At 72.7% G+C, this 57,671-nt stretch carries 45 protein-coding genes and 1 tRNA gene (2 of these 46 only partly in view); 21 read left to right on the top strand and 25 right to left on the bottom strand.

Going from position 1 to position 57,671, the window contains the following annotated elements:
- Positions 1-541: the final stretch of a glycerate kinase type-2 family protein gene (locus DB32_RS16640; protein ID WP_053233444.1), read on the top strand. It extends 725 nt beyond the left edge of the window; the window shows 541 of its 1,266 coding nt (coding positions 726-1,266); its start codon lies off the left edge, out of view; it ends in the stop codon at positions 539-541.
- Between the two features lie 76 nt (positions 542-617).
- Complete coding sequence (locus DB32_RS16635) at positions 618-2,129, top strand: carboxypeptidase-like regulatory domain-containing protein (protein ID WP_053233443.1); 1,512 nt, start codon at positions 618-620, stop codon at positions 2,127-2,129.
- On the opposite strand, the gene DB32_RS16630 is transcribed toward DB32_RS16635, so the two are convergent.
- From DB32_RS16630 to DB32_RS16615, 4 genes are all read right to left on the bottom strand, one after another.
- Positions 2,101-3,228 (bottom strand): ArsA family ATPase, encoded by a 1,128-nt coding sequence (locus tag DB32_RS16630; protein ID WP_053233442.1) that lies wholly within the window; start codon positions 3,226-3,228, stop codon positions 2,101-2,103. The two genes, DB32_RS16635 and DB32_RS16630, sit on opposite strands and share 29 nt — an antisense overlap.
- Positions 3,225-4,130, bottom strand: coding sequence for an ArsA family ATPase (locus DB32_RS16625; RefSeq protein ID WP_053233441.1), 906 nt, complete (start codon positions 4,128-4,130; stop codon positions 3,225-3,227). The genes DB32_RS16630 and DB32_RS16625 overlap by 4 nt, the downstream gene beginning before the upstream one ends.
- Positions 4,131-4,223: 93 nt before the next feature.
- Entirely contained in the window at positions 4,224-7,013 is a 2,790-nt protein-coding gene (acnA, locus tag DB32_RS16620) for an aconitate hydratase AcnA (protein WP_053233440.1), read from the bottom strand.
- Between the two features lie 457 nt (positions 7,014-7,470).
- Entirely contained in the window at positions 7,471-8,136 is a 666-nt protein-coding gene (locus DB32_RS16615) for a hypothetical protein (RefSeq protein WP_053233439.1), read from the bottom strand.
- Between the two features lie 347 nt (positions 8,137-8,483).
- Between DB32_RS16615 and DB32_RS16610 the strand changes: the two genes are divergently transcribed.
- Positions 8,484-10,559: an ATP-binding domain-containing protein gene (locus DB32_RS16610; protein ID WP_053233438.1), complete on the top strand. Its 2,076-nt coding sequence runs from the start codon at positions 8,484-8,486 to the stop codon at positions 10,557-10,559.
- On the opposite strand, the gene DB32_RS16605 is transcribed toward DB32_RS16610, so the two are convergent.
- Entirely contained in the window at positions 10,516-11,526 is a 1,011-nt protein-coding gene (locus tag DB32_RS16605; protein ID WP_053233437.1) for a hypothetical protein, read from the bottom strand. The genes DB32_RS16610 and DB32_RS16605 overlap by 44 nt on opposite strands.
- A complete protein-coding gene (locus tag DB32_RS16600; protein ID WP_053233436.1) occupies positions 11,514-12,374 on the bottom strand; it encodes a class I SAM-dependent methyltransferase in 861 nt (286 codons plus the stop codon). The genes DB32_RS16605 and DB32_RS16600 overlap by 13 nt, the downstream gene beginning before the upstream one ends.
- Before the next feature lie 126 nt (positions 12,375-12,500).
- Here DB32_RS16600 and DB32_RS16595 point away from each other — a divergent pair.
- Positions 12,501-12,572: transfer RNA gene (locus tag DB32_RS16595), tRNA-Cys, on the top strand.
- 329 nt (positions 12,573-12,901) lie between these two features.
- Here the strand turns inward: DB32_RS16595 and DB32_RS16590 are convergent.
- From DB32_RS16590 to DB32_RS48260, 9 genes are all read right to left on the bottom strand, one after another.
- The gene (locus DB32_RS16590) at positions 12,902-13,549 is read right to left on the bottom strand and encodes a hypothetical protein (protein ID WP_053233435.1); all 648 of its coding nucleotides are present in this window, start codon (positions 13,547-13,549) and stop codon (positions 12,902-12,904) included.
- Complete coding sequence (truB, locus tag DB32_RS16585; RefSeq protein ID WP_053233434.1) at positions 13,546-14,463, bottom strand: tRNA pseudouridine(55) synthase TruB; 918 nt, start codon at positions 14,461-14,463, stop codon at positions 13,546-13,548. The genes DB32_RS16590 and truB overlap by 4 nt, the downstream gene beginning before the upstream one ends.
- A 7-nt stretch (positions 14,464-14,470) precedes the next feature.
- Entirely contained in the window at positions 14,471-15,439 is a 969-nt protein-coding gene (locus tag DB32_RS16580; protein ID WP_075097537.1) for a DHH family phosphoesterase, read from the bottom strand.
- Positions 15,436-15,831, bottom strand: a complete 396-nt coding sequence (gene rbfA, locus DB32_RS16575) for a 30S ribosome-binding factor RbfA (RefSeq protein WP_053233432.1) — start codon at positions 15,829-15,831, stop codon at positions 15,436-15,438. The genes DB32_RS16580 and rbfA overlap by 4 nt, the downstream gene beginning before the upstream one ends.
- The gene (locus tag DB32_RS16570; RefSeq protein ID WP_075097536.1) at positions 15,821-16,189 is read right to left on the bottom strand and encodes a DUF503 domain-containing protein; all 369 of its coding nucleotides are present in this window, start codon (positions 16,187-16,189) and stop codon (positions 15,821-15,823) included. The genes rbfA and DB32_RS16570 overlap by 11 nt, the downstream gene beginning before the upstream one ends.
- 127 nt (positions 16,190-16,316) lie before the next feature.
- Positions 16,317-19,127: a translation initiation factor IF-2 gene (gene infB / locus DB32_RS49965; RefSeq protein WP_053233431.1), complete on the bottom strand. Its 2,811-nt coding sequence runs from the start codon at positions 19,125-19,127 to the stop codon at positions 16,317-16,319.
- A complete protein-coding gene (locus DB32_RS16560) occupies positions 19,124-19,876 on the bottom strand; it encodes a YlxR family protein (RefSeq protein ID WP_053233430.1) in 753 nt (250 codons plus the stop codon). Before DB32_RS16560 ends, infB begins: the two co-directional genes overlap by 4 nt.
- A gap of 6 nt (positions 19,877-19,882) precedes the next feature.
- Entirely contained in the window at positions 19,883-21,550 is a 1,668-nt protein-coding gene (gene nusA / locus DB32_RS16555) for a transcription termination factor NusA (protein WP_053233429.1), read from the bottom strand.
- Between the two features lie 34 nt (positions 21,551-21,584).
- Positions 21,585-22,118 (bottom strand): ribosome maturation factor RimP, encoded by a 534-nt coding sequence (locus tag DB32_RS48260; RefSeq protein ID WP_053233428.1) that lies wholly within the window; start codon positions 22,116-22,118, stop codon positions 21,585-21,587.
- A gap of 297 nt (positions 22,119-22,415) precedes the next feature.
- Here DB32_RS48260 and DB32_RS16545 point away from each other — a divergent pair, with 297 nt between their 5' ends.
- Positions 22,416-24,680, top strand: coding sequence for an ATP-binding protein (locus tag DB32_RS16545; protein ID WP_053233427.1), 2,265 nt, complete (start codon positions 22,416-22,418; stop codon positions 24,678-24,680).
- 54 nt (positions 24,681-24,734) lie between these two features.
- Complete coding sequence (gene rpoZ, locus DB32_RS16540) at positions 24,735-24,983, top strand: DNA-directed RNA polymerase subunit omega (RefSeq protein ID WP_053233426.1); 249 nt, start codon at positions 24,735-24,737, stop codon at positions 24,981-24,983.
- A gap of 136 nt (positions 24,984-25,119) precedes the next feature.
- Here rpoZ and DB32_RS16535 read toward each other — a convergent pair whose 3' ends face one another.
- Both DB32_RS16535 and DB32_RS16530 read right to left on the bottom strand, forming a co-directional pair.
- Positions 25,120-25,785, bottom strand: a complete 666-nt coding sequence (locus DB32_RS16535; RefSeq protein WP_053233425.1) for a hypothetical protein — start codon at positions 25,783-25,785, stop codon at positions 25,120-25,122.
- Positions 25,785-26,393, bottom strand: coding sequence for a hypothetical protein (locus DB32_RS16530; protein ID WP_053233424.1), 609 nt, complete (start codon positions 26,391-26,393; stop codon positions 25,785-25,787). Before DB32_RS16530 ends, DB32_RS16535 begins: the two co-directional genes overlap by 1 nt.
- A gap of 305 nt (positions 26,394-26,698) precedes the next feature.
- Here DB32_RS16530 and groES point away from each other — a divergent pair, with 305 nt between their 5' ends.
- Positions 26,699-26,986, top strand: a complete 288-nt coding sequence (groES, locus tag DB32_RS16525; RefSeq protein ID WP_053233423.1) for a co-chaperone GroES — start codon at positions 26,699-26,701, stop codon at positions 26,984-26,986.
- Between the two features lie 41 nt (positions 26,987-27,027).
- On the top strand, positions 27,028-28,662 hold the full coding sequence (gene groL / locus DB32_RS16520) for a chaperonin GroEL (RefSeq protein WP_053233422.1): 1,635 nt from the start codon (positions 27,028-27,030) through the stop codon (positions 28,660-28,662).
- 112 nt (positions 28,663-28,774) lie between these two features.
- Here the strand turns inward: groL and DB32_RS16515 are convergent, their stop codons facing one another.
- Positions 28,775-31,723 (bottom strand): coiled-coil domain-containing protein, encoded by a 2,949-nt coding sequence (locus DB32_RS16515; RefSeq protein WP_053233421.1) that lies wholly within the window; start codon positions 31,721-31,723, stop codon positions 28,775-28,777.
- A 95-nt stretch (positions 31,724-31,818) separates the two neighbouring features.
- On the opposite strand from DB32_RS16515, the gene DB32_RS16510 reads away from it, so the two are divergent.
- The 5 genes from DB32_RS16510 to DB32_RS16490 are packed head-to-tail and all read left to right on the top strand — an operon-like array spanning position 31,819 to position 40,414.
- Positions 31,819-34,788 (top strand): DUF4175 family protein, encoded by a 2,970-nt coding sequence (locus tag DB32_RS16510; RefSeq protein WP_053233420.1) that lies wholly within the window; start codon positions 31,819-31,821, stop codon positions 34,786-34,788.
- Positions 34,785-36,365, top strand: coding sequence for a peptidase MA family metallohydrolase (locus DB32_RS49545; RefSeq protein WP_053233419.1), 1,581 nt, complete (start codon positions 34,785-34,787; stop codon positions 36,363-36,365). The genes DB32_RS16510 and DB32_RS49545 overlap by 4 nt, the downstream gene beginning before the upstream one ends.
- A 25-nt stretch (positions 36,366-36,390) precedes the next feature.
- A complete protein-coding gene (locus DB32_RS49540; RefSeq protein WP_240481355.1) occupies positions 36,391-37,428 on the top strand; it encodes an AAA family ATPase in 1,038 nt (345 codons plus the stop codon).
- Positions 37,428-38,333 carry a DUF58 domain-containing protein gene (locus tag DB32_RS16495; protein ID WP_053233418.1) on the top strand — a complete coding sequence of 302 codons (906 nt, stop codon included), beginning with the start codon at positions 37,428-37,430 and terminating at the stop codon, positions 38,331-38,333. Before DB32_RS49540 ends, DB32_RS16495 begins: the two co-directional genes overlap by 1 nt.
- A complete protein-coding gene (locus tag DB32_RS16490) occupies positions 38,333-40,414 on the top strand; it encodes a vWA domain-containing protein (protein WP_053233417.1) in 2,082 nt (693 codons plus the stop codon). The genes DB32_RS16495 and DB32_RS16490 overlap by 1 nt, the downstream gene beginning before the upstream one ends.
- Positions 40,415-40,429: 15 nt before the next feature.
- Here the strand turns inward: DB32_RS16490 and DB32_RS16485 are convergent, their stop codons facing one another.
- Positions 40,430-41,257: a hypothetical protein gene (locus DB32_RS16485; RefSeq protein WP_053233416.1), complete on the bottom strand. Its 828-nt coding sequence runs from the start codon at positions 41,255-41,257 to the stop codon at positions 40,430-40,432.
- 352 nt (positions 41,258-41,609) lie between these two features.
- On the opposite strand from DB32_RS16485, the gene DB32_RS16475 reads away from it, so the two are divergent.
- Together DB32_RS16475 and DB32_RS16470 are read left to right on the top strand one after the other, a co-directional pair.
- Positions 41,610-42,611 carry a cytochrome c oxidase subunit II gene (locus DB32_RS16475; protein ID WP_053233414.1) on the top strand — a complete coding sequence of 334 codons (1,002 nt, stop codon included), beginning with the start codon at positions 41,610-41,612 and terminating at the stop codon, positions 42,609-42,611.
- A 22-nt stretch (positions 42,612-42,633) separates the two neighbouring features.
- On the top strand, positions 42,634-43,350 hold the full coding sequence (locus DB32_RS16470; protein WP_053233413.1) for a hypothetical protein: 717 nt from the start codon (positions 42,634-42,636) through the stop codon (positions 43,348-43,350).
- 152 nt (positions 43,351-43,502) lie between these two features.
- On the opposite strand, the gene DB32_RS16465 is transcribed toward DB32_RS16470, so the two are convergent.
- Positions 43,503-44,219, bottom strand: coding sequence for a DUF547 domain-containing protein (locus DB32_RS16465; RefSeq protein ID WP_053233412.1), 717 nt, complete (start codon positions 44,217-44,219; stop codon positions 43,503-43,505).
- 8 nt (positions 44,220-44,227) lie between these two features.
- Positions 44,228-45,121 (bottom strand): peptide chain release factor N(5)-glutamine methyltransferase, encoded by an 894-nt coding sequence (prmC, locus tag DB32_RS16460; protein WP_053233411.1) that lies wholly within the window; start codon positions 45,119-45,121, stop codon positions 44,228-44,230.
- A 516-nt stretch (positions 45,122-45,637) separates the two neighbouring features.
- Here prmC and DB32_RS16455 point away from each other — a divergent pair.
- The 3 genes from DB32_RS16455 (at position 45,638) to DB32_RS16445 (ending at position 52,285) form a co-directional block, all read left to right on the top strand.
- Positions 45,638-49,051 carry a hypothetical protein gene (locus DB32_RS16455; RefSeq protein WP_157069096.1) on the top strand — a complete coding sequence of 1,138 codons (3,414 nt, stop codon included), beginning with the start codon at positions 45,638-45,640 and terminating at the stop codon, positions 49,049-49,051.
- 21 nt (positions 49,052-49,072) lie between these two features.
- On the top strand, positions 49,073-50,842 hold the full coding sequence (locus DB32_RS16450; protein WP_053233409.1) for an OmpP1/FadL family transporter: 1,770 nt from the start codon (positions 49,073-49,075) through the stop codon (positions 50,840-50,842).
- Between the two features lie 90 nt (positions 50,843-50,932).
- Complete coding sequence (locus DB32_RS16445) at positions 50,933-52,285, top strand: alpha/beta hydrolase (RefSeq protein ID WP_053233408.1); 1,353 nt, start codon at positions 50,933-50,935, stop codon at positions 52,283-52,285.
- Between the two features lie 228 nt (positions 52,286-52,513).
- Here DB32_RS16445 and DB32_RS16440 read toward each other — a convergent pair whose 3' ends face one another.
- Together DB32_RS16440 and DB32_RS16435 are read right to left on the bottom strand one after the other, a co-directional pair.
- Positions 52,514-53,842 carry an MATE family efflux transporter gene (locus DB32_RS16440; protein WP_053233407.1) on the bottom strand — a complete coding sequence of 443 codons (1,329 nt, stop codon included), beginning with the start codon at positions 53,840-53,842 and terminating at the stop codon, positions 52,514-52,516.
- An 11-nt stretch (positions 53,843-53,853) separates the two neighbouring features.
- Positions 53,854-54,741, bottom strand: a complete 888-nt coding sequence (locus DB32_RS16435; RefSeq protein ID WP_053233406.1) for a tetratricopeptide repeat protein — start codon at positions 54,739-54,741, stop codon at positions 53,854-53,856.
- 283 nt (positions 54,742-55,024) lie between these two features.
- On the opposite strand from DB32_RS16435, the gene DB32_RS16430 reads away from it, so the two are divergent.
- Together DB32_RS16430 and DB32_RS16425 are read left to right on the top strand one after the other, a co-directional pair.
- A complete protein-coding gene (locus DB32_RS16430; RefSeq protein ID WP_157069095.1) occupies positions 55,025-55,726 on the top strand; it encodes a hypothetical protein in 702 nt (233 codons plus the stop codon).
- Between the two features lie 50 nt (positions 55,727-55,776).
- Positions 55,777-56,052, top strand: a complete 276-nt coding sequence (locus DB32_RS16425; RefSeq protein ID WP_157069094.1) for a hypothetical protein — start codon at positions 55,777-55,779, stop codon at positions 56,050-56,052.
- 21 nt (positions 56,053-56,073) lie between these two features.
- Here the strand turns inward: DB32_RS16425 and DB32_RS16420 are convergent, their stop codons facing one another.
- The gene (locus tag DB32_RS16420; protein ID WP_053233403.1) at positions 56,074-56,475 is read right to left on the bottom strand and encodes a hypothetical protein; all 402 of its coding nucleotides are present in this window, start codon (positions 56,473-56,475) and stop codon (positions 56,074-56,076) included.
- A gap of 117 nt (positions 56,476-56,592) precedes the next feature.
- On the opposite strand from DB32_RS16420, the gene DB32_RS16415 reads away from it, so the two are divergent.
- The gene (locus DB32_RS16415) at positions 56,593-56,952 is read left to right on the top strand and encodes a hypothetical protein (RefSeq protein WP_053233402.1); all 360 of its coding nucleotides are present in this window, start codon (positions 56,593-56,595) and stop codon (positions 56,950-56,952) included.
- Between the two features lie 63 nt (positions 56,953-57,015).
- Here DB32_RS16415 and DB32_RS16410 read toward each other — a convergent pair whose 3' ends face one another.
- Positions 57,016-57,671, bottom strand: the 3' portion of a protein-coding gene (locus DB32_RS16410) for an alpha/beta fold hydrolase (protein ID WP_053233401.1). Its footprint extends 151 nt past the window's final position; only the last 656 of its 807 coding nucleotides appear in the window; its start codon lies off the right edge, out of view — the gene reads right to left on this strand; the stop codon is at positions 57,016-57,018.

Here is a 57,671-nt window from a genome sequence, read left to right as displayed (position 1 = left end):
GAGCGTGCGCGAGGTCGTCGCGGCCGACGTGGGCACCGCGCTCGAGGGTGCGCGCGCCGAAGCCGCTCGACGCGGGCTCCGTGCGGGCGTCGCCGCGGAGCGCATCGCAGGTGAGGCGCGCGATGCCGGGCCGCGCTTCGTGCGTGATGCACGCGCGCGCTGTGCGCGCGAAGGCTTCGACGTCTGGATTGCGGGCGGCGAGAGCACCGTGACCGTGCGGGGCCGAGGGCGCGGCGGGCGCAACCAGGCCGCCGCCCTCGCCCTCGCGAACGAAGGCGCACCGCACGGGACGTTCGTCGCGATCGCCACCGACGGAGTCGACGGATCGAGCGACGCGGCAGCGGTGTGGGTGGACGACGACGTCGTCGCGCGCGCAGAGGCGCTCGGCCTCGACGGCCACGCGCTCCTCCAGGGCGACGACTCTCACGCGTTCTTCGCGGCGACGGGCGCGCGCCTCGTCACCGGGCCCACGGGGACGAACGTCGCCGACGCGTGGATCTGGATCGATCACCGATTGCGGCGGAATGCCACGAACCGTTAGCCTCCGACCACGGATGCGCTCTTCCGCCGACGTCTCGCTCCTGCGAATCGCTCGTGCAGGGTGTGGTCGTGCCGGGATGGCGGCCTCGGCGCTGCTCGCCGTGGTGCTCGCGTTCGTGGGCCATGCGGCGGCGCAGCCACGAACGACGGTCGTCGGCGATGCGCCCGACGCGCTCGCGGGCGTCTATCAGGTGCCGGTCGCGGTGTTGCGCCCCGAGCTCTCGGGCAGCCTGGTCGGCGTCGGCGGCGTCGGGCTCTCGATCGACGAGCCGTGGGCCGACACCACGCGTTATCGGCTCGTCGGCGCGCTCGCCGGCTCGTTCTCGCCCGCGCCGTGGATCGCGATCGGGCTGCAGATCCAGGGGCGCTGGGACGACGTGACCCGCGGGACACAGTCCGACGGCGGTCTGCTCGGCTTCCCGATGCTCACGCTGCGGCTCGCCGCCGAGCCCATCGAGGGCCTCGGCATCGGGCTCGACGGCGCGGTCTGGATCTACGGCAGCGACGCGCCCTCGCTGATGGCCGAGTCGACGTCGGTGCGCGGGCGCGCGGTGGGCTCGTATCGCGCGCGCCTCGCCGACGACGTGCACCTGACCGTCACCGCGGCCGTCGGTGGGCTCCTCGACAACTCGCGCGCCGCCACGCCGCGCAGCGTGAGCGATCGGCTCTCCGACGAGGATCGGCTCAGCCTCGGTGTCAGCGACTTCCACGCGGTGCTCGCGGGCGTCGGTGGGATCCTGCGGGTCGGGATCGTCGAAGCGCTCGCCGAGCTCTCGTGGCGGGTGCTGGTCGGAGACGGCGCGCCGAGCGTCGGCGGCTCGCCGCTGCACGTCGTGCTCGGCGCGCGCGTGCGCGCGGTGGAGGAGCTGCTCGAGCTCGGTATCTACGCCGACGTGCTCGCGAGCGAGGTGCAGCCTTCGTTCATCGCGAGCGGCGGTCCGGCGGCGCCGATCGATCCGCGCTTCACCGTCACGCTCGCGGCCGCGCTGCGCTTCGGCGTCGGGCCGAGCGAGGGCGGCGACGGCAGCGACGACGACCACGGCGACGGCGATGGCAGCGACGACGGCGCGCTGCGCCCCACCGGCGCGCTGACCGGACGTGTCGTCGACGACGGCGGCGCGCCGGTCGCGGGCGCGACCATCGAGGTGCACCCGGCCGACGGAACCGCGCCGCTCACCACGACGAGCGACGCCGACGGTCGCTGGACCGTCGAGGGCGTCCCCGCCGGGAGCGCGCGCGTGGTCGTGCGTCGCGACGGACGCGATCCCTTCGAGACGACGGTCGAGGTCGTCGCCGGCGACACCCCGGTCGAGGTCGCGACGCGCATGACCGCGACGCTCCCGCCGGGCGAGATCCGCGGGACCATCCAGGGCTCCGACGGGCGCCCGCTCGCGGGCGCGTCGATCCGCATCCAGCCGCTCGGCATCGAGCTCACGACCGACGCGGACGGCGCGTTCGAGGCCGCGGTGCCGCCCGGCCGTTACGACGTCGAGGTGCGCGCGCCGGGACATCGCGCCCAGACGCGTCACGTCGAGGTCGTCGAGCGCGGCGTGGTGCTGCTCAACGCACAGCTGCTGCGTCAGCGCTGAGGTCGCGCGCCGCGTCGAGCAGCGCGCGCAGCGCGGCGGGCGTCACCGGCTCGCGCGGCAGACGCGGCAACGTGATCGTGCGCGCCGCGCGCGTCTCGCGCGCGAGCTCGCGTGCGGCCACGCCGGCGCGCGCGTCCTCGCTCTGCGCGCGTCGCTCGGTGCGGCGGGCCTCGTCGAGCACGAGCCGGGCTTCGCGCGCGCTCCCACCGGGCGCCGACGCGAGCACTGCGAGCGCGTGCGACTCGTCGAGCTCGCCCTCGCGCGCGCGCCCGTCGGGCGCGACGTGGAACGCGCGGTTCACCACGAGCACGTCGAGCGCGATCCCACGCCGCGCGAGATCCCCCGCGAGGAACGCCGCGTCCCCGAGGTGCGCCGCGAGCGGCGCCGCGACCAGCGCGAACGACGTCGACCGCGCGATCAGCTGCGCGTGCACCTCGCTCGCGCGCGCTGCGAACCCGGCGCGCAGCGGCGCGAACGTCGCGAGGAACGTCGCGAGCTCACCCGCGAGCCGCTCGCCCATGATCCACCCGAGCACGCGCTTCGCCACCGCCGCGCCGGGCGCGCCTCCTCCGAGGAGCGCCCCGACCACACGCTCGTCGACGAAGCGCGTCAGGCTCGACGGCGCATCGAGCACGTCGAGCGCGCTCCGCGTCGGCGGCGTGTCGAGCACCACCAGATCCCATCGTGCGCGTCCGTCCGCGTCGCGCGCCGCGAGCACGTGGTGCAGCCGCTCCATCGCGACGTACGCGTGCGAGCGCGCGAGCGTGCGCGAGAACGCTTGGTACACCCTGTTGTGCTGGATGCGCGCGCGCGTCTCGTCGTCGTGCGCGACGCGCGCGACGAACGCGTCCCAGCTCGCGCGCGTGTCGAGCATCGCCGCGTCGAGGCGGCCCGGTCCGTCGACGCGCACCTCGGACGCTTCGTCCTCGAGCGAGATCGAGAGCGCATCCGCGAGCCGCCGCGCGGGATCGATCGTCAGCAGGAAGACGCGACGCCCTTCGCTCGCCGCGCGCACCGCCAGCGCCGCCGCGACCGTCGTCTTGCCGACGCCGCCCGGCCCGACGCACACGAGCAGGCGCGTCTCGCGCGACGGGATCAAGCGAGGCCTCGCAGCGCGATGTGCCCGAGCGCGCGCAGCGCATCGATGCTCGGGCGCGTCTCGTCGATCTCGGGCAGCTCGATCACGTCACGACCGATCCGCGCCCGCAGCGCGTCGATGCGCGCTCGCGCTTCCGCCGCGAGCGCCACGTCGCGCGCGAGCCACGCGAGCTCCGGCGCCAGCGCGCCGTCCGCGTGCGTGCGCAGCACCTCGACGCGCTCGCTCGAGACGCGCGGCGCCTCGGGCGCGCGCGACACGAACACCGCGCCGAGCGCCACGTGACCCTGCTCGCGCAGCCGCGCCTCGAGCTCGATCGTCTCCTGCACCGGGAGCGCGCCGGGCAGCGTCACGAGGTGCAGCGCCGAGCGCCGCGCGTCCGCGAAGAGCCCGCGCGTCCGCGCGAGCAGCGCCGCGACCGGCCCCGCCGCGCCCAGCTCGTCGAACACCTGCGGCAGCCCGAGGAACATGAGCGCGTGCCCGCTCGCGTCCGCGTCGACCAGCACCGGATCCCAGCCGTCCCCGAGCAGCTCGAGGATGCGCTCCATCGTCGCCATCTCGACCACGCCGGGCGCGGCATCGACGAACGCCTGCATCACCTCGCTGCGCAGCGCGCGCTGCGCGAGGCGCCGCACCCGCACCCATCGCGCGAGCACCTCGAGCACCGCGCGCCCGCCCTCGACGTTCGTCGCGTGCACGCCGGGCGCGACCTCGACCGGATCCCACCCCACGCGCGGCGCGCCCGCGATCACGCTCTCGATCGAGGCGCGCCGCCCGAGCTCGACCACCAGCGGCCGCCGTCCCCGCTCCGCCCATGCGAGCGCGAGCGCGGCGACGAGCGTCGACTTGCCGACGCCGCCCTTCCCCGTGACGAGCTGCAGCGCCCGCGCGCGCGGATCGATCACGCTCTTCCTCCGGAAACGCGCACGGGCGTCGTGATCGCACGATCACGACGCCCGCGCTCGATCGATCGTTGGACCTCCAACGATCGTCCCGTCTCAGGCCAGCTGACGCAGCACGTACTGCAGGATCCCGCCGTGCAGCATGTACTCGACCTCGGCCGGCGTATCGACGCGCGCCTTCACCTGGAACGCCTTCGCGCCGCTCGGCCCGCTCACGTTCACCGTCAGCACCTTGCCCGGCGTCAGCCCGCCCGCGATCCCGACGATCGAGAACACCTCGTTGCCGACCAGCCCGAGCGACTGCGCGTTCATCCCGCCGGTGAACTCGAGCGGCAGCACGCCCATCCCGACCAGGTTCGAGCGGTGGATGCGCTCGAAGCTCTCCGCGATGACCGCCTTCACGCCGAGCAGGTACGTGCCCTTCGCCGCCCAGTCGCGCGAGCTGCCGGTGCCGTACTCCTTGCCCGCGATCACCACGAGCGGCGTCTTGCTCGCGATGTACTTCTCGCTCGCCTCGTAGATCGACGTCACCGGTCCGTCGAACGTCTTCTCGTCGGCGAAGTGCTTCGTCACGCCGCCCTCGGTGCCCGGCGCGACCTGGTTGCGGAGGCGGATGTTCGCGAACGTGCCGCGCACCATCACCTCGTGGTTGCCGCGGCGCGCGCCGTACTGGTTGAAGTCGCGCGGCGCGACGCCCTTGCTCTGCAGGTACTTGCCCGCCGGCGAGTCCGCCTTGATGTTGCCGGCCGGCGAGATGTGATCGGTCGTGACCGAGTCACCGAGCAGCGCGAGCGCGCGCGCGCCGTGGATGTCGCCCGCGGGCGGCGGCACGTCCTTGCTCATGCCCTCGAAGAACGGCGCCTTGCGCGCGTAGGTCGACGCGTCGTCCCACGAGAACGTCGCGCCCTTCGGCGCCTCGGTCTGCTGCCACTGCTCGGGGCCGCGGAACACGTCGGCGTAGCGCGCCTCGAACTGCTCGCGCTTCACGTGCTTGCCGACCGCGCCCGCGACCTCTTCCGGCGTCGGCCAGATGTCCTTCAGGAACACCGGCTTGCCGTCCTTGCCGGTCCCGATCGGCTCGCTCTGCAGGTCGCGATCGACCGAGCCCGCGAGCGCGTACGCGACGACCAGCGGCGGCGACGCGAGGTAGTTCGCCTTCACGTCGGGCGACACGCGGCCCTCGAAGTTGCGGTTGCCGCTGAGCACCGACACCGCGACCAGATCACCCTGCTTGATCGACGCGCTGATCTCGTCCTCGAGCGGGCCCGAGTTCCCGATGCACGTCGTGCAGCCGTAGCCGACCACGTTGAAGTGCAGCTGCTCGAGGTACGTGAGCAGCCCCGAGTCCTTCAGGTACTCGGTCACGACCTGCGAGCCCGGCGCGAGCGAGGTCTTCACCCACGGCTTGACCTGCAGGCCCTTCTCGACCGCCTTCTTCGCGACGAGGCCCGCCGCGATCAGCACGCTCGGGTTCGACGTGTTCGTGCAGCTCGTGATCGCCGCGATCACCACGTCGCCGTGGCCGATGTCGAACTTGCCCGCGCGCGGCAGCTCGCACGCCACGCGCTTCGTGATCGCCGTCTTCGCCTTCGCGTCGGCGATGGTGTCGTGGCCGCCCTCGTTCAGCCACGCGTCGAGCGCGCCCGTGCTCTCCGCCGGCATCTCCTTCGTCAGGAACCCGACGAGGCCGCGGCGCCACGTGCGCTTCATGTCCGCGAGCGCCACGCGATCCTGCGGGCGCTTCGGGCCCGCGAGGGACGGCACCACGTCGCCGAGGTCGAGCGAGAGCGTGTCGGTGAAGCGCGGGGTCTTCGTCTCGTTCGTGCGGAAGAGGCCCTGCTCCTTCGTGTAGCGCTCGACCAGCGCGATCTGGTCCTCGCTGCGGCCGGTGAGGCGCAGGTAGTCGAGCGTCTTCTCGTCGACCGGGAAGAAGCCCATTGTCGCGCCGTACTCGGGCGCCATGTTCGCGATCGTCGCGCGATCCGCGAGCGGCAGCGACGCCATGCCCGCGCCGTAGAACTCGACGAACTTCCCGACGACGCCCTTCTTGCGGAGCATCTGGGTGACCGTCAGCACGAGGTCGGTCGCGGTCACGCCGGGCTTGAGCGCGCCCTTGAGCTCGAAGCCGATCACCTCGGGGATCAGCATCGCGACGGGCTGACCGAGCATCGCCGCCTCGGCCTCGATGCCGCCGACGCCCCAGCCGAGCACGCCGAGGCCGTTGACCATCGTGGTGTGCGAGTCGGTGCCGACGAGCGTGTCGGGATACGCCTGCTTCTTGCCGCCCTGATCGCGCACGAACACGACCGGCGCGAGGTACTCGATGTTCACCTGGTGCACGATGCCGGTCCCCGGCGGCACCACGCGGAAGTTGTCGAACGCGCCCTGGCCCCACTTGAGGAACTTGTAGCGCTCGCCGTTGCGCTCGAACTCGAGCTTCACGTTCTCCTCGAAGGAGCGCAGCGTGCCGAACGCGTCGACCTGCACCGAGTGATCGATGACGAGATCGACCGGCTGGAGCGGGTTGATCTTCTTCGGGTCGCCGCCCATCGCCGCGAGGCCCTCGCGCATCGACGCGAGGTCGACCACGCACGGCACGCCCGTGAAGTCCTGCAGGAGCACGCGCGCGGGCGTGTACGAGATCTCGGTGTCGCCGACGTTCTTCGGGTCGTACTTCGCGAGCGCCTCGATGGTCGCGCGCGTGACGTTCTTCCCGTCCTCGAGGCGCAGCAGGTTCTCGAGCAGCACTTTGATCGAGAACGGGAGCGTCTCGACGTCGCCCACGCCCTTCAGCGCGTCGAGTCGGAAGATCTCGTACTTCGTCCCGCCGACGTCGATGGTCGCGCGGCTCTTGAAGGAATCCGGATGCGTCGTCGTGGTGGCCATGGCGACGCGGCTTCTACCACGACGGGCAGGGGGTCGCACTGAGCCGCGATTCAGAGACGGAGGCCACCACGGAGAGGCGGAGCAGCAGGCGCCGGGAGCTGCACGAGCCCGCGCGATCACGGCGCGGGACCGACGCGTGCGAAGCGGCGTCCGGGGGCCCGCCGTGTCGCGGTCGGAGCCCGCGAGGCGCCGCCGGTCGCGTCGCGGCGCGCGTTCGAAGCCTTCGAATCGCCTCCGGCGACGCTCGCGGAGCGCGTTCGAAGCCTTCGAATCGCCTCCGGCGACGCCCGCGGAGCGCGTTCGAAGCCTTCGAATCGCCTCCGGCGACGCCCGCGGAGCGCGTTCGAAGCGCTCGAGCGGCCTCCGGCGACGTCGAGGAGCGCGTTCGAAGCGTTCGATCACGCTCCGCGCACGTCACCGAGGGCCCTTCGAAGCGTTCGATCGCGCGTCGCGATCGTCAGGACGCGGGCGCCGGCGGCGGCGCGTCCGCGTCGCGATCGCCGCGGCGCGTCTCGGTCCGGAAGAAGCGCGCGGGCCACTCGCGCGGGAGGCCTCGCTCGGTCGCGCGAGTGGCGAGCGCGGCGTGCAGGCCGTCGCGCTCGCGCGTGAGGTCGTCGGCCAGCTCCTCGCGCCCGATCCTCGCAGCGCCGCGGACCTGCGCGCTCGAAGCAGTGCGATCGAGCGCGGCCTGCGCGGCGTCGCTCCACCGCGTCAGCACCGCGCGGTGCGCGTCGAGCGCGGCGTCGCCTTCGATCGTCAGCCAGCCCCGCACCGCGGCGATCTGGTTGACCAGGCGCTGCGTCACCCACTGGCTGGGCGCGCGAGAGAAGAACCGCTTCCAGCGCGGCGAGGACGTCGGGACGTCGAGCGCGAGCTGCTTCGCGAAGCGGATGCACGCGTCGTCGAGGCGGCCGTTCGCGACCGCGCGCTGCGCGCTGGCGCTCGTCTCCGCGATGCGCGCCGAGCGATCGCGGGCGCGCTGCGCGTCGACGAGGGCGAGCCAACCGTCGGTCTCTGTGAGCAGCTCGGCGGCGTCCTCGTCGGCCTCGAGCGCGGCGCGGGTGTAGAGGATCTCGTCTTCGAAGGTGTCGAGCGTCTCGTCGGAGCTCAGCTTGCGCGGCATGTGGTGCCCTCCCCGCGGCGAGGTTAGCAGTCCGGGTCGACGTGGCTCGGTGACGACGCGAGCCGGCGCGCTCCGCATGACGCGATGGTCGCGGCGCCGGGGCGCGCGACAGCATGCGCGTACCTCGATGCGGAGCACCGAGGCTCGCGAGCTCGCGGCGCCGCGTCGTGATTCGTACACGTGCACGTGCCACGTGCTCGTGCACGGCCGTTGCGCCGCGTGCAGTCCTCCCCACCACCGCCCGCGAGGATCATCTTGCCACGTCTTCGCACGTGATTTCAACGGGTTGACGGAGCTCCCCGGGGTCTTCAGGTTCGGCCGCTCGTGATGCGCACGGAGGGACCGACATGGACGCTCTGATGACCGACGCCGTGGTCGCCGAAGAGGAGGCGCTGCTCACGCGCGTGCGCGCGGCGCTGCAGCGCGCCGAGCACGCGCGGGCGACGCACGACGGGCTGCGCGACGCCGGCGAGCTGCGCGCGCTGCGCGAGGAGGCGCAGACGAGCGCCGAGGACGACCTGCCCGCGCTGCTGCACGAGATGACGGTGCGGCAGCGGCTGCGCGAGCGTCAGGAGCCGGGCGCGCTGCCCGATCCCGATCATCCGTACGTCGCGCACCTGCGCGTCGAGGACGAGCGCGGAGTGCGCGACTACGTGCTCGGGCACGCGAGCTACGTCGATCCGCGCAGCGACGTGCGCGTGGTGGACTGGCGCACCGCGCCCATCGCGCAGGTGTTCTACCGCTACCGCGAGGGCGACGAGTACGAGGAGGAGATCGCGGGACGGCTCGTGACCGGCACCGTGATCGCGCGGCGCGTCGTGGTGATCGAGCGCGGCGTGCTGACGCGCATCCTCGGCGACGGGATCGCGCTCTCGCGCGGCGAGGATGGGTGGCAGGACGATCACGCGATCGGGCTCGCGGGCGGCGGCGCGGGCGTCGCGGCGCGGCGTGGATCGCTGGGCATCGGCGTGGGCGCGGAAGGACGCGCGGCACGCGCCGACGTGACGGCGCTGCTCGACGCGGAGCAGCACGCGGCGATCGCGGCGCCGCCCTCGAAGCCGCTCTTGGTGATCGGCAGCGCGGGCAGCGGCAAGACCACGGTCGCGCTGCATCGGCTGGCGCGCATCACGGCGCGCGAGCCGTCGCGTTATCCCGTCGATCGGGTGCGCGTGATCGTGCCCGAGGAGGGCCTCGCGCGGCTGTCGCGCCGGCTGCTCGAGCCGCTCGGGGTGCAGGGCGCGCAGCAGGTCTCGACGCTCGATCACTGGGCGCTGACGCTCGCGAAGGAGACGTTCGGCGGCGTGCCGCGGATCGGTCAGGACACGCCGGCGATCGTGCTGCGGCTGAAGCGGCACCCGGCGCTCTTCGACGCGCTGCGGGCGCGCTGCGCGAGCCTCGCGCCCGAGCGCACGCGCAACGTGCGGAAGCTGCAGCGCGCGCTCGCGCCGATCCTGACCGACTACGAATTCCTCGGACGCGTGGTGGAGGCCTCGAAGGGCGACCTACCGAAGAGCGCGATCGAGGAGACGGTGCGCCACACGATGCGTCAGCTCTCGGACTCGCCGGAGAAGGAGCTCGCGAGCATCACCGACACGGCGGCGAAGACGACGATCGACGGGCGTCAGGTGTGGGAGGACACGCCCGAGGCGACGGCGGGCTCGATCGATCTCGAGGACCTGCCGATCTTCTTGTGGCTGCGCGCGTGGCGTGGGGGCATCGGGAGCGCACGGATCGCGCACCTGGTGCTCGACGAGGCGGAGGACTTCTCGCTCTTCGAGCTCTCGGTGCTGCGCGCGCTGGTGCAGCAGCCGCCGAGCGTGACGCTCGCGGGCGACGACGCGCAGCAGACGGGCACCGGGTTCGCGGGGTGGGCGCGCTCGCTCGACGCGCTGGGCGCGAAGGGCGCGAGCGAGGTGAAGCTGTCGATCTCGTATCGCTGCCCGCGCCCGGTCGCGGAGCTCGCGCGCGCGGTGCTCGGGGTGCAGGCGCCCGACGACGCGGTGCGCGCGGCGCGCGAGGGCGTGCCGGTCGTGCGCGATGCGTTCCCCGACGACGCGCACGCGCAGCTGGTCATGGCGAGCGCGGTGCGCGACCTCGCGGAGCGCGAGCCGCGCGCGTCGATCGCGATCATCGCGAGCGACGAAGAGGCGGCGCGGCTCGCGCACGACGCGCTGTCGGACACGCCGCGGGTGCGGCTGGTGCTCGAGGGCGACTTCACGTTCGAGCCGGGCATCGACGTGACGCACGTCGACGCGGTGAAGGGGCTCGAGTTCGACTACGTGGTGCTGCCCGACGTGAGCGCGCGGACGTATCCCGACGATCGCGAGTCGCGGCGCCGGCTGCACGTCGCGGTGACGCGCACGACGTACCAGCTGTGGATCATCGAGCCGGGAGCGCGCTCGCCGATCCTGCCGTCGTCGTGAGCGCGACGCGCGTCGGCGCGGAGAGGCGCTGACACGCGACGAGCAGCGCGTCGGTGGTGAGCGCGAGGCAGTCGCGCCCGAGGTCGACCATCTCGGGCGCGATGGCGCGCTCGGTCGACGTGCCGTCGCGAAGCGCGACCAGCGTGACGGAGGTGCGCGCGTGCGCGACCGCGAGGCGCTCCTCGGCGGCGTCGAACGCCCATGCCCACGAGGCGCCCTCGCCCACCGACACGCGGCGCGGCTCGCCGCCGCGGCGATCGACGATCACGACGGTGCCGCCCTGGAGGAACGCGACGGCGTAGCGTGCGCTCGGCGAGAGCGCGACGCGCGCCGGGACGTCTCCGAGGGTCGCGCCGAGCGGGTACGACGACTCGGCCGACCATCCCTCCGGCCGCCGCGCGAGCACGAGGAGCGAGGCGCTCTCGCGCGCGACGCCGACGACGATGGTCGCGCCGTCCTCCGAGGCGTCGAACGAGAGGAGGTCGGCGCCCGCGAGCGACCCGGTGATGCGCGTGGTCGCGTCGTAGAGCTCGCGCGTGTCGGACTCGGTGCAGACCTCGTCCTCGCCCTGGCCGGCGCACGACACGCCGAGCGCGAGCGACACCACGCCGCGCGCAGTGGGCACGGCATCGAGGATCTGGTGATCGGGGATCGAGGGGAGCGGCGCGACCGCGGTCTCGCCGAGCGTCGAGACGCCGTGGCGTCCGATGATCACGAGGCGATCACCGCGCGTGATCCAGCGGAAGGGATCGGCGTGCGCGTCGTCGGAGGGCAGCGGGCGGGTGCGATCGCCGTCGTGGATCCACAGCGCACCGCCGAACCCGCCGAGCACCACGCGCCCGCCGATGATCGCGATGCGCTCCGCGGTGCGTCCGACGGCTGGCTGTGCGAACGCAGACGCCGCGACCGTCGTGACGACGATCGCGGCGAGGAGCAGCGGCAGGCGGGTGGCGCTCAGAGGTCGCAACGACGCAGCTTCATCTGCACGTCGCTCGACCAGTGGTTCGCGAAGGCGCGCACGCACGTGTCGAGGTAGCGCTCGTAGTCGACGTAGACCTGATCGCCCCACTGCTTGCGGATCTCGCGCTCGTTCTCGCGGAGGCGGCGCAGCCACTCGCCGGTGGTCTTGCCGTAGCTCTCGCGCTGGGTGCGCATCTCGACGCACTCCCAGAACGGGCGGATGGCGACGATCAGCTCCTCGAGGCGCGGGTTGAGGCCGCCCGGGAAGATGACGTCGGCCGTGAACTTGAGGTCCTCGAGGTCCTTGCGATTGCGCGGCACGCGGTCGCGGAGGATCGCCTGGAAGCCGAACCACGCGCCGGGCTTCGCGAGATGCCAGCAGCGCTCGAAGTAGTTCCGGTAGAGGTCGATCGCGAGGCCCTGCGTCGACTGCTGGGGCGAGACGACGTGGTCGATCATTTCGATGGACTGGAGCGCGTCGTACTTCACGGCGGGCTCGTACTTCCAGAAGTCCTGCAGCTTGACCTCGTAGGTCTCGGGCAGGTTCATCTTCTGGTTCGCCCAGTCGCACTGGCCGGTGGAGAGCGTGATGCCGTGCGCGACCTTGGTGCCGCGCGTCGAGTGATAGAGGAGGTTCGAGCCCCAGCCGCAGCCGATGTCGAGGACGAGCTTGTCGGGCGTCATCTCGGCGTACTCGTAGAGCACGCGGGACTTCTGGATCTGCGCCTCCTCGAGCGTCTCCTTCCCGGTGAAGAAGCTCGCCGAGGTGTAGTGCATGTTCTCGTCGAGCCAGAGCTTGAAGAACTCGTTCGAGACGCTGTACGAAAGGTCGATCTCGGCCTGGGTGCTCGTCATGGCGGCGGGAGTCTTATACCGGTCACGAGGAGCGTTCCAGTCGCGAGCCGTGCGCGCGCTCTCGAACGAGGCCGCAGACAACGGTTGAACGCTGCGAGAGCGCGTGCTACCAAACCCGTCCTTCACGGCGCCGTAGCCAAGTGGTTAGGCAACGGTTTGCAAAACCGTCATACAGCAGTTCGAATCTGCTCGGCGCCTTAGTTCCCGGGGGAGCTCCGCTCCCCTCTCGACCCCTGGCCGCTTCGCGCTTGGGGCAGCGAGCACGATGGACCCCGGATGCTTCGCATCCGGGGTTTTCGTTTTTCGCGCTGTGCGGGGCGCGCGCTCGGAGTGGGGCCGCTCGGAGCGGGATGCGCTCGGAGTGGGCGCTCGGAGCGGGATGCGCTCGGCGTGGACACGCTCGGAGTGGGCGCTCGGAGCGGGGCGCGCTCGGCGTGGACACGCTCGGTGTGGCGCGCGCTCGGAGTGGACACGCTCGGGAGCGGACACGCGGCTCGGAGCGGGAACGCGCTCGACGGTGACGCGGCTCAGAGCGGGACGCACTCGCCCGCGTCGCAGCGGAAGCCCGCGGTGCAGCGGTTGCCGCACTCGCCGCAGTGATCGCGATCGGTCGTGACGTCGACGCACGAGAAGACGTCCATGCGGTCACCGCAGCAGCGGTCCGCGTCGGTCCCGGCGCACGCGCGACGCTCGTCGCCGCACATGCACCGGCCTCCGTCGCAGCGATCGGCCTGCTCGGGGACGCACTCGACGTTGCAGTCGCCACAGTGCTCGCGGGAGCGCGCGAGGTCGGCGCACACCGGAGGGCCACCGCCCTCGGGCGGGACGCAGCAGCTCGACGCGAACGTGCCCACGCAGCCGAGCAGGAAGTCGCCGCACGCGCACTGCGCGGCCTGACACGAGTCGCCACGGCGCGTCGCGAGACAGTCGAGGCCGCAGAAGCCGCAGTGGTGGATGTCGTTGGCCAGCGCGACGCACGCGGGCGTTCCCTCGTCGTCGCAGCACGCGGTGCCGGGCTCGCACGCCGGCGCGCACATCGGACCGGCGTCGGATCCAGCGTCGTGGCCCGCGTCGATCGCAGCGTCGAAGCCGGCGTCCGCGGCGGGCGCATCGTCTCCACAGCCGATCGACGCGACGAGCACGACGAGCGCCGCGATGCACGTCCTCGCGCTCACGATGCACCCTCCACGCTCGCACGCGGCGCGAACCCTCGCACGACGCGCAGCGCGCCTTCGCTCCAGCGCACGATCGCGACGAGCTCACCCGACTCGTCGAGCGCGGCGATCGGCTCGCGGACCACGGGCTCTTCGATGCGGAGCGCACGCCCGTGGCGAAGCTCGCGCGCGCCCGATGCCCCGACGTCGAGGCGCGCGATCGTCGAGAGCGCAGCTTCGAGCGATCGCAGCGACGCGCGCACCTGCGCTCGCGCGTCCTCGTCGCCGCGGCGCGCGCGCTGGAGCACCTCGCCCGAAAGCGCGTCCTCCGCGCCGAACGCGCCGCTTCGCGTGCGTCGCAGCGCGCCGAGGTGACCTCGCGTGCCCAGCTCGCGAGCGAGATCGCGGCCGAGCGAGCGCACGTAGAACCCTTTTCCGCAGCGCACGCGCAGATCGATCTCCCTCGCGCGCACGTCGAGCACCTCGATCGCGTCGCAGCGCACCTCGCGCTCGGGGGCCTCGACGTCCTCGCCGCGACGCACGCGCTCGTGCAGCGCGACGCCGTCCTTCTTGATCGCGCTCACCGCCGGGGCGCGCTGCAGGTACGTACCGACGAAGCGTGCACACGCAGCCTCGACCGTCGCGCGATCGAGCGCCGGTACGTCGTGCTCGGACGTCGCGCGCCCTTCGGCGTCGAGCGTGTCGGTCTCGGCGCCGAGCACGATGGTCGTCTCGTACGCCTTGTCCTCGCTCATCAGGTACGGCGTGAGCTTCGTGCCTTCGCCGACGCCGAGGACGAGCACCCCGGTCGCCATCGGATCGAGCGTTCCCGCATGGCCGACGGCGCGCGTGCCGAGCGCGCGACGGGCCCACGCGACGACGTCGTGCGACGTCGGCCCGCGAGGTTTGTCGACGACGAGCACTCCGTGCGTCACGGGCGTCTCAGTGTCGCGCGAGCACCTTCGCGGCCTCGTCGCGAAGACGCGCCACGACGGTCGCGAGCTCCGCGTTGCGCACCGACGCGCCCGCCGCGGCGCGATGCCCGCCACCGCCGAGCGTCACCGCGAGCGCGGCGACGTCCGCACGGCCCGCCGAGCGCAGGCTGATCTTCACGTCCTGGCCCTTCTCGGGCGTCCAGAGCAGCGCGGCGATCTCGACGCCCTCGAGCATGCGCCCGTAGTTGACCATGCCCTCGATCATGTCGTCGCTCGCGCCGGTGCGCGCCATCATCTCGCGATCGACCGCGACGATCGCGAGGCGTCCGTCGAGCTCGATCTTCATCGCGCGCAGCACCTCGCCGAGAAGCGCCATGCGCTGCGGCGCCCAGCGCTCGAAGAGGTGCGACGCGACCTGCCACGGATCGACGCCCTGCTCGAGCAGCTGCGCGGCGAGCCGGTGCGTCGTCGCGTTGGTGCCCGAGTAGCGGAAGCCGCCGGTGTCCGCGACGATCGCCGCGTAGACCGGCTGGGCCGCGTCGCGCGGCACGTCCTTCACGCCGAGCGACTGCATCAGGCGCAGCACGACCTCGCCGGTCGCGACCGCGTCGACCTCGCGCACGATCACGTCGCCGAAGCCATCGGCCGCCGCGTGGTGATCGACGATCACGACGGGCCCGCTGCGCTCGCTCGGAGGCAGCGGCGGCACGAGCTCGCGCGCCGCGGCATCCATCACGAACGTCGCGTCGAAGCGCCCGGGCGGCACGTCGCGCGCGACCTTCTCCTTGCCGTCGAGGAACTGGAGCAGCGGAGGCACGCCATCCTGGCTGTAGACCAACGCGTCCTTCCCGATCGAGCGCAGGATCGCCGCGAGGCCGAGCGCCGATCCCAGCGCGTCGGCGTCGGGGCGCACGTGACAGGTCACGAGGAAACGCGACCCTGCACGGACGAGCTCGACTGCACGTGCACGGCTCATGACTGCCCGTCCTCCTTCCGTGCGCGCTGCTCGATCGCGATCTCGTCGAGCAACGCTTCGACGCGCGCCGCACGATCGGCGCCCTCGTCCCACTCGAAGCGAAGCTCCGGCACGCGACGCACCTGCAGCGTGCGCCCGAGCTCGCGACGGATGAACCCGCCCGCGCGCTTCATCGCGGACACGAGCCGCTTGCGCCGCGCCGCGTCCACGTCGCCCTCGAGCGCGCGCAGCCAGACGCGCGCGACCGAGAGATCGTTCGTCACGTCCACCGCCGACACGACGGCGCCCTGCACGTCCGGATCGCGGATCGCACCGCGCAGCAAGAGATCCATCACGTCCGCGCGGATCCGCTCGGCGATGCGCTTGTCACGACCTGCTCCGCTAGCGCCCATCGTCGTCGTCCTCGCCCGGCTCGTCGTACGAGCGATCGATCGCGGCGTCGAGCCCGCCGCCGAAGTGGTCCTCGAGGTGAACGATCTCCATCGAGCGATCGATCACCAGCGCCTCGGTCGCGCTGCTCACGAACGACACGATCGTGTCGACCATCGAGTTCGCGTGGCGCGCGTCGTTCGAGACCACCGCGAACCCCAGCACTGCACGACGATGCGCGTCCATCTCCGCGACCTCCGCGATCGCCGCGTTGAACTTGTGCCTCACGCGGTCGACGATGCGCCGCACGATCGAGCGCTTTCCCTTGAGCGAGTCGACGCTCGGGAGCGCGAGCACGATTCGACACACGCCGACGACCACGACGTCTCCTCTGCAGGTCCGTGAAGCGGACCGGCCCTCCCGCCGGCATGCCGATCAGGAGGGCCCGTCTTGCTCGTTCCAAGATCCGTGCGCGCGGCGCAGCGCGAGGCGCCGCGCCTCGCTCCGACTACAGGCTCGCAGCCACCTGCTCGAGCTCGTAGCACTCGATCACGTCGCCCTCGTGGATGTCGTTGAAGTTCTCGAGGCCGACACCGCACTCGAAGCCCGACGTCACCTCGCGCACGTCGTCCTTCACGCGACGCAGGCTGGCGATCGTGCCTTCCCAGACCTGCACCGAGTCGCGCACCAAGCGCGCCTTCGCGTTGCGCTTGATCGTGCCTTCGGTGACGTAACAGCCCGCGATCGTGCCCGCCTTCGGGATGTTGAAGACGGCGCGAACGTCGGCCTTGCCGAGCTCCTTCTGCTTGAACACCGGGGCGAGGAGGCCGGTCATGGCCTTCTTCACCTCGTCGACCGCCTCGTAGATGATCGAGTACTGGCGAATCTCGACGCCCTCGCTCTTCGCGACGGCCGCCGCCTGACCTGCCGGGCGCACGTTGAAGCCGATGATGATCGCCTTCGACGCGGTCGCGAGCATGACGTCGTTCTCGGTGATGCCACCGACGCCGGTGTGGATGACGTTGACCTTGACCTTCTCGGTCGAGAGCTCCGTCAGCGCCTTCACGAGCGCCTCGACCGAGCCGGCCACGTCGCTCTTGATGACGAGGTTGAGCTCCTGGACCTCGCCCGCCTTCATCATGGCGTAGAGATCCTCGAGGCCCTTCGCGGTGGTCGTCTTCGCCTTCGCGGCGACCGCCTTCTTGCGCGCGTCGACCAGCTCCTGCGCCTTCTTCTGGTCGGCGACGACGAAGAACTGATCACCCGCCTGCGGGAGGTCCGGCAGACCGAGCACCTCGACCGGCGTCGCGGGACCCGCGTTCTTCACGCGGCGTCCACGATCGTCGGTGAGCGCGCGGATGCGGCCGAGCGCGACGCCGGCGAGCATCAGGTCGCCCTGGTTGAGCGTGCCGTTCTGCACGAGCACGTTCGCGACGACACCGCGGCCCTTGTCGAGGTACGCCTCGAGCACGACGCCCTCGGCGGCCGCCGCCGGGTTCGCCTGCAGCTCCATGATCTCGGTCTGCAGCGCGATGTTCTCGAGGAGAACGTCGACGTTCTCGCCGCTCAGCGCCGACACGTTCACGAAGAGCGTGTCGCCGCCCCAGTCCTCCGGCTGGAGGCCGAGGCCCGAGAGCTCCTGGCGGATCTGATCCGGGCGCGCGCCCGGCTTGTCGATCTTGTTGACCGCCACGATGATCGGCACTTCCGCCGCGCGCGCGTGGTTGATGGCCTCGCGCGTCTGCGGCATCACGCCGTCGTCCGCCGCGACGACCAGCACGACGACGTCGGTCGCCTGCGCGCCGCGGGCACGCATCGCGGTGAACGCCTCGTGGCCGGGCGTGTCGAGGAACACGATCGGGCCCTTGCCGGTGTCGACGCGGTACGCGCCGATGTGCTGGGTGATGCCGCCGGCCTCGCCCGCCGCCACGTTCGCCTTGCGGATGCGATCGAGCAGCGAGGTCTTGCCGTGGTCGACGTGGCCCATGACCGTGACGATCGGGGCGCGCGCCTCGAGGTCTTCCTGCGCGCCGGCGGCGCCACGCGCCTCGGCGATCATGTCGTCGTCGCTCTTCGCGACGTTCTCGACCTCGTAGCCGAACTCGCTCGCGAGCAGCTTCGCGGTGTCGGAGTCGAGCGTGCTGTTGATGTTCACGCCGCCCATCCCCATCTGGATGAGCTTCATCAGCACGTCGGTCGCCTTGAGGGACATCTTCTGCGCGAGCTGCTGCAGCGCGATGTTGTCCTCGATGCGGATGATGCGCTTCTGCGCCGACGGAGTCGTGATCTCCGTCTTCATGCCCTTCTTGCCGGGCATCGGGCGGCGCTTGGCGCCGGGGCGCTGACCGGGCATCGGACGGCCCGGGGGACCGAGCGTCGAGCCGGGGACCTGGACCCTGCGACGCTGCCCGCCGTCGGGCGTCCACTGCGTGCGGCCGCCGGGGCCCTGGGCGTGCTGGGACACGATGCGCGAGACGGTCGCCGCGCTGGGCGGCGGCGCGCTCGGCGCGGTCACGTTGCCGCGCGCGACGACGCCGGGCGGCAGGTTCGAGTGCGCGAGGCGCACCGACGCGGGCGGCGGCTGCGAGGGACGCAGCGCCGGGCCCGAGGAGGCCTGGGCGGCGGCTGCGGGCGCGGGCGCCGGACGCTCCGGCGCGGCGACCGGGGCCGGCCTGGGCGCCGCGGCGACGGGCGCGGGCGGCGGCGGCGTCGGGGCGGCGACGACCGGCGCGGGGGCGGGCACGGGAGCCGGCGCGGGCTTGGGCTCCTCGGTGACGGCCGGCGCGACCGGGCGCGCAGCGACCGGCGGAGGCGGCGCCTCGGGACGGGCGGCCTCGACGACCGGAGCCGGCGGCTGCGGCGCAGCCTCGCGCTCGACGGCCGGCGGGGGCGCGGCCACGACGGGCGCAGGCGGCGGGGGCGGCGCGGCCTCGCGCTCACGCTCGACGACCGGCGGAGCGGCCGGAGGCGGCGTGGGCGCCACGGGACGCGGCGCGACGGGCGCGACCGCGGCGTGGCCGTTCTCGGCCCGCGGCGCCTCGCGCGTGATCACCGGCGCCGGGGCGGGCGCCGCAGCGACCGGCTCGGGCGCCGCAGCCGTACGACGGCGCACGACCGTCGGGCGAATGCGCTCTTCCACCGTGTTCTGCGCCTTGTCCTTCTCGAGCGCGCGCTTGACCCGATCGACCTCGGCCGGCTCGAGCGCGCTCATGTGATTCCGCACCGGGATGCCCAGCGCCGCAAAGCGGTTCATGAGCTCGCGATTGTCCATCCCGAGCTCGCGCGCGACCTCGTACACCCGGACCTTGGTGGTCGTCATTCGCCCTCGCCCTCCGACACGCGAACGGAGGCCCCGCCACGGCCCCGATCGCCAATTCCTACCGGTGACTCCAGCTCGGCCGCGCGCGCGGCACAGCGCACCACCTCGTCCGCGATCCCGCGGTCGAGGATCCCGAGCACACCCACTTCATCCCGGCCGAAGAGGCGACCGAGCGAGCCCTTGGTTCCCAACACCGTACAGCGTCTCCCGAGCTTCTCGGCTGCTGCCCGCAGCTCCTCGCGCCGGCCCTCGGCATCCGCCGCGACCACCAGCACCTCGACCTCGCACTCTTCGGCCCCGCCGCTCCGCTCCGGACGTCGGAGCGCGTCGCGCACGGCGTCGGTCCCGATGGCCAGCTTCTTCCGCCGGGCAGCGGCGATGAGCAAGCTCTCGGCGCGCATCACATAGAGCACCGCAGCGCTCTCGCACAGGGCGGCGGCATCGATCGCGACGCCCTTCTTCAGCGCACGCGCGAAGCCGCCCCGCTTCGCCGCGAGCTCGATGCACGCGCGCGTCGGGTGCACCGACACGCCGCGCCCGCCCAGCTTCCGCTGGGGATCGGGCGCGAGGTACGGCGCCTCCGGGCCGATCGCGAAGCGCAGCAGCTCCTCGCGCGGAACGGTGCGACGGCAGCCCGCGCACAGGCGCTCGGACACGGCGCGCGACGAGGCCTCGCCGGCGTCGTCGCCGTCGACCTCCTGCTCGTCCGTGCCGCGCCCGCGGCGCTGCTGCTCGTCGACCATCAGCATCCCGTCTCAGCCCTCCAGGCTGCCTTCCTGCTCTCCGCCCTCGCCCTCGGCCGGCCCGAGCAGCCTCGACGCCGCCCGCTCGCGCTGCGCGCGGCGGATGCGCTCGAGGTCTTCCTCGACGAACCGAGCGACCGCGTCCTTGATCTCGCGCGCCCTCTGGTTGCCGAGACCGGTCTTGATCGCAAGCCGATCGACGTCGGTCTCGCGCTGCACGTCCGAGGCGCTCTTGTAGCCGCCGCGCTCCAGCGCGTCCGCCACGCGCTCGCTGATGCCGCCGACGAGCAGCAGCATCTCGCGCTCGCTGAGCGGCTCTGCACGATCGATCGCCTCGTCGACGAGGCGCTGGCGGTAGCCCTCGCTGGCCGCGAGCGCGTCCGCCTTGATCTGCGCCGCGCGCTTCTCCGAGCCGACGCCCTCGATCGACGCGATCTCCTGGTCCGACGCCTCGAGGATCTCGTCGATGCTGCGGAAGCCCGCGCGGTACAGCGCCTTCGCGACGTTCTCGTCGACGCTCCCGATCATCGAGAGCGCCGTCATCGCCTGATCCTCGATCTGGCGGAAGCGCGTGTCGCTGATGATGTCGAGCTTCCAGCCCGTCAGCTGCGACGCGAGGCGCACGTTCTGGCCGCGCCGACCGATCGCGAGCGAGAGCTTCGCGTCCGGTACGACGAGCTCCATCTGCGTGGCGCCCTCGTCGATGATGACGCGCGAGACCTCGGCCGGCGCGATCGCGTTGCACACGAAGCGCGCGGGATCGCGATCCCACGGCACGATGTCGATCTTCTCGCCGCGGAGCTCCTGCACGACGGCCTGCACGCGCGAGCCCTTCATGCCGACGCAGGCGCCCACCGGATCGACGTCCGAGTCGCGCGAGGTGACCGCGATCTTCGAGCGCGCGCCGGGCTCGCGCGCGGCCGCGACGATCTTCACGATGCCCTCGTAGATCTCGGGCACCTCCATCTCGAACAGCTTCACGAGCAGCCCGACGTCGGTGCGCGACAGGATGATCTGCGGGCCACGCGCCTCGCGATCGATGTCCTTCAGCAGCGCGACGATGCGGTCGCCGGGACGGTAGCTCTCGCGCGGCGTCTGCTCGCGCGCGGGCAGGATCGCCTCGGTGCGCCCGAGGTCGACGATGATGTTCGAGCCGCGCTCGAAGCGGCGCACGATGCCCGTGATCAGCTCGCCGCGGCGGTCCTTGAACTCGTTGAACACGAGCTCGCGCTCCGCCTCGCGCATGCGCTGGATGATCACCTGCTTCGCGGTCTGCGCCGCGATGCGGCCGAAGCCACGGCGGTGCTGCTGCATCTTCAGCAGATCGCCGAACTCCTTGTCCTGCTGGCGCGCCTTGTCGGCGTCCTCGGGCAGGTAGAAGACCTGGAAGCCGAGCTCCTCGCCGATCTCGGCTTCGAGACCGTGACGGCGCGCGTCCTCGACGGAGAGCTGGCGCTCCTCGTCTCCGACGTCGTCCACGACGGTCATGTACTGGAAGAGGTCGACGTTGCCGGTGTCGGGGTTGTAGCGAGCCTCGAGCTCGCGGTTCATCCCGAACGTCCGCTTCGCGGCCGTGAGAATCGCCTGCTCCATCGTCTCGGTGAGCACGCGAGGGTCGATGCCCTTCTCCTTGCTCACCTGATCGATCAGCTGCTGCAGCGAGAACCCTCCGCTCTGCATCGAAACCACCTCTTCCCGAGACCGAACGGCGCGCTCAGCGAGCAGCGCGCGTGAACCTGTAGACCACGTGGGCCTTCACGATGTCGCCGAAGGGGATCTCGAAGGCCGTCGATCCTTCCTCGATCCGCACCACGTCTCCGTCGAGCCCCCGCAGCACGCCCTGGACCTTCTTGCGATCCTCGGTGCCGGGCACCGGCACGCGCGTCTGCACCTTCACCTCGAGCCCGGCGAAGCGCTCGAAGTCGCGGCGCTTGACCAGCGGCCGATCGAGCCCCGGCGAGCTCACCTCGAGGCGATAACGAACGCTCGGCACGACCTTCTCGTGCACGTCGAGCGCGGTCGAGAGATCGCGGCTCACGCCCTGGCAGTCGTCGATCGACACCCCGCTCCCGGGCTCGCCGGGCGTCATGTCCGGGCGCTCCCGATCGATCAGCACGCGCAGCACCGGCCCGCCGCGATCCATCGTCCACTGCACGTCGACCAGCTCGACGCCGTGCGCACGACAGACCGGCTCCGCGATCGCTTCGATCGCAGGCTTGTCCAGGGGGCTGTCGTTGCGGGCGTTCACTCGGTTGATGTGGTGTCGTGTGTCTTGGCGCTCGAACCGTAGACCCGGAGGGCGAGCCGTCTCCGGCCCCCCCGCGGACCGTCGTCGCCCACCGTCCGCTGCGACTCTCCAGTGAAACCGCGGCTCTCGGGAGAGAGAACGCGGCCCTCCGAAGAGAGCTCTGCGAACGAAAAAGGCGGACCCTGCAAAGCAAGCAGAGGGCCCACCTCGGCAACGACACCCCAGCGGGGACCGACGTCGTACCATGAGGGTGCACGACGAGCAAGGGGCGCCGGAATCGGGCATCCTGCGCGGCCCATGACCGACGGCGTCCCGCCCGGCACCTTCTACCTCGGCCGCGACGGCGCGTCCCAGAGCGCGCTGCTGTATCCCTCGAAACACCTGCTGACGCACGGCGTGATCGTCGGCATGACGGGCTCGGGCAAGACCGGGCTCGGCGCGATCGTGCTCGAGGAGGCAGCGCTCTGCGGGATCCCGGCGATCGCGATCGATCCCAAGGGCGATCTCGGGAACCTGAAGCTCGCGTTCCCGGCGCTGCGGCCCGAGGACTTCGCGCCCTTCGTGCCCGAGGGCGAGGATCCCGCCTCGGTCGCCCAGCGCGCGCGTGAAGGGCTGGTGGCGAGCGCTCAGAGCCCGGAGCGCATCGCGCGTTTCGCCGGGAGCGTCGATCGCACGATCTACACGCCGGGATCGCGCCTCGGTCGCGCGCTCTCGCTCATGCCGTCACTCGACGCGCCGCCTGCCGGGAGCGACGACGAGGGCACCCGCGATCGCGCCGTCGCGACGGCGTCCGCGCTGCTCTCGCTGGCCGGTGTCGACGCGGATCCGGTGCGCAGCCCCGAGCACGTGCTCGTCTCGAACGTGCTCCTCGACGCGTGGCGCGCAGGTCGCTCGCTCGATCCCGGCGCGCTGCTCCGCGCGATCCAGTCGCCCCCGTTCGATCGACTCGGAGTGATGGATCTCGACTCGGTCATCGCGCCGCGCGCGAGGCAGGAGATCGCGGTGAGCCTCAACGCGGCGCTCGCGTCGCCGTCGATGGCCGGGTTCCTCGAGGGCGAGCCGCTCGACGTGCAGTCGCTGCTCTTCACGCGTGAAGGCAAGCCGCGCCTGTCGGTGCTCTCGATCGCACACCTCGCGGACGCCGAGCGCATGTTCTTCGTCACCGCGCTGCTCGGCGAGGTGCTCGCGTGGATGCGCGCGCAGCCGGGCACGCAGTCGCTCCGCGCGCTGCTCTACATGGACGAGATCGCGGGGTTCTTCCCGCCGGTCGCGAGCCCGCCGAGCAAGGCGCCGATGCTCACGCTGCTCAAGCAGGCGCGCGCGTTCGGCCTCGGGGTGGTGCTCGCGACGCAGAACCCGGTCGACCTCGACTACAAAGGCCTGAGCAACGCGGGCACCTGGATGCTCGGTCGCCTGCAGACCGAGCGCGACAAGCTGCGCGTGCTCGACGGGCTCGAGGGCGTCGCGGCGAGCACCGGCGCGGGGCTCGATCGCGCGCGGATCGACACGATGCTGTCGTCGCTCGCGCCGCGTACGTTCCTCCTCCACGACATCCACGCGGGCGGTGGACCGAAGCTGTTCACGACGCGCTGGGCGCTCTCGTACTTGCGTGGACCGCTCTCGCGCGAGCACTTCCGCGCGCTCGCGTCCGCTGCGCCCGCGGCACCGATCGCGAGCCTGCCGCCGGCCGTCGCGGGTCGTCCGGTGCTCTCGGCGGACGTCCGCGAGTCGTTCGTGATGCGCGCCGACCTTCCGGCGCCGCGCGCGTATCGCCCGGGCGTCGCGGTGCGCGCGAGCGTGCACTACGCCGACGCGAAGCTCGGCGTCGACGCGTGGCTCGAGCCGCACCTGATCGCGCCGCTCGGTGACGAAGGGCCGCGCTGGGCCGAGGCATGGGTGCTCGCGACGCCGCTGCCCGAGTCGCGCGATCCCCAGCCTGGTGTGCCGTTTGCGACGCTGCCCGCATCGGCCGCGCGCGCGAAGACGTGGGATGCGTGGACGAAGCAGGCCGCGACGCACGTCCTCCGCGATCGCCCGCTGACCGTGCTCTTCGCGCCCGACCTGGGCACGAGCTCGCACCCCGGCGAGCCGCGCGAGTCGTTCCTCGCGCGCATCCGCATGGACGCGCAGCGCGCGCGTGGCGAAGAAGACCGCGAGATCGAGCAGAAGTGGAGCGCGAAGATCGACAAGGCGCGCGACAAGCTGAGCACCGCGGAGCGAAGGCTCTCGGACGCGAAGCTCGCGCGCGATGCCGAGGTCGTCGACGCGGGCGCGAGCGTGCTCGGTGCGATGCTCGGCGGAGGCTCGGTGGCGCGCAGCGCGCGCAGCGCAGCGCGGCGGACCGCACAGTCTGCAGAGCGGCGCGCGCGCGCCGAAGAAGCGGTGCAGAGCGCGCGGCTCGCGCTGGAGCACCTCGAGCGCGACTACCTCGCGGCGAAGCTCGAGATCGCGCGGCGCTGGGATCCCGGCGCGCTGCGTGTCGAAGAGCGCCGCGTCGCCGCGAAGAAGAGCGCGATCAAGATCGAGCGCTGCGAGCTCGTCTGGGTGCCCTCCCCGTCGTGAGCTTGCCCGACGCGTGACCAGCTGGTAGCCTCGCGCCCCTTCCGGAGAACCCTGATGGCCCGCGTCACCGTCGAAGATTGCCTGCAGAACGAGGACAACCGGTTCGCGCTCGTCCTCCTCGCCTCCCAGCGTGCCCGCCAGATCATGAAGGGCGCGCCCGCGCTGGTGCAGAGCAAGAATCGCCCGGCGGTGACCGCGCTGCGTGAGATCGCGTCGACGCGCGTGCACTGGAACCGCCGCGTGCACGAGGTCGTCGAGGAGTTCATCACCGAGCGCAAGGCCGCCGAGAACTCGCGCGGGTGAGCTTCGGGAGGGGTCTTGGAAGACCCCCTCCCCCCGACCGGCAAAGCCGGATCGGGGCCCCCCACCCCAAACGCTGCGGCAACGCGGCTGGGTGGGCGCTCGAGCGCAGGCCCGCTGAGCGCGAGACGAGCCGCCGCTATCCGATGCGCTCGATCTTCTCGCGCGCCCCGAGCCGGTAGAAGCGCCGCAGCTCGCGCGTGAGCCCGTCGAGATCGCCGCGATCGATCCTCGCTGCCTCGAGCTCGCGCGCGTAACGCGACGCGAGCCGCACGGCCGCACGATATCGATCGCCGCGCTCGCTGCCCGCAGGGTCGAGGAACCTCGCACCCGTGAACAGCCGCTCGCGCAGCCGCCGGCTGCGATCACGGAGCGCGATCAGCGCCGCGCCACGGCCCCTCATCGGATGCGCGAGCTCTTCGAGCGGCGCGAGCACGCCGAGCGCCCATTTGTCGATCTCCGCCTGCAGCTCGAGCTCCAGCTCGCTCACCGCGATCTCGTGGTCCGCGCGGAACGCGAGGTACACGAAGTGACTGACGCCCTCGGTCGCGAGGCACGCGCCTCGGAACCGCGCACCGTCCGCCATCCACGCGTCGCCCGCGAGGGCACGCGCGCCTGGCTCGACGAAGAGCGCGACGCGCGCGCCGCTCTCGTCGGGCACGACGAACAGGACCTCGCCGCGTCGCATCGCGTCGTCGCCGCCGAGCGAGCGCGCCGTCTCTTCGTCACAGACGAAGTCCTCGACGTCGACCTCGAGCTCGACGTCGTAGAGCGTCGCGAGCCTGTGCTGGATACGCGTCAGCATCAGTGCAGCGTCGATCCACCCGAGCCCCCGCCGTGGCCGCGCGTCGGGTACACGCCCTCGCGCGTCAGCCGCGCCGCGAGCCTGGGCGAGCCGGTGCGACGCCAGCGGTCGTAGAGCTTCACGATGTCCTGCGGCGTGCGCAGCGTCGTCGTCTCGCGGACCTCCTCGAGCAGCTCCGCGAACGTCGCGAACCGCCGCGAGAGATCGCGATAGACGTCGATCCGCACGGCCTCGTTCGCGCTCTGCACCGCGAGCACGCCGGCGCTCTCGTACGCACCGCCGCCCATCGTGTGCACGTAGCCGGCGCTCAGCCCGCGCCCCTCGATGTGATCGCGGAAGAGCCCGGCGAGACAGAGCGCGTCGTCGCCCAGCGCGCGGTACAGCCGGAGCCGCTCGATGCCCTGCGCTTCGCGCGCGTCCTTCAGCTGCAGCGCGAGCGGGCGGAGCCCTGGCGCACGGCGCCGCCCGAGCCCCATCGCCGCGAGCAGCTCGACGAGGTAGGCGCGGGTCTCCTCGGGCGCGTCGATCCGGTGGCGACCCAGCGCATCGTCCAGCCGCTCACGAAACCAGAACCGCAGGTCGGCGAACGTCTCGATCACGGTGCTCACCTCCGAGGCTTCTGCCGAGAAAATCTACGGCACGGAGGCGGCGGCGCGAAGAATTCCCCAAGTGTTCCGGTGGTTTCCGGAATGTCTCCGGCGCGTCGTCGGCAGCCGCGCGCCGCGAGTGCCAACGCGCCGCCACGAACCGGCGCAACCGCACGGAATCATTGGCGTCCGCAGCGTCGCGAGAAAATCGCGAGGGGCCATCTTGACCGTTGCAGGGCCCAGGTTAGGTTCCCGGCCCGCTGTCAGCACTCGCCGGGTGCGAGTGCTAACGAAGTGCAAATCGGACCCCCAAGGAGGGCTCAGACATGGCGATTCGTCCCCTGCACGACCGCGTGCTCATCCAGCGCGTGAAGGAAGAGGAGAAGACCAAGGGCGGGATCATCATCCCCGACACGGCGAAGGAAAAGCCGGTCGAGGGCAAGGTGATCGCCGTCGGCAGCGGCAAGATCCTCGAGGACGGCTCGGTCCGGAAGCTCGAGGTCAAGCCCGGCGATCGCGTCCTCTTCGGCAAGTACAGCGGCCAGGAGATCAAGGTCGACGGCCAGGAGATGGTGATCCTCCGCGAAGACGACATCGTCGGCATCGTGGAGTGATCTCGAAAGACTGACTTCAGCGGAAGACGGAGACGAAGAACATGGCAGCCAAGGAAATTCTCTACGATACGACCGCGCGCGACCGCATTCTCGCCGGCGTCAACACGCTCGCGAACGCGGTGAAGGTCACGCTGGGCCCCAAGGGCCGCAACGTCGTCATCGAGAAGAGCTTCGGCGCTCCGACGGTCACGAAGGACGGCGTGACGGTCGCGAAGGAGATCGAGCTCGCGGACAAGTTCGAGAACATGGGCGCGCAGATGGTGCGCGAGGTCGCCAGCAAGACGTCGGACGTCGCGGGTGACGGCACCACGACGGCGACCGTGCTCGCGCAGGCGGTCTACCGCGAGGGCTCGAAGATGGTGGCCGCGGGCCACAACCCGATGGAGCTCAAGCGCGGCATCGACGCGGCCGTCGCGGCGATCACCGAGGAGCTGAAGAAGCTCTCGAAGCCGACGAAGGACCCGAAGGAGATCGCGCAGGTCGGCACGATCTCGGCGAACGGCGACGAGACGATCGGCAAGATCCTCGCCGAGGCGATGGAGAAGGTCGGCAAGGAAGGCGTCATCACGGTCGAGGAGGCGAAGGGCCTCGAGACCACGCTCGACGTCGTCGAGGGCATGCAGTTCGACCGCGGCTACCTGTCGCCCTACTTCGTGACGGATCCGGAGCGCATGGAGGCGATCCTCGAGGACGCCTACATCCTGATCTCCGAGAAGAAGATCTCGAACATGAAGGACCTCCTCCCGGTCCTCGAGGCGATCGCGCGTCAGCAGAAGCCGCTCCTCATCCTCTCGGAGGACGTCGAGGGCGAGGCGCTCGCGACGCTCGTCGTGAACAAGCTCCGCGGCACGCTACACGTCGCGGCGGTGAAGGCGCCGGGCTTCGGCGATCGCCGCAAGGAGATGCTGAAGGACATCGCCATCCTGACGGGTGGTGAGGTCGTCAGCGAGGAGCTCGGGATCAAGCTCGAGAACGTGACCCTGAACGATCTCGGCCGCGCGAAGCGCGTCCGGATCGACAAGGAGAACACGACGATCGTCGACGGCGTGGGCGCGAAGGACGCGATCAAGGGCCGCATCGAGACGATCAAGAAGCAGATCGAGGACACGACGAGCGACTACGATCGCGAGAAGCTCCAGGAGCGCCTCGCGAAGCTCGTCGGCGGCGTCGCGGTCATCAAGGTCGGCGCGGCGACCGAGGTCGAGATGAAGGAGAAGAAGGCGCGCGTCGAGGACGCGCTCCACGCGACCCGCGCGGCCGTCGAGGAGGGCATCGTCCCCGGCGGTGGCGTGGCGCTCCTTCGCGCGCAGTCGGCGCTCGACGGCCTCAAGCTCAGCGACGAGCAGGCGGTCGGCGTGCGCATCGTGCGCCGCGCGATCGAGGAGCCCCTGCGCCAGATCTCGGCGAACGCGGGCGTCGAGGGCTCGATCGTCGTCGACAAGGTCAAGAACGGCAAGGGCGGCTTCGGCTACAACGCCGCGCGCGACTCGTACGAGGACCTGATCTCGGCCGGCGTCATCGACCCGACGAAGGTCGTCCGCACCGCGCTGCAGAACGCGTCGTCGGTCGCGAGCCTCATGCTCACGACCGAGGCGCTCATCGCCGAGCTCCCGAAGGAGGAGAAGGCGGCGGCGGGCGGCGGTCACGCGCACGGCCCCGGCGGCATGGATTTCTGATCCACCGCTGACGCGCTGAACGAAGAAGGCCGCGCTCTCCTCGGAGGGCGCGGCCTTCGTCTTTCCGGGGCGGGAGTCGAGAGGGGAGGCGCGCAGCCTCCCCCGGGCCAGCTCAGTAACGGCGGAGGAGACGCAGCATCGACGCGATGCGATCGGCGGCCTCGGCGCGCTGATCGTTCGCGATCTCGCCGAGGAGCGTCTCGAGGCTCGCGCGCGCCTGGGCGAACGCGTCGCGCATCGAGCGCTGCTCGCGCTCCGACTGCGTGATGCGGCCCTCGAGGACCATCAGCTGCGCGTCTCGATCACCGAGCGTCTGGTGCAGGCGGCGCAGATCGGCGTCGCGCTCGGCGGAGCCGCCGTTCTGCTCGGCGTGTCGGCGCGCCTGGCGCTCTTGCTCGAGCTCGCGCTCGAAGCGCACCGCGCGCTCTTCCGCCATCAGCACGCGCTGCACGAGCTCGCGCTCGTCGCCGGGCGCCTCGCCGGACTTCATGCGCTCGAGCGCGCGCAGGCGATCGTCGCGATCCTGGAGCTGCGCGGTGAGCGAGCGGAGCATGAGCTCGCGATCTTCGGCCTCGCGCTGCAGGTCGCGCAGCTGCTCGCGAAGGCGCGCGTCGCTCGCGGGCGCGGCCGCCGCGACGGCGCCGGTGTCGAGCCCGCTGGCGATCGACGAGAGGATCTGGCGCGCCTCTGCGAGCGCGCGGCGCGTCTCTTCGTGCTCGCGGGCGAGGCGCTCTCTCGCGCGCTCGGAGTCGGCGATGCGCGCGTCACGCGCCTCGAGCTCGCGCCGTTCTTCGTCGGCGCGCACCTCTGCCACGGCGCGCGCGGACGCGAGCTGGTCGCGCAGCTCCGCGACCGCGCCGTCGAGCTCGCGGATGCGGCGCTCGAGACCGTCGCGTCGTGCCGATGCGCTCGCGAGCTCGCTCTGCACGCGACCGACCAGCGCGTCGCGCGTCGACAGGCGCACCGCGAGATCCGCAGCACGCGTCGCTTCTGCATCTGCGCGCGATGCGGCTTCCTGCGCGCGCTGCGTCCATACGCCGACCGACGCGCCGAGCACCTCGACGCGCTGGCGGAGGTCGTGGAGCTCGGGGCTCTCGATCGGCGCGGCGACCGGCGCCGGCGTCGCGGCGAGACGCGCCTGGGCGTCGCGCACCGCGGCTTCGGCATCCGCGAGGCGCCACACGATCCCGTCGCGCTCGCCGCGCAGCACCGCGAGCTCTCGCGAGTGCGCGTCGGCCGCGGCGCGTGCCGTCGCGAGCTCACGACCGCGGGCCTCGGTGTCCGCGAGCGCGCGCGTCGCTTCGTCGGCGAGCTGTCCGAGCCGTGCCTCGAGCTCGGCGCGCTGCGTGGTCGCGTCGTTGCGCGCGGCGCGCGCCTCGTCCTCCGCCTTCGCGAGCTCGCGCGCGAGCCGACGCTGCTCGCCCTGGGCCTCGACCGCGTGCTCGCGCGCCTTCAGCAGCGCGCCGTACAGACGCCCTTCCCGCTGCGACGCCTCGGCCTCGAGCTCGCGCAGTCGATCCAGCGCGCCCGGCTCGATCGCGATCGGCGAGGACGGCGGCGCGCCCTGCGCGCGCACGATCGCGAGCTCGACCTGCTCTCGCGCGTTCTCGAGATCGCGCTCCAGCTCGCGCGTGCGCAGCCGCGCCGACGCGACGTCGTCCTGCGAGAGCGCGAGCCGCGCCTCGGCGAGCCGCCGCAGCTCCTCGGTCTCCGCGAGGCGCGACGACAGGCCGCGCATCGTGCCCTGCGCGAACGCGATGTCGCGCGACGCCTGCTCGCGCTCCGTCTCTCGAGCGCGACGGCACTGCTCGAGCTCGGCGCGCACCTGATCGAGCCGGTAGCCCGCTTCCACGACCGCCGCCTCGGCGTCGACCGCGCGACGCCGCGCCGCCTCGAGCGCCGCGCGCAGCTCCGCATCGTCGCGACCGCCGCCACCGCCCGGCGGCGTCGGGCCCGTCGCTCCGCGCTGCGCGCGCGCCTCGACCAGCTCCTCGACGAGATCGCGCACCAGCACGCCGCGCCGCTCGACCTCGCCGCGCAGATCGGTCAGCTCGCGCGCCCGCTCCGCGAGCGACGCTTCGACGCGCGCGTAGTCCTCGTCGACCGTCTCGACCTTCGCGAGCGCTGCGATCTCGCCCTTCGCGGCCTCGAGCTCCTGGGTCAGCGCGTCGGCGCGCGCGCGCGCCTCGTCGAGCTTCTGCGCGCCCCGCGAGATCTCGCGCTGCGCCTGATCGAGACGACGCTCGGCGTGCTCACCGCGCGCACGCAGCGCCTCGACCTCGCGCTCCAGCTCGCTCGCGCGCTCACCCGCGCGACCGACGTCCTCCTGGCGATCGCGCAGCTGCGCCTCGAGCTGCGCCAGGCGCGCCTGCAGCTGCAGGTCCTCGCGCGGCGCACGCTCCGCCTCGCGCGGACGCTCGACGACGGCGCGCTCGCGGCTCGCGCTCGAGGGCACCTGCACGATCGAATAGGGATCGAGCACGACCTCGCGCGCCGCGCACAGCGCGATGTGACGCGCTGCTTCCTCGCCGCTCCCGCCGAGCAGCGACCCGTCGAACGTCACCTCGAGCTCGCGCGACTGCGGCGCGTAGTCGACGACCGACCAACCCGCGAAGGGCGCCTGCCCGAGCATCCGCACCCACTCGAACCGGCGCGACAGCAGATCGTAGAGCGCGCCGTAGTCGATCCCGTCCTCGCGCTCTTCCGCGCCGACGACGAGCACACCGCGCGGCGTGAGCCACTCCGCCATCTCGCCGATGCGCTCCGGCGCGGGAAGCCCGGCCCAGAGCAGGTCGGGGACCAGCACGAGGTCCCACGACCGCGCGTCCTGCGCCGACGGCCAGGGCCGAGGCAGGATGCGACCGCCGCGACGGGTCCCGCGGGTACGGGTCCGCGGTGAGACGACCTCGACCGAGCGCGCCACGCTCGAAAGACGCTCGGGGACTGCGCTCGCGGCGTCGCCGACGAAGAGCACGCGACGTCGCGCGGCGAGCTCCTCGACGTAGACCGCGAGGGCGAGATCGGCGTGCTCGCGCGCGCTCTCCGGGATGATCCTGGGCATGTGGGGGGCCGCACTATATCAGCCTCGTCGAGCGTCGGAGCGCTTCCGTCGCGCGCGCGGGTCCCGGTCGGGAGAGCGGGTGCTAGATTCCCGGCGTGCCTCCGTCCCAGGCCGCGACGGCGGCCTCTCGCTACCTCGCCCGCCTCCGCGCGCGCGCCACGCTCCTGCTCGCCGCGCGCGCCGTCGCTGCGGCGCTCGGGACGGCGACGGCGGTGCTGGCGATCGGGGCGTGGATCGCGGGGCCGCTCGCCGCGTCCGCGATCGTGATCCTGGTGTGGTCGTGCGCGATCGTCGGCGCGGCGGTCGCTGGCGGGCTCGCGATCGCACCGGCGCGCGCCCTCGCGGGGAGCGGCGCGGCGCGGCTCGTCGCCTCGATGCGGCCCGAGCTGGTCTCGCCGCTGCGCACGGCGTTCGAGCTGAGCGCGGCGCCGGTCGCGGCCGGCGCGTCGAGCGAGCTCGTCGCCGCGCACGCCCAGCGTCTGGGCGCCGAGATCGCGCGGGTGCCCGCCGATCGTGTGGTGCCCGCCGGGCGCTGGCTGCGACATCCGACGGTGATCGGCGGCGCCGTCGCGCTCGGGATCGCGGCGGGCGTCGTGCTCGGTGTCGATCGCGCGGCGGCGGGCGCGTGGGCGCTCGTGCATCCGGGCGAGCAGGACGCGGAAGGAACGCGCGTCGCGGCCGCGCTCGAGGCGGTGCAGGCGCGCCTCGTGTTCCCGGGGTACCTCGGGCGCGGCGCGACGGTGATCGCCGATCCTTCGCGCCTCGAGCTCCCGCTCGGCACCAGCGTCGAGCTCTCGGGGCGCGCCCGCTTCGACGCCACCGCGGCGACGCTCGACGCGGCGGGCACCGAGGTCGCGATGGAGCGCGACGGCGAGCGCTGGGTCGCGCGATTCCTCGTGCGCACCGATGGCCCGCTGAGCATTCGCCTGCGCGCCGACGACGGTCGCTGGGCGCGCGACGCGACGGTGCGCTCGATCCACGTGCTCCCCGACGAGACGCCGCGCGTCTCGATGCTCTCGCCCGCCGAGGACGCGATCGTCGAGGGCACCGAGACGCTCACCGTGCTCTTCGAAGCGCACGACGACGTCGGCGTCGCCGCCGTGGATCTCGTGGTGAAGGGCGCCGACGGTCGCGAGCAGCGACGCCGCATCGCGACGCCCGAGGCGGGTCGCACCGAGCTCACCGGCGACGATCAGCTCGCGCTCGGCGATCTCGGCGCGTCACCGGGCGATCGCGTCGAGGTGTGGATCGAAGCGAGCGACGGCGACGACGTCAGTGGACCGCACGTCGGGCGCTCGGAGACGCGCACGCTCACGCTCGCGTCCGAGGCGACGCGGCGCGACGAGTCCCTCGGTGCGCTCCAGGAGCTCGTCGATCTCGCGGTGAGCACGCTCGCCGATCGCCTCGAGCTACCGGTGACCGACCAGGAGGCACAAGCGCGCGCTCGCTTCGACTCGCTGCGCGGCGTCACCGAGCGTCTGCTCTTCTCGCTCGACGGATTCGCGTCGCGCGCGCGCTCCGGCGAGACGCGCCGCACCGACGCGGCGCTCTACGGCGAGGCGAGCACGCGCATCCGGCGCTTGCTGTTCGAAGAGATGCGCGCGCACGTCCCGAACGTCGGCGCGCTCGCGTTGCGGCAGCGCATCGACGCGCGCTCGGTCACCGAGCTCGAGGACGACGTGCTGCTCCTCGCCGATCTGCTGACGCGCGCGCGCATCGAGGACGCGGCGGCGATCGCCCGCGAGCTCGAGTCGCTGCGCCGCGAGATCGCCTCGCTGCTCCGCGAGCTCCAGCGCGCCGACACGCCCGAGGCGCGCGCCGCGCTGCTCGCCGCGATCGCGCGCGCCCAGCAGCGGCTCGAGGATCTGCGCGCCCGCATGTCGCGTCTCGGCACCGCGGTGCCGCAAGAGTTCGCGAACGCGCAGGAGGCCGAGGCGCGCGAGACCCAGCAGGCGCTCGAGCAGCTGCGCGAGTCGGTCGAGCGCGGCGACCTCGACGCCGCGAGCCAGGCCCTCACGCGCCTCGAGCAAGAGATCGACGCGCTCGCGCGCGCGCTCGGCGCGAGCGAGGAGAGCTTCGGCGAGGAGCGCTTCGGCCCGCGCGATCAAGCGCTCGCCGACGCGCTCGATCGCCTCCACGGGCTCGAGGGCGAGCAGCGCGAGCTCGCGCGCCGCACCACCGACGTGCGGGGATCCGCGGCGCGCCGCGCCCTCGAAGCCGCGGGCGCGCGCGGCGAAGAAGCAGCACGCCGTCTCGCGGGACGCGCGCGCGAAGTGCGCGAGGCGCTCTCGCCGATCGATCGCGAGCGCCTCACCTCGCTCGAGCGCGACTCGTTCGACGCCATCCAGCAGCGCATCCGCGACGCCGAGGACGCGCTCTCGACCGGCGATCTCGGCGAGGCCAGCCGCATGGTCGCGAGCGCCGAGGAGCAGCTCGGCGATCTCTCGCGCGACCTCGCGCTCGACGCGATGATGTTCCCCGGCCACGAGGGCCAGACCTCGCGCGCCGCGCATGCTGCGCAGCAAGCCGAGCGACGCCTCTCGGAGCTGCGCGCGTCGCTCGACGAGGCGCTGCCCGACCTCGGCGATCACCTCGGCGACGGCGAGCGCGGACAGCTCTCGGGCGACGCGCCGCGACAGCGCACCGCGCGCGGCGCGGCGGGCGATCTCGCCGAGGCGTTCGAAGCGGGCCCCGACGGTCAGCCGCTCTCGCCTGATGCCGCCGAGCAGCTCGGCGAGATCGCGCGCCTCATGGAGGAAGGCGCGCGCGGGCTCGATCGCGGCGATCCCGCGACCGCGTCGCGCGCCCAGGAAGAAGCGGCGCGGCGCCTCACCGAGCTGCGCGAGCAGATCGAGCAGGACATGCAGCGCTCGAGCGGCGGCGGTGGAGGCGGCGACGACGGCAGCGCGGCCCCCGATTTCCGGCGCCGCGTGCAGATCCACGATCCGAATCAGTTCGAGGGGCCCATGGATCTCCGCAGGCGGCTGCTGGATGCCATGGGCGAGTCGCCGCCCCAGGGATACGAGGACTCGGTGCAGCGCTACTACGAAGGGCTCCTGCGATGAAGCTGCGCGCGCTCGCGATCGCGTTCTCGCTGTCGGTGCTCGCGCCCTCGCTGGCGCACGCGCTCCCGCCGGGCGCCGATGGTGCGCGCCTGCGCGACGCGGCGATCGCGATCGACGAGGTGCGCATCGAGGAGGCCGAGCCGATCCTCGCGTCGCTCGCGACGACCTATCCCGACGATCCCGACGTGCGCTGGGAGCGCGCGATGCTGCGCTTCGTGCGCGGCGACTACGCGGGCGCGGCGCGCGACGGCGCGGCCTCGGTGGTGCGCGCGACGCACCTGCGCTCGGCCGAGGAGCGCGTCGAGATCTACCGGCTCATGTGGGCGACGCGCGAGGTCACGCGCCGCCAGGTCGAGCAGCGCTCGGAGGACGGTCGCTACGTCGTGCGCTTCGCGCCGGGCCCCGATCGGGTGCTCGCCGAGTACGCGATCGAGACGATGCGCGCCGCCGACGAGGCGATGCAGCGCGAGCTCGGCGTGCGTGTGCCCGGCCCGATCCGCGTCGAGATCTACCCGACCGCCGCGACGCTCTCGGAGGTGTCGAGCCTCTCCGTCGAGGAGATCGAGCGCACCGGCACCATCGCGCTCTGCAAGTGGGATCGCCTGATGATCACCAGCCCGCGCGCGCTGGTGCGCGGCTATCCGTGGGCCGACACGCTGGGCCACGAATTCGTGCACATGGTGCTCTCGCGCGCGTCGCGCGATCGCGCGCCGGTGTGGATGCAGGAGGGCGTCGCGCGCTTCCTCGAGCGCACGTGGCGCGGTGGTGAGCCCGCGGTGCGGCTCGATCCCGCCAGCGACTTCCTGTTGCGCCGCGCGGTGCAGGAGAACCAGCTGCTCTCGTTCGATCGGCTGCATCCGTCGATCGCGATGCTCCCGAGCGCCGAGGACGCCGCGCTCGCGTTCGCGCAGGTCTCGACGTTCGTCGAGCGATTCCGTCGCGTGCACGGGCGCGATGGATTGCGACGCGTCGTGCAGCTCGTCGCCGACGGGACCGACGCGCGCGCCGCGTTCGCCGAGGTCGCGGACACCAGCTGGGACGAGCTCGAGCGCGCGTGGCGCGCCGAGCTGCGCGAGCGCCCGGAAGCGCAAGGGCCGGCGCCCGCGCTCGCGCGACCGGTGTTCCGCCACGGCGAGGCTGAGCTCGACGACACGCAGGAGGTGCGCGTCGAGACCGCGCGCCGTCACCTGCGCATCGGCGATCTCCTGTGGTCGCGCCAGCGCCCGCTCGCCGCGTCGCACGAGTACGACCGCGCGTGGCAGAACGCCGAGGGCGATCCGATCGTCGGCAGCCGCCTCGCGCGCGCTTCGCTCGCGGGCGGCGCGCCCGACCGCGCGATCGCCGTGCTCACGCCGCTCACCGAGCGCTGGCCCGATCACGAGCCGCTCTGGGCGGTGCTCGGCTCGGCGCACCTCGCGCGCGGCGAGCACGAGCAAGCGCGCGCCGCGAGCCTCGAGGCTCTGCGCCTCAACCCGTTCGATCCCCAGCCGCACTGCGATCTCGCGCAGGTCGCGACCAGCGAGAGCGAGCGGACGCGCGAGAACGGAATGTGCCGCGACCTGCAGGGGTCGCGGTAACCAGCTAGACACGCCAGTGGTGGAGATCGACGTGGACGGGACCAGCCCCGCTGAGAGCGCAGCCGCGCAGCGCCCCGAGGTGACCGATGTCGAGCGCGTGGAGCGCCTCGCCGATGCGCGACGTCGCCTCGTCGCCGAGGTGAAGAAGCGCATCGTCGGCCAGGACGACGTCATCGAGCTGATGCTGATCTCGCTCTTCGCGCGCGGGCACGGGCTCTTCGTCGGCGTGCCGGGGCTCGCGAAGACGCTGCTCATCTCGACGCTCGCCGAGGTGCTCTCGCTGCGCTCGAGCCGCATCCAGTTCACGCCGGATCTGATGCCGACCGACATCACCGGCACCGACGTGCTCGAGGAAGACCCCGCGAGCGGCGAGCGACGCTTCCGCTTCGTGCCGGGCCCGGTGTTCACGAACGTCCTGCTCGCCGACGAGATCAACCGCACGCCGCCGAAGACCCAGGCCGCGCTGCTCCAGGCCATGGCCGAGGGGCGCGTCACCGCGGGCGGCAAGACCTACCCGCTCGAGCTGCCGTACCTCGTGTTCGCGACGCAGAACCCGATCGAGCAGGAGGGCACGTACCCGCTGCCCGAGGCGCAGCTCGATCGCTTCCTCTTCCAGATCGACGTCGGCTATCCGAGCGCCGACGAAGAGATGGAGATCGTGCGCCGCACCACCGCGCCGATCGGCGAGCCGCCGACCGCCGTGCTCACGCAGGCGGAGATCCTCGACCTCCAGGCGCTCGTTCCGCGCGTGCCGGTCGCGCCGCACGTCATCGAGCACGCCGTGAAGCTCGTGCGGCTCTCGCGCCCCGAGGAGAGCGGCGCGCCCGACTTCGTGAAGAGCTACGTCGCCTTCGGCGCCGGTCCGCGCGCCTCGCAGGCGCTGGTGATCGGCGCGAAGGCGCGCGCGGTGCTCGACGGGCGCTTCGCCGCCGAGGTCGAAGACGTGCGCGCGCTCGCGACACCCGTGCTGCGCCACCGCATCGTCCCGAGCTTCCGCGCCGAGGCCGAGGGCGTGCGCGCCGCGGATCTCGTGCAGCGCCTGCTCGAGGCGACGCGCGCCTGATGTCCGGCGAGCGACAGGTGCTCGATCCCGCGATCCGCGCGCGGATCGCGAACCTCTCGCTCAAGGCGCGCCGCGCGGTCGAGGGCGTGCTCTCGGGCGTGCATCGCTCGCCGCACCGCGGCGCGAGCGTGGTGTTCGTCGAGCACCGCGAGTACCGCCCCGGCGACGATCTCCGCCTCCTCGACTGGCGCGCCTACGCGCGCAGCGATCGCCACACGATCAAGCGCTTCGAGCAGGAGACCCAGCTCCGCGCGACGCTCGTGCTCGACAGCTCCGCCTCGATGGACTTCCGGGGCGCGACGGACGAAGGCCCGAGCAAGTCCGAGCAGGCCGCGACGCTCCTCGCCGCGCTCGGGCTCGTGCTGGTGCGTCAGGGCGACGCCGCGGGCGTGGTGCGCTTCGCGCGCGACGTCATCGCGAGCCTGCCCGCGCGCTCGCGCCCCGCGCACCTCGAGCTGGTCCTCGGCGAGCTCGCGACCCCGGTCGAGAAGGAAGCGAGCACCGATCTGCAAGCCGCGCTCACCGCCGCGGCGGAGCGCGCGGGACGTCGCGGCGTGGTCGCCATCGCCAGCGATCTGCTCGACTTCGGCGACCACGCGCTCACGCCGATCGATCAGCTGGTGCACCGCGGGCACGAGGTCTGGGTGTTCCAGGTCATGCACCCCGAGGAGCTCGAGCTCCCGTTCGACGGCCCCACGCGCTTCCACGGGCTCGAGGGCGAGGTCCCGCTCGACGTCGATCCGACCGCGCTGCGCGAGGGGTATCTCCGCGAGCTGCAGGCGTTCCTCGACACGTGCCGCGCGCGCTGCACCGCCGCCGGCGCGCGTTATCGCCTCGTGCGCACCGACGAGCCCGTCGAGCGCGTGCTCGCCGAGGTGCTCGCCGCGCCGGGGAGACGTCGCTGATGGGCTTCGCCGCGCCCTGGGCGCTGCTCGGGCTGCTCGCGGTCGCCGTGCCGATCGTCGCGCACCTCTTGCGTCGGCGCGACGTGCCGGTGCGTGCGCTGCCGACCATCGCGCTGCTGCGCAAGGCCGACGTCGCGAGCCGGCGCCGCGTGCGGGTCGTCGATCATCTGCTGCTCGCGTCGCGCATCGCGCTCGTCGCGCTCGCGGCGCTCGCGCTCGCCGCGCCGTTCGCCAGCGCGACGCTCGCGTGGGGCGACGGGCGCCAGGCGAGCGTCGCGATCGTGATCGACGACTCGATGTCGATGTCGCGCACGGCGGGCAGGGCCACGCTCGTCGATGCCGCGGTCGATCGCGCGCGCGAGGTGATCGGCGCGCTGCCGGCGGAGTCCGAGGTCGTGCTCGTCCTCGCGGGCGACGCGCCGCGCCTGCTCGCGCCGCGGACCGACGATCTCGCCCTCGCCCGCTCGCGCCTCGACGGCGTGCGCGCCGGCGGCGCGCGCGGGACCGACCTCGCGGGCGCCGTCGAGCTCGCCACGCGTCAGCTCGCGGGCGCGCGCCATCCGCTGCGGCGCGTGCTCGTGCTCTCCGATCACGCGCAGCACGCGAGCGAAGGCGAGCCGATCGCCGCGCGCGACGTGACCATCGAGAACGAGCGCATCGGGCCCGACGAAGGCGCCCCGAACCTCGCGCTCGTCTCCGCGCTCGCGACGCCCGATCCCACCACGCCCGGGCAGCTCGCGATCGCCGTCGAGGTGCGCTCGTTCGGAGGCGTCCCCGCGGAGCGCGTGCCGCTCGTGGTCCGTCGCGGCGCGAGCGAGCTGGCGCGCGGCGACGTCGCGCTCACCGAGCGAGGCGGACGCACCACGCTGCACGTCGACGCGCCCACCGGCAGCGATCCCACCGCCGAGGTCGCGCTGGTGCCGAGCGAGCCCGACGCGCTGCCGCTGGACGATCGCCGCGGCGTGCTGCTTCGTCCGGCGTCCGCTCCGCGCGTGCTGATGGTCGACGGAGATCCCCAGATGCTCGGCCGGCGTCGCCTCGGCGGAGGCGGCGAGGAGGTGCGCTTCCTCGCGCAGGCGCTCTCGCTCGCGCCGCGCGCCGAAGGTGGGTTCGTGCAGCGCGCGGTCGACCCCGACACGTTCCTCGGGACGAGCCTCGACGACGTCGACGTCGTGGTGCTCGCGAACGTCGAGCTGCGCGGCGGAGGCGCGCTCGCGACGAAGATCACGGAGCACGTCGCGCGCGGCGGCGGGCTGCTCGTCGCGGCGGGCGATCGGGTGCAGCCCGGGGCGTGGGCGCGCCTCGAGTCGGTGCTCCCGGCGCGCGTCGTCGCGGCGACGACCGGCGAGGTCGTCGGGATGAGGCGCGGGGAGGCACCGAGCGCGCTCCTACCCGCCGGTGCGACAGGCCTCGAGGCGGTGCGCGCGACGCAGCGGCTCGCGATGGAGCCCCACGCGGGCGCCGAGGTGCTGCTCGCGTGGCCCGACGGAACGCCGGCGCTGGTGCTCGACCCGGCGCGCCGCGTCGCGATCCTCGGCACCACGCTCGACGACGCGTGGAGCGATCTCCCGTATCGCCCCGGGTTCCTGCCGCTCGCGGTGCGCCTGGTGCGCGCGCTCGCGCCGCCGGGGAGCATGCCCGACGTCCCGTTCGCGCCGGGTCACGCGCCCGAGCTGCGCGCCCCGCCCGGCGCGACCGAGCTGGTGCTGATCGCGCCGAGCGGACGTCTGATCGAGCACGACGAGGCGGAGCTCGCGCGGCCGATCGATCTGAACGCGATCGACGAGGCCGGGGCCTGGCGCGTGCAGGTCTCGACCGACGAGCGCACGCGCGAGGAAGCGCCGCGCTCCGCGTTCGTCATCGCGCCGCCCGACGCCGAGAGCGACCTGACGCCGCGCGCGCTCGCGAGCGACGACGAAGAAGGCGCGCGCGAGGACGGCGTCGCGCGGAGCACGACCCGCACGGTGGTGCGTCGCTCGATGGCGCCCTGGCTCTTCGCGCTGGTCGGGCTGATGGCGATCGCAGAGGGCACGCTGCGCGTCGCGCGGGCGCGCCGCGAGCGCGGCACGCCCGCCGCCTGACGTCGCGCGCGGCGATCACGTCGCCGGGGTCTCACCTCCACCGTTCGTCGGGGCGCCGTCTCGCGGCGGCGGGGTCTCGCTCTGCGGTGCGCGCGTCGGCGTGCTGCGGTACAGGTCGACGGCGCCCACGGCCTTGATGAACCGGTGCACGGTCGCGGGGTCACGCTCGTCGACGTCGGCGAGCAGCGAGCGCATGTACTGGCCGACGGCGCGGCCGAACTCCGCGAGCGCAGCCTGGAGCCCGTTGGGGCTCGCGAGCTCGCGCGTGCCGCGGCCGACGCCGATCGCTTCCGCGAGCTCGCGCGTCCCGAGCTTCGCGCCCTCGAGGACCTCGGCGCCGACGACCGCGGTGAGCTCGTCTTCGAGCGACTCGGCGTCGATGCGATCGAGGCGGCGCTTCGCCTCCGACCACGCTTCGTCCGCCTCGAGGAGCGTGAACGCGAGCCCGTCGGTGAACAGCGTCTGGAGCAGCTTGGCCGCGCGGGCGCCGCGATCGCCGACGCGGACGCGGCTCATCCCGCCGAGCGTGTCGTGCAGCGCGCCCCAGTCGTTCTGGAAGGCGAGCTTGATCGGCCGGAGCTTCTCGGGCGCCAGGCGGTCCCGCTCCGACTTCACCCGCTGCACCAGCTCCGCCGCGAGGACGACCTCGCGGCAGTAGCGCGTCTGGACCGGCGTCGCGTCGTCCGGCAGCGCCTTGTGGATGCGGCGCGCGAGCGGCATCGTGCTCTCGGCGGTGACACGGATGTTCGAGGCATAGGAGCGGAGGTCGATCTCGATCGGGCTCGGCACGGGCGTCTCCTTCGTGGTGCGGCGAGGACCTTCGTCGCCGCGCACCCAGCTCATCGGAGCGTCCGCGCGGGCGTTGCGTCGCGCGTGGACGATTCACGTCCTCGCGAGGACCGAGATCGACGCGCGCGACGTTCCCACCTCCTCCGGAGCACCCCGATCGACGCGCGCGACGTTCCCACCTCCTCCGGAGCACCCGAGATCGACGCGCGCGACGTTCTCACCTCCTCCGGAGCACTCGAGGTCGACGCGCGCGACGCCCGCACGTCCTCCAGCGGAGGCGAGCTCGACGCGCGCGGCGATTCCACCTCCTCCGATGGACCCGAGATCGACGCGCGCGCCGATCTTGCTGGCAGTCCGGAGGTGTCGCGCTCGTTCCGCGACCCCAGCGTCCGAACACGTGCACCCGATGCCGCCCGGGCTCTCGACGTTCGCGCCGGAGGTCGACCGCATCTTCGCGTTCGTCCACGGCACTGCGGCGATCGCGCTCGCGGTCGTGGTCGTCGGGCTCGTCGCGCTCGCGGCGCGCTACCGTCGCCGGCGCGACGTCGCGGCTGCGCCACCGAGCGTCTCGCGCGCGTGGCTCGCGCTCGAGCTCGCGTGGGTGGTCGCGCCAGTGGTCCCGTTCGCACTGATGTTCCACTGGGGCTTCCAGGCCTATCTGGACCAGTCGATCGCGCCCGACGACGCGTACGTCGTCCGCGTGCGAGCGCGTCGGTGGGCGTGGGAATTCGAGCATCCGAACGGCATCGTCGAGGACGACGAGCTGCACGTCCCAGCGGGGCGCGCGGTGCGCTTGGTGCTCTCGTCGTCGGACGTGATCCACTCGTTCTTCGCGCCCGAGCTGCGCGTGAAGCGCGACGCGGTGCCCGGGATGTTCACGTCGCTGTGGTTCGAGGCGATCGAGCGCCCCGACGTCCCGCTCGAGGGCGACCTCTCCGTGCCCGACGCGCGGCGCATCGGGTACCGCACGCCGATCCTCTGCGCCGAGCTCTGCGGTGCGAGCGGGCGATGGGGACCGAATCAGGGCCACGCGACGATGGCCGCCGAGATCCTCGTGATGCGTCCCGAGGACTTCGACGCGTGGATGAGCACGCCGGGCTGCCTCGGCTTCGCGCCCGCCACCACGCTCGAGTGGGGCGAGCAGCTCTTCTCGCAGAAGGGCTGCAGCGCGTGCCACGCGCGTGAAGAAGGCGCGCAAGCCCTCGCGGGCCCGAGCTTCCACGGCCTCTTCGGGCGCGAGGTCCGGACGACGAGCGGTGAGCTCGTGATCACCGACGAGCCGTACGTGCGCGAGGCGATCCTCCAGCCGGGCACGCGCGTCGTCGCGGGGTTCGACGACGTGATGCCGCGCATCCGCATGAGCGAGGAGCAGCTCGATGCGCTCCTCGAGTACCTGCGCACGCTGTGACCGTGAGCGCTACGCTCGCGACGTGATCACCCCGGCGCTCCGCGACGCGATCGAGCAGCTCTATCGCGTGTTCGCGCGCTATCCGCGCCCCCGCGCGGTCGAAGGTTGCCCGTGCTGCGTCACCGACGCCGATCGCGCCCGCCTGCACCGCGCGCCGCTGCGCGATCTCAGGGCCGAAGATCTGAGCCGCTACGCGTTCAAGGCGCTGAGCACGTGGGGCGACGCTCGCGACTTCCGCCACTTCCTGCCGCGGATCCTGGAGATCGTCTGCGACGCGCACGACGACCTCCGCGTGGATGACCAGATCGTGCTCGGCAAGCTGCGCCACGCGGACTGGACGTGCTGGCCTCGCGACGAGCAGGACGCCATCACGCGATGGCTGGATGCGTGGTGGCTCGACGTGCTGACCGGAGACCGCGACACGGCGTGGCGAGGGGCCACCGTGCTCTCGTCGATCCTCGCCACCGGTCATCCCCTCGCGCCGCTGCTCGCGACCTTCGACGTCGAGCTCGCGCAGTCGGCCACAGCGCGCGCGGCGCTGCTCACCGTCGTCGAGGACCTCGCGCACCAACCCACGCTCGATCCCTGGACCTCGAACGCGACGTCCGACGCGATCACTCGCTGGCTCGCATCACGAGCCCCGACGATCGAGCGCGCCATCGACGAGGCCTACGAGAGTGATCGCGACTTCCACCGCTACAACCGCGACGCGTTCCTGCTGCGCGCGCAGACGCTCTGAGCTCACGATTCACGCGCGACAGCGCACACACGCGCGAAGCGCGGTGCGACGCGCGAGCGCTCGGGCCGCGCGAAGAGCGCGGACCGGGGGCGAGCTCTCCACCACCTCACCCACGGGCGGGCCGAAGCCGTACCGGCCCTCCTCCGCGCCACTCACCGGAGCGCTCGCGCCTGATTCACCGACCAGTCGTAACCGAGCTCCCCCACCGCGGTCCCATCCGAGATCCCCCGGACCCGCTCCGGCGCGTACCGACGGAGCCACCCGAGCACGCTGCCGCCGCCGTCGCGCTCGAAGTCCGCGCGGTACCACGTGAGGATCGCCGATGCCCTCACGGTCCCGCCCTCGACGCGCAGCCCGCGATCGCTCACCATCCACGCGCGCGTCAGGCGATCGAGCGTCGCGTCGAGATCGCTCTCGCGGAACGCGCGCGGATGGAGCGCCGGACACGATCGCGCACCACACACGAGCGCGGCATGCACGCGCGCGTCACGGAACCGCGCGCGGATGACGCGATGCTCGACGTCGTCGAGCGTCCTCTCCCGACCCGCGACGCGATGTCGCTCGCGATCGAAGAACCCCGGCACGCGCATCACGCTCTCGAGCGGCCAGCGCTCCACGATCTCGCTCACCACGATCGCGTCGTACGCGTTGAGCCACGACGAGAGCGGCTCGTCCTCGCGCATCGTCGCGACGCTCTCGAGGAACGTCGCGAGGTCGCGACGGCCCGCCTCGTCGCGCGCGAGCCCCGCGTAGTCGAAGCCCTCGTTCCGCGCGTGGGCGCGCAGCACGCGATCCCAGGGCTCGACGTCGAGCGCCGACGCCACGCTCGGCACCAGCGACACCACCATCGCGATCAGCAGCGCGCGCACGTCTCTTACTACGTCGCAGCGCGCGATCCGCTTCGAGCGCGCCGCGCTTCGACGACGCGCTCGTGCCCGCCGAGATCCTGGTGCGCCCTGCCCTCGACGAGCCCCGCGCGCTCGAGCAGCGCGATCACCGCCGGCGCTTGTCCCGCGCCGACCTCGATCAGGATCGACGCGCCGGGCGCGAGCCACTTCGGGGCCTCCGCGCACAACCGATGGAGCACGTCGAGCCCTTCGGGCCCGCTGAAGAGCGCCATCCCGGGCTCGTGCTGCGCGACGTCGGGCGCGAGCGTCGCGCGCTCGTGCTCCGCGATGTACGGCGGGTTGCAGGCGATAAGCGCGTACTCGCGCGGGCTCGGGAGCGCCGCGAAGAGATCGCCGTGATGAAAGCGCACCCGCTCCGCGACGCCGAGCTTCGACGCGTTCTTCTTCGCGACCTCGAGCGCCGCCTCGCTGAGGTCGGTCGCGTCGACCTCGATGCCGGTGCGCTCGGCAGCGAGCGTCACCGCGATCGCGCCGCTGCCGGTGCAGAGGTCGAGCACCGCGCCGCTCGCGTCCTCGGGCAGACGCTCGAGCGCCGCCTCGATCAGCGTCTCGGTGTCGGGCCGCGGGATCAGCACCGCGGGTGAGACCTCGAAGCCGCGCCCGAAGAATTCGCGGCGCCCGAGGATGTACGCGACCGGCTCGCGCTTCCGACGCCGCAGCACGAGCTCGCGGATCTTCGTCAGCTCGTCGGGCGCGAGCGGACGATCGAGATCCATGTAGAGCTTCACGCGATCGAGCCCGAGCGCGTGCGCGACGAGCAGCTCGGCGTCGAGGCGCGCCGACTCGATGCCGCGGGACGCGAAGTCGTCGGCGCTCCACTTCACGACGCGGCGGATCGTCCAGCGCTCAGAGTGCTGATTCATTCGAAGCCGTAGGGGAAATCCAAGAATTTCGTGTCGATCGTGGCGGCGCCCGGAGGGCCGACCGAGCCGTGGTCCGACCCACGGCGACCGAAGGCCCGAGGACGTACGCCGCGATGGGCGCGAAAGCCGCCGGATTTCGTAGGCGCTCGAATGAATCGGCACTCCCGCTGCACGGCGCGTCACTAGCGGAGCGCTCCGCGCATCGCAAAGGGCAACGTCGATGTCCCGGTTTCGACGCGGATCGCTGACCGTTCGGTCAGGACGCGTCAAAAACTTGACACGGCGCGTCAGCAATCTTGAACGCCGTTCAACTCGTACAGCGGCGCCGGGCTAACGCGATGCGTCAGGCTTGTTGCACCGCGTCAGAAAGCGCGTCGCCTATCCGTTCCGGCCTTGTTTCATCAAGGGTTCCCCGCGTAACGTCGTGAGCACGCTCATACGACGCGTCGCGTCGCTCGGCCTCGGTCGGCGAGCGCGCGCGCGTCGCGTCACGTCGTGCTCTCGGGGGTTGGGGTCATGAGGCAGCGCGCCCTCTTCGCTTGTCTGGTGGTCTGGCTGTCGATCGGCTGCTCGCACTTCGACACCACACGGGTGCCCGCGGCGCGCGGGACGCTCGGTGAGGAGATCGTCCGCGTCTTCTGCGAGCGGATGGCGTCGGAGGCGAACCCGACCGACGTGATGGGCCTACGATGGAAGCCGGTCTGTCGCGGCGAGGTGCAGCCGCCGGGCGACGCGCCGCGCCAGCTCGTGGTGCTCATGGAGAACCGCGAGCGCCTCGCGCGCGCGCTCGATCAGGTGCTGCCCGAGGACGCGATCGGCGACGATCTCGGGTTCTTCCTCGGCGAGCTGCTGCCGCTCTACGACGCGCCCGAGGAGCGACTGCCGCGCAACACGCGGCTGCTCGCGGAGCTGCTCGAGACGCTGCGCGACGATCGCGAGGCGATGGAGGCGCTCGCGCGCATCGGGACGCGCGAGGGATATCGCCCGCTGCGCCTCGCGCTCGGCGTGGTGCGCCCGGTGCTGGCGTACGAGGACTTCGACGAGTTCGCGAACCTCGCGCTGCGCGTCGTGAGCGATGATCCCGCGGATCCCGCGGACGGTCTCGCGGCGGGCGAGTGGCAGGAGATGCAGCGCGCGCTCGCGCTCGAGATGGCGACGCTCGAGCCGCCGGATCCGGTGCCCGCGGGCGAGCAGACCGACCTCGAGATCGCGCGCGAGCTGATGTTCACGCAGCAGGACGCGTTCGGGTCGGGCACGTCGCGCTGGCTGCTGATCCGCGATGCGCGCGGGCTCGCGCTGCCGGCGTCGGGCACGGTGGTCGCGCCCTTCGTCGACATGGACACCGACGGGCTCGCGGACGTCGACGTGATGGGCCGCTTCGTCGACGCGACGGGCAGCGCGATGGCGGATCTGCCGCGCCCGTTCCGCGTGATGGGCGAGACCGGGATCGCGCGTGATCCCGGTGGGCGCGCGCTGCGCAGCGACGGCTCGCGCTACTTCGAGTACCTCGACGTCGACCGCACGCTGCTCGCGGCGATGGTGCGCGACGCGGGCCCGCTCTTCGACGCGACGACGCCGACCGCGCTGCAGCTGTCGCGCGGCGTGCGCGCGATCCTCGGCCCGGAGATGACGCTCACCGAGACCTACGGCACCGAGACGCTGACGTACGAAGGGCCCGACACGTCGCGCGGCTCGATGTTCGACATGGTCTACGCGCTGAGCGAGATGATGCATCGCGACACCACCGATCGCGCGCTGGCGCTGGTGGAGACGCTGATGCGCGATCACGAGCCCGAGACCGCGGCGCTCGTGATGGCTGCGGACTACATGCTCGACCGCAGCGACATGCACGGCGAGGCGGTGCTCGAGCAGCCGAACGTGCTCTGGGACGGCCTGATCCAGATCGGCATCGAGTACGCGCAGGAGCCGGGGCTGATGGAGGCGATGATCCGCTCGTTCGCGGATCCGCGCTCGGCGCAGCTCGGCGAGGTCTACGGCGGGCTGATGCGGCACCGCGATCGGATCACGTACGACCCGTCGGATCCGAACGGCGACCCGATCGGCATGCCGCTCGACCAGCGCGTCGATCGCAGCATGCCGGACACCCAGGACAACGAGAGCCTGTTCCAGCGGACGATCGCGCTGATCGACGGCCTGAACGGCGTCCAGGTGTGCAACCGCGCGGGCGCAAAGCTCAACATGACGCTGCACATCGGGCCGATCTCGCTGCCGCTCAGCTACCCGCTGATCGGCACCGCGGACGAGTGCGAGCTCATCCGGATCGACAACGTCGCGGAGGCGTACGCGCTGTCGATCCTCGGCGACTACGAGCTCGAGCTGCAGGACGGGTTCCTCAACTTCATGGTCGACGCTGCCGACTTCCTCGGGATCAACGTCGACGACGCGCTCGAGGAGAGCTCGGGCATCGAGGGTCTCACGCGGCGTCCGACGCCCGAGGCGATGGCGCGCCTGGTGTTCTGGGGCCTGTCGAACGAGACCGGCACCGAGTCGTGCACGCCTGCCGCCGACGGCGGTGACTGCAACAGCACGTTCGCGGGCCAGCTCTTCGCGCCGGTGCTCGACCGCCACGGCAACGACGTGGTCGCGACCTACCACGGGACGATCTTCGCGTGGGAGCAGCCCGGGTTCTTCGAGGGCATGACCCCGATGCTCGAGGTGCTCCACCGCCCCGAGTTCCGCTACTCGGACGCGGGTGAGTACCGCTTCGGTCAGCTGATCACCGCGCTGCACCGGCACTGGGCGTCGCGCGAGCACTGGCTCACCCAGCGCACGAACCCGACCGGCGCGAACTTCTCGTTCCAGGACGGCGGCATGCGCTACGAGGAGCTCGTCGCCGACGGGTTCGTCGAAGGGCGACTGCTCGAGCGTCTCCAGCGCGCGGCAGCGGTCACCGACGCCGTCGAGGTCGAGCCCGGGCGCGACGGTCTGCGCGTGCTCGCCGAGGCGTCGATGGACCTGATCGATCCCGCCCGCAACGCCGGGCTCGCGACGCGCGACGGCCGCACGACGATCCCGACCAACGACGGCGCGCGCGAATTCGCGGTGACGCCGCTGCTGCTCGTGCTCGACGGCTTGCGCAACATGGATCGTGATCTCGACGCGTCGCCCGACCGGCGCGATCCGTGGCGCACCGCGCGCGATCGCCTCGCGACGCAGTTCCTCGGGACGCGCCCGCTCGGCGATCAGGCGACGTTCACGAACCGGCGGGGTCGCGCGATCCTGCTGACGATCCTGCCGTTCCTCCGCGAGCGTCTCGCGGAGCACCGCGCGGCGGGCGATCTCGTCGAGTGGTCGCGCGACCTCGTGCCCGACACCGAGGAGATGATGCGCTCGCCGCTGGTGTGGAGCGGCGTGCGCTTCCTCGATCGCGTGCAGGACGACGCGGAGGCGCGCGACGCGCTCTCGCGGCTCATCGGGTACCTCGTGAACGAAGCGTCGACGAACGACGCGTTCGCCGCGACGCTCTACGCGGGCGCGGATCTGCTCCAGGTGCTCGAGGACGACGAGACGATCCTGCCGCTCGTGCACGCGCTGTCGCAGGCGCTCGCGCCCGATGCGCTCGACTACGTCGCCGGGATGGACGACGACGGCGTGCTCGACATCGAGCACAGCGTCGCGAACGACGGGCTCGGGCTCATCCGCTCGGTGCAGGCGCGCGACACGCGCAGGACGCTCCGGCAGATCCTCGCGAACCTCGTGCAGCTCACGGATCCCGACGACGGCCGCACGCCGCTCGAGGAGATCCTCGACGTGATCGGCGAGATCAACCGCGCGACGCCCGGCGCCGGCGGGACCTTCGACGCCGAGGACTACGAAGCGACGTTCGACGCGACGCGCGGGTTCATGACCGACGAGGTGCGCGGCCTCGAGCGCCTCTTCGACGTCGTGCAAGCGCGCGACATCCGCTGACCGCGAGCGCTGAGGAGCATCATGGGATACCGAGATCGCGCCGCCGTCGCGGCGCTGTGCGTGGCGCTCAGCGCGCTCACGATGACGCCCTCTCGTGCCAGCGCCGGCGGGTTCTACCTGCTCGAGCGCGGCACCCGCTCGCTCGGCCGCGGCGGCGCGTTCGTCGCAGGCGCCGACGATCCGAGCGCGCTCTGGATGAACCCCGCGGGCATCGGCTTCGCGGGCGAGCAGCTCGTCGTGGACGCGACGCTCGGGTTCCTCGACGTCAGCTACACGCGCATCGACAGCGGCGGGAACCCGATGCCGACCGTGCACGGGCACAACGCGCCGCTGCCGATCCCGACGATCGCGGGCACGTTCGACTTCGGGCTCGAGCACTTCCACTTCGGCGCGGGCGTGTTCGCGCCGAACGCGGCGCTGATGAGCTACCCGCAGGAGCTGACCGTCGACGGGATGCCCTACCCCGCGCCGCAGCGGTACTCGCTGCTGACGATGGAGGGCAGCCTGATCGCGACGATCGCGGTGGGCGCCGCGTGGACGCCGCTGCCCGACGAGCTCTCGATCGGCCTCGCGGTGCACGGCGTGGTCGGCGCGTTCGCGGCGCGCGTCGCGCTGTCGGCGTGCGACGGAGCGATCTGCACGTTCCCCGAGGACCCGGAGTACGACGGCATCGCGCAGATGAACCTCTCGCCGATCATCACCGCGAGCGTGGTGGGTGGCGTGACGTGGAACCCGGGGCCGGTGCGGCTCGGCGCGTCGTTCTCGACGCCGTTCTCGCTCTCCGGCGACGCGTCGATCGACGTGCGCGCGCCGAGCGCGGCGGCGTTCGAGGGCTCGCTCACGCGGCATCGCCCCGACAGCGGTCCGTGCTCGGTCGCCGAGGCGCCCGACGAAGAGGTGCAGGCGGATCCCAACCACCCGTGCCGCGACACCACGGCCGCGGTGAACCTGAACTTCCCGTTCATCCTGCGCGTCGGCGCGGAGCTCCTCGCGGTCGAGAACCTCCGGCTCGAGGCGTCGTTCGTCTGGGAGACGTGGTCGCTGCAGCGCGAGGTCAGCGTCGTGCCGAACGACGTGTGGATCGTCGATGCGCTGAACTTCCTCGACTACGAGATCGGCGCGATGAACATCCCGCGCAACATGCGGGACACGTTCAGCGTGAGGCTGGGCGGCGAGTACACGATCGACGGCTCGTACCAGGTGCGGCTCGGCGGGTACTGGGAGAGCGGCTCGTTCGACGACGCGTACCTGTCGCCGCTGACGATCGACAGCGACAAGATCGTGGTCGCTGGCGGGTTCTCGATGCGCCTCTTCGACGGCGTGTGGGGCGACGTGATGGTCGGCTACGCGCACCTCTTCGGCCGTCAGGTGCGCAACAGCCAGGTGACCCAGCAGAACCCGATCCGCCCGCCCGCGCCGGAGCGCGGTCCGGTGTACGTCGGGAACGGCGACTACAGCTTCACCCTGCCGTTCGTGGGTGTCGGGATGCGCTGGCAGGCCGATTGGGCGCCTCCCACCGCGCCGGTCGAGGAGGAGCCCGTGCCCTCCGAGGCGACCCCCGTCGAAGATCCTGCGGTGGATCCCTCGCAGCCGTGGTACCAGCAGAGCAGCGGGGCGCAGGCCGAGCCGGTGACGACCGTTCCTCCCGGGACGGAGACGCCGACCTCGACCGACGCGCCGGCAGCGAGCGAGGAGGAGACGCCCGACGTGACCGAGGAGACGCAGACCGAAGACAGGCCGCGGCGCGGTCGAGGTCGCCGCGGCGGCCGCGGTCGCCGCCCGCCGCGCTGAGCGCATGCACGCGTCGCCCTGCTTCGCACAGCAGGTCCGTGGCGGCCTCGCTGCGCCTCCTCCGGCGCAGCGAGTCGGGAGGCGCGCGCGTTGAGCCTGGTCGGTCCCAGTCGTCCTCCCTCCGCGCCTCCGCCGCCCGCGACGGCGGCGCGTGAGCTCGCGTGCGTCCTGCTCGTCGTCCTCGCGGTCGCGCTCCCGTTCGTGAACGGCACGCTCGCCGGCGCGCCCGGGCCGCGCGGCTCGATCGATCTGCGCTACGTGCTCGTGGTCGGCGGCGCGGCGCTGGGCATGCTCGCGGTCGCGGCGTGGCGCGTGTCCGCGATGCCGATGCTGCGGCGGCGCATGCGCGTCGGCGCGATCGTCGCGGGCCTCTTGCCGGTGCTGCTCGCGCTGAGCTCTCCGCGCGACCCGCTGTGGGTGAGCCTGCTGACGCTCGAGGTCGTGCTCGGCGCGCCGCTGCTCGCGGCGGGCGCGGCGATCCGCTTCGCGGCGCCGGGGCCCGACCGGCGGGTGCGCGCGGCGATCGCGATCATCGCGCTGCTCGCGCTGCTCGGGCCGTGGTTCACGCTGACGTGGGGGCTCGCGTCGGTGCAGCTCGGGATCGCGCCGGTGCGGCTCGCGCATCTGTCGCCGCTGCGCCACGCGAACGAAGAAGAGGTCGAGATCCGCTCGCCCGACGGGACGCTGCTGCGGGGGACGTACTCGCCGGGGCGGCGCGGCGCGGGCGGCGTGGTGGTGCTGCACGGGATCTCCGACGGGCGCACGCGCATGGCGGGGTGGTCGGCGGCGCTGCAGGAGCGCGGGTACCACGCGCTGCGCATCGACTGGCGCGCGCACGGGCGCAGCGAGGGCGCGGTGACGACGTTCGCGGATCGCGAGCGCTACGACCTCGAGGCCGCGTTCGACTGGCTCGCGTCGCGCGACGGAGTGGACCGCACGAAGATGAGCGTGCTCGCGACGTCGATGGGCGCGGGCATCGCGCTCTCGAGCACGGCGCGCCTCGCGCCGCGCGGGCTGCGCAGCGTGGTCGCGTTCGCGCCGCCCTCGGACTACGGCGAGATCGTGGGACGGCGGCTCGCGCCGCTCGGGCCGTTCGGATCGGTCGCGCGCGGCATCGTCGGCGTGGTGGCGCGCGGCCTCGGGCACACGTCGCCGCTCGAGCTCTCGCCGGCGCGCACGCTCGAGGAGGCGCCGCCGGTCCCGGTGCTGCTCTTCCACGGCGACGCGGATCGGACGATCCCGGTCTCGCAGTCGCAGGCGCTCGCCGAGCACGTGCCCACGGTCGAGCTGCACGTGCTCCCGGGCGTGGGGCACGACGAGATCCCCGCGGTCGTGCTCGACGACGATGCGCTCCGGCGCCGCGTGCTGCGCTTCCTGCGGCGCCCGCGCATCCTGCGCGACCGCACGCCCGAGCCGCCCGACGACGGCGAGGACGCCGAGTAGAACGGCCGAGTCCGTCGCTCCCATGGCTTCGGGCGGGCTCCACGGCCTTCCGACGGGCCCCGAAGCGCGATCTGCCCCGCGTCGGAAGCCCCGGGAGCGCGTCGGAAGCTCCCGGGACGCGTCGGAAGCCCTCGGGACGCGTCGGAAGCTCCCCCGGAACGACGTTCCGGGCTCCGCGCTCGCGCCGGAGACCTCGGGAGCCCGTCGGAAGCATCCGTCGACGCGACGTCAGACCGCGCGTGCCCATCCGGGGCGCGAGAAGCGCCACGACGCGAGCGCGGTGCGCGTCGCCCAGTCGACGGTCGATCCGATCCACACGCCGACCAGGCCGAGGCCGAGCTCGAACGCGAAGAGCCACGTCGCGGCGAGCCGCACCGCCACCCCGCCGATCAGCGTGATGACGAACGTGGTGCGCGTCGCGCCTGCGCCCCGCAGCGCGTCGCCGAGCACGACGCCGACCGCCATGAACGGCTGCGCGATCGCCGCGACGAAGAGGCACGGCACCGCGAGCGCGACGATCTCCGGCTCGGGCGTGAACGCCGACGCGAGCGCGCGCGGCGCGATCACGAACACGATGCCGCACGCCGAGAGCGCGACGAGCGCCATCGCGGCCGCGACGCGCGCCGCCATCCGCGCCTGATCTTCGCGCCCCGCGCCGAGCCGCTGCGCGACCATCGCCGCGCCCGCGATCCCGAACCCGTCGGCGGAGAGGAACGCGACCGACTCGATGCTGATCAGCGCCTGGTTCGCCGCCATCGCCAGCGGGCCGAGCGCGCCGATCATCGCGACGAACACGAGGAAGCCCGCGTGCTGCACGATGCGCTCGAGCGTCGCGGGGCCCGCGACCCGGACCATGCGCGCGAGCTGGGCGCGCTCGCCGCCGCGCCCCCGCAGCGACACCACGCCGCGCCCTCGCGCGAGCAGCGCGATCAGCACCGCGCACTCCACGGCGAGCGCGAGCACGCTCCCGATCGCCGCGCCGCGCGCCCCGAGCGCGGGGACGCCCGCGCGTCCGAAGATCAGCACCCAGTTCGCGCCGCCGTTCACCGCGTTCGCGAGCAGCGCGACGAGCAGCGGCGTGCGCGTGTCGCCCGCGCTCTGGAACACCGCGCCGGCCATCGCCGAGACGAGGAGCAGCGGCATGCACGGCAGGATCACGCCGAGGTACGCGCGCGCCTCGTCTCGCACCGCGGGGCCCGCGTCGGGGAAGCCCGCGAGCACGAGCGGGATCGCGAGCGTCGCCGCCACGCCCGCGAGCAGCCCGATGCCGGCCGACGCGCCGAGCCCGGCCCGCACCGCCGCCGCGGCCTCGTCGCGACGTCCTGCGCCGACCTCGCGCCCGACGACCGCGAGCGCGCCGACCTGCACCGCCGACGCGACCGACGAGATGCTCCACGTCACCGGCCCGCTGATCTGCATCGACGCGAGCGCGTCGGCCGAGAAGCGGCCGAGCATCGCGCGGTCGACCAGGAAGACCAGCGTGTGCAGCAGCGACTGCGCGATCGCCGGGCCCGCGAGGCGCGCGACCGCGCGCGCCACGTCGAGGTCGAGGCGCATCGCGTGCTCCCTTACTGCCGCTGCACCTTCGTCTTGGCGCGCGTCGCGAAGCCGGCCTGGGTGAGCACCTCGCGCACGGCGGCCTGGAGCTCGGGGCTCGAGCCCTTCTGCATGAACGGGCCGAGCTGGTTCGGATCGCGCTCCGCGATCTTCAGCATCGCCTTGCGCATGAGGCCCCGGTTCTTGGTCGCGAGGTACGTGTAGACCTGCGCGCGGAGCAGGACGATCGAGACCTCGCCGTACTCGGGGTCGTCGGGCGAGTACGTCTCGAGGAGCTTCTTCGCCTCGTCCGCCTTGCCGGTGCGCGCGAACGTCTCGGCCATCACCGCGGCGTACATCGCCTTGGCCTTCGGGTTCGTCTGGCGGTCGAGGCGCAGCTCGTCGACGACGGGGCGCGCGTCCTTCGGGCGGCCCTGCGCGAGGTAGAGGAACGCGAGGTTCGAGCGGACCTCGTCCTGCACCGGGCCGGGCTCCTTCGAGACGTCGATGCTCTCGAGGATGCCCATCGCGGCCTTCGGGTCGTCGCGCAGCATCAGCTGGGCGCGCGCGAGCGCGGCCATCGCGTCCTTGCTGCCCTGCGCCTCGAGCTGCGCGATCGCCGCGCGGCGTCCCTCGTCGTCGGTCGCCTGCTTCAGCACGTCCATGATGCGCTGCTGGCGACGCGTGAAGCGCCAGATCCAGATGCCGAAGCCGATCAGCACGGCGGTGAGCACGCCGACGATCCCGACGCCCCAGTAGCCGACGTAGGGGATCGCGCCGATCGCGAGCGCCCAGACGACGACGACCGCGAGCGCGATCTGCGCGATGACGTTCCACTTGATCCGCGGAGTCTCCGCTTGCGCGACGGCTTGCGATGCGTCGGGGACCGAGGGAGGAGGAAGCTTCTTCGGCTTGGCCACGGCGAGGCTCCGAGGGGGGACGGCGAGAGGACCGCGCTCTACCCTCGCGCGAGACCGGTTGCAACCGTCCGGCCGACGGCGTCGAGAGCTCGTGTCACGGGCGCACCGTGAGAAAACTCCTCATGCGACTGGCGCATCGCATATCGCCGATTCCCGCCACGTTCGCGCAGGCTTGCAGAACGTTGTCCACATGTCCGACGTGTAGGCCCAGGTAGTTGGACCCCCGTGGCCATACGCCACGTTTCCTTGCAACGGCGCGCGCTGGTGCTCATCCCACGGCGCCATGACCGACCTTCCGTTCAGTACGACTAGAACCGCCAGCAGCCGTCACACGCGCCGACGGCGAGGGAAGACACGGGTCGCGCTGGTGCTCGCCGGAGGGCTCGCGCTCGGGGCCGGGAGCAGCGCCGCAGTCGAAGCGCAGCAGACCGAGCTCGTCGCGACCACCGAGCGCGCCGCGGTGGCGCGCCCCGAGCGAGTCGACGCCCAGCTCGCGCTCGCGCGCGTGTGCGCGTCGGAGATCGGCTTGAGCGGGAGCCCGGAGGAGTGCGCGGCGATCCACGACGTGCTGACGAGCCGCGCGCGGCGCGCGGGCGCGTCGTTCACATGGGCGGCGCGCGCCTACTCGAACCGCGTGTTCGACCGCGAGCGGCGCGACCCGCGCGCCTGGGTCGCACACCTCCGGCGCGACGGCCGTCGTCCGGACGGCTGGCCGAGCGTCATCACGATCCGACGACGAGGTGAAGCGCGCGTGGTGCGGCACGCACCGTGGGGCGCCTACCGCGACCGCTGGCTCGCGCTGTACGAGGCCGCGGGGCTGATCGTGCGCGGCGAGCTGATGTCGCAGTGCGAAGGCCCGGTGGACCACTGGGGCATGCGCTCGGGCGTCGACTGGGAGCGCGCGCAGCGCGCGGGCTGGGAAGAGGTGCGCTGCGGCGAGACGCGCAACGCGTTCTGGCGCGTGCCCCCCCGAGACCAGGGGTGACGGGAGGGTCCGCGGCGCCCATCTGACGAGAGGTGTACGAGCTCACTGGAGTGACCCTGTTGGTGGTCGAGCCCGACGAAGGGGTGCGCAGCGAGTTGGTGCTGGACCTCTTCCTCCACGGCGCGTGTGTGCTGGTGGCCGAGCGCGTGGACGAGGCGCTCGAGCTGATGCGGGCGGTGCGCATCCACTGCGTGCTCGCCGCCCCGCTCCTGGCGCCGGTGCTGCGGACGAGGGCGGGCGAGGAGCGAGCGCTCGCGGGCGTGCCGGTGGTGACGCGCGACCTCGCGGGCAGCAGCGCGATCAAGTCGATGACGGTCGAAGCGTGAGCCGGGGGGCCGCGCGCGACGTCAGCGGCGCAGGGATGCGATGACGACGGGCGCGGCTGCTTCGGGCGGGCGCTCGGCGGCCTCGACGCGGTCGATGGTCTCGCGCAGCTCGACGATGCGGCTCGCGAGCTCGTCCGCGCACTCCGGCTCCCGCTCGGTGCCGGGCTCTTCGTCGGCCCAGCTCTGGTATGCGCGGCACACGGCCTCCAGCGCGCCGCGGAGCGTCCTATCGCGCCTCACCCGCCGGGAGAGGTGCTCGATCTGCATCATCGCGAGCTCGCGGAGGACGCACAGCCGCTCGAACTGCGTCTCGTCGCACGAGCCCGGGTCGAGGACGCAGTCGTCGATGCCCTGCTGGATCTCGAGCAGCGCGCGACCGACGCGACGGGCGCGGAGCTCCGTCAGACGGGCCAGAAGGCTCATGCCACACAGACGAAGCAGATGGCGGGCCAGGAACGTGCTCGTCTCCCTCGTGGGTCCCGCGCGCAGAGGCCCTTCCGTCGCTGGACGTCCGTCGACCGGTGCGTAGCTGTCCTGGTCGTGAGCGCCCCCGTCCTGAGCCTCGTCGACGCGCGCCTCCGCCGGCTCGCGGAGCGCTTCCTCGCGCTGCAGACCGCGATCGACGATGCGGGACCGACGACCGATCGGCGCGCGCTCGAGGCGCAGCTCGAGCGGGTCGTCGGCGAGCTCGCGAGCGTGATCGGGCACGTGCGGCCCGACGCGGAGCTCGCCCGAGCGGTGCTGCGAGCGCTCGCGGCGCGAAGCGGCTGGCGCGATGCGCACGAGCGCGGCGCCGGGCCGCGCGCCGACGACGCGGCGGACGCGTTCACGCTCGCGCTGATCGAGCTCGCGCTGCGGCTCCGCGGGCGTCCTCGTCGCGCGACGGCAGCGCAGCGCTGATCGGCGTGTGGAGCGGAGGGCGCTCCGTGCGCCGGGCGTGGCGCCGGTGCGGCGCGCGGGGGATCACGCGCGCTGCAGGAACGCGAGCACCGCGTCCGCAGTCGCGCGCGGCTGATCGAGGACGACGTCGTGGCCCGCGTCGTCGATGGTGACGCGCTGGGCGCCGGTGATGCCGGCGTGCAGGTCGTCTTGCACCGAGGACGGGATGAGCGCGTCGCGCGCGCCGGTGAGGATCAACGTCGGTGCGTGGATCGTCGCGAGGCATGCGCGCGTGTCGTGCGCGGCCGCGGCCGCGGCGAGCCACGCGATCTCCTCGGCGTCGCGCGGCTGCTCGGCGATCGCGGCCTCGATGCGTCCCATCGCGTCGGGATCCTCGCGCACGTGGTCGGAGACGATCGCGCGCGCGAGCGTGGCGCCGGGCTCGGGCGAGAGCGCGGCCTTCGCGAGGACGATCTTCGCGGGGAGGTTCGTGAGGGCGGCGCCGATGCCGTGCGCGGCGGTCGACGCGAGGACGAGGCGATCGACGCGCTCGGCGTGATCGATCGCGACCCACTGCGCGATCATCCCGCCGAGCGAGATGCCGAACAGGTGCGCGCGCGGGATCGCGTGCGCCGCGAGGACCTGCTCGACGGCGCGCGCGAGATCGCGCGTCCCCCAGCCGGCGCGCGCACCGCTCGCGTAGCCCGCGCCCGGCAGCTCGATCGTGACGACGCGCAGTG

Origin of the sequence: Sandaracinus amylolyticus (assembly GCF_000737325.1) — a bacterium.
In the GTDB taxonomy this organism is placed as follows: Bacteria; Myxococcota_A; Polyangia; order Polyangiales; family Sandaracinaceae; genus Sandaracinus; species Sandaracinus amylolyticus.
This window is presented reverse-complemented; position numbering and strand designations above follow the sequence as displayed.

Excerpts from the sequence above, each read along its gene's own strand:
- DB32_RS16600 (WP_053233436.1), bottom strand. The coding sequence starts at position 12,374 with ATGACGAGCACCCAGGCCGAGATCGACCTTTCGTACAGCGTCTCGAAC.
- DB32_RS16545 (WP_053233427.1), top strand. The coding sequence starts at position 22,416 with ATGACCGACGGCGTCCCGCCCGGCACCTTCTACCTCGGCCGCGACGGC.
- infB (WP_053233431.1), bottom strand. The coding sequence starts at position 19,127 with ATGACGACCACCAAGGTCCGGGTGTACGAGGTCGCGCGCGAGCTCGGG.
- groES (WP_053233423.1), top strand. The coding sequence starts at position 26,699 with ATGGCGATTCGTCCCCTGCACGACCGCGTGCTCATCCAGCGCGTGAAG.
- rbfA (WP_053233432.1), bottom strand. The coding sequence starts at position 15,831 with ATGGGCGCTAGCGGAGCAGGTCGTGACAAGCGCATCGCCGAGCGGATC.
- DB32_RS16615 (WP_053233439.1), bottom strand. The coding sequence starts at position 8,136 with ATGCCGCGCAAGCTGAGCTCCGACGAGACGCTCGACACCTTCGAAGAC.
- rpoZ (WP_053233426.1), top strand. The coding sequence starts at position 24,735 with ATGGCCCGCGTCACCGTCGAAGATTGCCTGCAGAACGAGGACAACCGG.
- DB32_RS16610 (WP_053233438.1), top strand. The coding sequence starts at position 8,484 with ATGGACGCTCTGATGACCGACGCCGTGGTCGCCGAAGAGGAGGCGCTG.
- DB32_RS16490 (WP_053233417.1), top strand. The coding sequence starts at position 38,333 with ATGGGCTTCGCCGCGCCCTGGGCGCTGCTCGGGCTGCTCGCGGTCGCC.
- DB32_RS16485 (WP_053233416.1), bottom strand. The coding sequence starts at position 41,257 with ATGAGCTGGGTGCGCGGCGACGAAGGTCCTCGCCGCACCACGAAGGAG.
- DB32_RS16635 (WP_053233443.1), top strand. The coding sequence starts at position 618 with ATGGCGGCCTCGGCGCTGCTCGCCGTGGTGCTCGCGTTCGTGGGCCAT.
- DB32_RS16430 (WP_157069095.1), top strand. The coding sequence starts at position 55,025 with ATGACCGACCTTCCGTTCAGTACGACTAGAACCGCCAGCAGCCGTCAC.
- DB32_RS16515 (WP_053233421.1), bottom strand. The coding sequence starts at position 31,723 with ATGCCCAGGATCATCCCGGAGAGCGCGCGCGAGCACGCCGATCTCGCC.
- DB32_RS16450 (WP_053233409.1), top strand. The coding sequence starts at position 49,073 with ATGGGATACCGAGATCGCGCCGCCGTCGCGGCGCTGTGCGTGGCGCTC.
- nusA (WP_053233429.1), bottom strand. The coding sequence starts at position 21,550 with ATGCAGAGCGGAGGGTTCTCGCTGCAGCAGCTGATCGATCAGGTGAGC.
- DB32_RS16420 (WP_053233403.1), bottom strand. The coding sequence starts at position 56,475 with ATGAGCCTTCTGGCCCGTCTGACGGAGCTCCGCGCCCGTCGCGTCGGT.
- prmC (WP_053233411.1), bottom strand. The coding sequence starts at position 45,121 with ATGAATCAGCACTCTGAGCGCTGGACGATCCGCCGCGTCGTGAAGTGG.
- DB32_RS16580 (WP_075097537.1), bottom strand. The coding sequence starts at position 15,439 with ATGAGCCGTGCACGTGCAGTCGAGCTCGTCCGTGCAGGGTCGCGTTTC.
- DB32_RS16535 (WP_053233425.1), bottom strand. The coding sequence starts at position 25,785 with ATGCTGACGCGTATCCAGCACAGGCTCGCGACGCTCTACGACGTCGAG.
- groL (WP_053233422.1), top strand. The coding sequence starts at position 27,028 with ATGGCAGCCAAGGAAATTCTCTACGATACGACCGCGCGCGACCGCATT.
- DB32_RS16455 (WP_157069096.1), top strand. The coding sequence starts at position 45,638 with ATGAGGCAGCGCGCCCTCTTCGCTTGTCTGGTGGTCTGGCTGTCGATC.
- DB32_RS16440 (WP_053233407.1), bottom strand. The coding sequence starts at position 53,842 with ATGCGCCTCGACCTCGACGTGGCGCGCGCGGTCGCGCGCCTCGCGGGC.
- DB32_RS16475 (WP_053233414.1), top strand. The coding sequence starts at position 41,610 with ATGCCGCCCGGGCTCTCGACGTTCGCGCCGGAGGTCGACCGCATCTTC.
- DB32_RS49545 (WP_053233419.1), top strand. The coding sequence starts at position 34,785 with ATGAAGCTGCGCGCGCTCGCGATCGCGTTCTCGCTGTCGGTGCTCGCG.
- DB32_RS16560 (WP_053233430.1), bottom strand. The coding sequence starts at position 19,876 with ATGCTGATGGTCGACGAGCAGCAGCGCCGCGGGCGCGGCACGGACGAG.
- acnA (WP_053233440.1), bottom strand. The coding sequence starts at position 7,013 with ATGGCCACCACGACGACGCATCCGGATTCCTTCAAGAGCCGCGCGACC.
- DB32_RS16495 (WP_053233418.1), top strand. The coding sequence starts at position 37,428 with ATGTCCGGCGAGCGACAGGTGCTCGATCCCGCGATCCGCGCGCGGATC.